At 39.2% G+C, this 57,671-nt stretch carries 55 protein-coding genes and 10 tRNA genes (2 of these 65 cut by a window edge); 30 read left to right on the top strand and 35 right to left on the bottom strand.

Going from position 1 to position 57,671, the window contains the following annotated elements; genetic code table 11:
* Window positions 1-11, bottom strand: the 5' end (the start) of a protein-coding gene (locus H5157_RS09725) for an HlyD family secretion protein (RefSeq protein ID WP_138489375.1). It extends 850 nt beyond the left edge of the window; only the first 11 of its 861 coding nucleotides appear in the window; it begins with the start codon at window positions 9-11; its stop codon lies off the left edge, out of view.
* Window positions 12-179: 168 nt separating this feature from the next.
* A complete protein-coding gene (locus tag H5157_RS09720) occupies window positions 180-383 on the bottom strand; it encodes a DUF1656 domain-containing protein (protein ID WP_002958577.1) in 204 nt (67 codons plus the stop codon).
* A gap of 392 nt (window positions 384-775) precedes the next feature.
* Here H5157_RS09720 and H5157_RS09715 point away from each other — a divergent pair, with 392 nt between their 5' ends.
* From H5157_RS09715 to H5157_RS09705, 3 genes are read left to right on the top strand one after another with little or no spacing between them, the layout of a single operon-like run.
* Window positions 776-1,885, top strand: coding sequence for a YjgN family protein (locus tag H5157_RS09715; protein ID WP_182724596.1), 1,110 nt, complete (start codon window positions 776-778; stop codon window positions 1,883-1,885).
* 9 nt (window positions 1,886-1,894) lie between these two features.
* Window positions 1,895-2,917, top strand: a complete 1,023-nt coding sequence (locus tag H5157_RS09710) for a M48 family metallopeptidase (RefSeq protein WP_182724595.1) — start codon at window positions 1,895-1,897, stop codon at window positions 2,915-2,917.
* Window positions 2,904-3,302 (top strand): DoxX-like family protein, encoded by a 399-nt coding sequence (locus tag H5157_RS09705; protein WP_182724594.1) that lies wholly within the window; start codon window positions 2,904-2,906, stop codon window positions 3,300-3,302. The genes H5157_RS09710 and H5157_RS09705 overlap by 14 nt, the downstream gene beginning before the upstream one ends.
* A gap of 54 nt (window positions 3,303-3,356) precedes the next feature.
* Here H5157_RS09705 and speB read toward each other — a convergent pair whose 3' ends face one another.
* The 6 genes from speB to H5157_RS09675 all read right to left on the bottom strand — a co-directional run bounded on the left by speB (window position 3,357) and on the right by H5157_RS09675 (window position 11,163).
* Window positions 3,357-4,280: an agmatinase gene (gene speB / locus H5157_RS09700; protein WP_024597470.1), complete on the bottom strand. Its 924-nt coding sequence runs from the start codon at window positions 4,278-4,280 to the stop codon at window positions 3,357-3,359.
* A gap of 3 nt (window positions 4,281-4,283) precedes the next feature.
* Window positions 4,284-6,197, bottom strand: a complete 1,914-nt coding sequence (gene speA / locus H5157_RS09695) for a biosynthetic arginine decarboxylase (RefSeq protein WP_182724593.1) — start codon at window positions 6,195-6,197, stop codon at window positions 4,284-4,286.
* Between the two features lie 547 nt (window positions 6,198-6,744).
* The gene (locus H5157_RS09690) at window positions 6,745-7,077 is read right to left on the bottom strand and encodes a YnfA family protein (protein ID WP_002958571.1); all 333 of its coding nucleotides are present in this window, start codon (window positions 7,075-7,077) and stop codon (window positions 6,745-6,747) included.
* Between the two features lie 62 nt (window positions 7,078-7,139).
* On the bottom strand, window positions 7,140-8,009 hold the full coding sequence (locus H5157_RS09685; RefSeq protein WP_154903389.1) for an MYG1 family protein: 870 nt from the start codon (window positions 8,007-8,009) through the stop codon (window positions 7,140-7,142).
* A gap of 232 nt (window positions 8,010-8,241) precedes the next feature.
* Entirely contained in the window at window positions 8,242-8,703 is a 462-nt protein-coding gene (locus H5157_RS09680; protein WP_002958569.1) for a GNAT family N-acetyltransferase, read from the bottom strand.
* A 207-nt stretch (window positions 8,704-8,910) separates the two neighbouring features.
* Window positions 8,911-11,163 carry an EAL domain-containing protein gene (locus H5157_RS09675; RefSeq protein WP_182724592.1) on the bottom strand — a complete coding sequence of 751 codons (2,253 nt, stop codon included), beginning with the start codon at window positions 11,161-11,163 and terminating at the stop codon, window positions 8,911-8,913.
* Between the two features lie 310 nt (window positions 11,164-11,473).
* On the opposite strand from H5157_RS09675, the gene cysZ reads away from it, so the two are divergent.
* Window positions 11,474-12,184, top strand: a complete 711-nt coding sequence (cysZ, locus tag H5157_RS09670; RefSeq protein WP_182671383.1) for a sulfate transporter CysZ — start codon at window positions 11,474-11,476, stop codon at window positions 12,182-12,184.
* Between the two features lie 73 nt (window positions 12,185-12,257).
* Here cysZ and H5157_RS09665 read toward each other — a convergent pair whose 3' ends face one another.
* The 14 genes from H5157_RS09665 to hemA form a co-directional block, all read right to left on the bottom strand.
* Window positions 12,258-12,779 (bottom strand): hypothetical protein, encoded by a 522-nt coding sequence (locus tag H5157_RS09665; protein ID WP_024605426.1) that lies wholly within the window; start codon window positions 12,777-12,779, stop codon window positions 12,258-12,260.
* Between the two features lies 1 nt (window position 12,780).
* A complete protein-coding gene (locus H5157_RS09660) occupies window positions 12,781-16,089 on the bottom strand; it encodes a PKD domain-containing protein (protein WP_182724591.1) in 3,309 nt (1,102 codons plus the stop codon).
* A gap of 16 nt (window positions 16,090-16,105) precedes the next feature.
* Entirely contained in the window at window positions 16,106-17,191 is a 1,086-nt protein-coding gene (rlmM, locus tag H5157_RS09655) for a 23S rRNA (cytidine(2498)-2'-O)-methyltransferase RlmM (RefSeq protein WP_024605425.1), read from the bottom strand.
* 17 nt (window positions 17,192-17,208) lie between these two features.
* Complete coding sequence (locus tag H5157_RS09650; RefSeq protein WP_024595287.1) at window positions 17,209-17,577, bottom strand: DUF423 domain-containing protein; 369 nt, start codon at window positions 17,575-17,577, stop codon at window positions 17,209-17,211.
* Window positions 17,578-17,596: 19 nt separating this feature from the next.
* Window positions 17,597-18,232, bottom strand: coding sequence for an alpha/beta family hydrolase (locus H5157_RS09645; protein ID WP_024605424.1), 636 nt, complete (start codon window positions 18,230-18,232; stop codon window positions 17,597-17,599).
* Between the two features lie 2 nt (window positions 18,233-18,234).
* On the bottom strand, window positions 18,235-19,137 hold the full coding sequence (locus H5157_RS09640) for a transcriptional regulator GcvA (protein WP_002958561.1): 903 nt from the start codon (window positions 19,135-19,137) through the stop codon (window positions 18,235-18,237).
* A gap of 121 nt (window positions 19,138-19,258) precedes the next feature.
* Window positions 19,259-20,113 carry a 3-deoxy-8-phosphooctulonate synthase gene (gene kdsA, locus H5157_RS09635; RefSeq protein WP_002958560.1) on the bottom strand — a complete coding sequence of 285 codons (855 nt, stop codon included), beginning with the start codon at window positions 20,111-20,113 and terminating at the stop codon, window positions 19,259-19,261.
* Between the two features lie 9 nt (window positions 20,114-20,122).
* Window positions 20,123-21,376 (bottom strand): DUF819 domain-containing protein, encoded by a 1,254-nt coding sequence (locus tag H5157_RS09630; protein ID WP_182724590.1) that lies wholly within the window; start codon window positions 21,374-21,376, stop codon window positions 20,123-20,125.
* A 14-nt stretch (window positions 21,377-21,390) separates the two neighbouring features.
* The gene (locus H5157_RS09625; protein ID WP_002958558.1) at window positions 21,391-22,218 is read right to left on the bottom strand and encodes a tetratricopeptide repeat protein; all 828 of its coding nucleotides are present in this window, start codon (window positions 22,216-22,218) and stop codon (window positions 21,391-21,393) included.
* Window positions 22,219-22,367: 149 nt separating this feature from the next.
* Window positions 22,368-22,742 (bottom strand): SirB2 family protein, encoded by a 375-nt coding sequence (locus H5157_RS09620; protein WP_007583965.1) that lies wholly within the window; start codon window positions 22,740-22,742, stop codon window positions 22,368-22,370.
* A 29-nt stretch (window positions 22,743-22,771) separates the two neighbouring features.
* Window positions 22,772-24,316, bottom strand: a complete 1,545-nt coding sequence (locus H5157_RS09615) for a response regulator (protein WP_024595292.1) — start codon at window positions 24,314-24,316, stop codon at window positions 22,772-22,774.
* A gap of 54 nt (window positions 24,317-24,370) precedes the next feature.
* Window positions 24,371-25,210, bottom strand: coding sequence for a peptide chain release factor N(5)-glutamine methyltransferase (prmC, locus tag H5157_RS09610; protein ID WP_154903383.1), 840 nt, complete (start codon window positions 25,208-25,210; stop codon window positions 24,371-24,373).
* 2 nt (window positions 25,211-25,212) lie between these two features.
* Complete coding sequence (prfA, locus tag H5157_RS09605; protein ID WP_002958554.1) at window positions 25,213-26,298, bottom strand: peptide chain release factor 1; 1,086 nt, start codon at window positions 26,296-26,298, stop codon at window positions 25,213-25,215.
* 7 nt (window positions 26,299-26,305) lie between these two features.
* Entirely contained in the window at window positions 26,306-27,562 is a 1,257-nt protein-coding gene (gene hemA, locus H5157_RS09600) for a glutamyl-tRNA reductase (RefSeq protein WP_024594740.1), read from the bottom strand.
* An 83-nt stretch (window positions 27,563-27,645) separates the two neighbouring features.
* Between hemA and lolB the strand changes: the two genes are divergently transcribed.
* The 16 genes from lolB to H5157_RS09520 all read left to right on the top strand — a co-directional run bounded on the left by lolB (window position 27,646) and on the right by H5157_RS09520 (window position 34,327).
* Window positions 27,646-28,233 (top strand): lipoprotein insertase outer membrane protein LolB, encoded by a 588-nt coding sequence (gene lolB, locus H5157_RS09595; RefSeq protein WP_033020640.1) that lies wholly within the window; start codon window positions 27,646-27,648, stop codon window positions 28,231-28,233.
* Between the two features lie 2 nt (window positions 28,234-28,235).
* A complete protein-coding gene (ispE, locus tag H5157_RS09590) occupies window positions 28,236-29,093 on the top strand; it encodes a 4-(cytidine 5'-diphospho)-2-C-methyl-D-erythritol kinase (protein WP_154903382.1) in 858 nt (285 codons plus the stop codon).
* Window positions 29,094-29,181: 88 nt separating this feature from the next.
* Window positions 29,182-30,129: a ribose-phosphate pyrophosphokinase gene (locus H5157_RS09585; RefSeq protein WP_002958550.1), complete on the top strand. Its 948-nt coding sequence runs from the start codon at window positions 29,182-29,184 to the stop codon at window positions 30,127-30,129.
* Window positions 30,130-30,278: 149 nt separating this feature from the next.
* Window positions 30,279-30,890: a 50S ribosomal protein L25/general stress protein Ctc gene (locus tag H5157_RS09580; protein WP_002958549.1), complete on the top strand. Its 612-nt coding sequence runs from the start codon at window positions 30,279-30,281 to the stop codon at window positions 30,888-30,890.
* 19 nt (window positions 30,891-30,909) lie between these two features.
* Window positions 30,910-31,494: an aminoacyl-tRNA hydrolase gene (gene pth, locus H5157_RS09575; RefSeq protein WP_002958548.1), complete on the top strand. Its 585-nt coding sequence runs from the start codon at window positions 30,910-30,912 to the stop codon at window positions 31,492-31,494.
* A gap of 53 nt (window positions 31,495-31,547) precedes the next feature.
* A complete protein-coding gene (gene ychF / locus H5157_RS09570; protein ID WP_002958547.1) occupies window positions 31,548-32,639 on the top strand; it encodes a redox-regulated ATPase YchF in 1,092 nt (363 codons plus the stop codon).
* A 455-nt stretch (window positions 32,640-33,094) separates the two neighbouring features.
* Window positions 33,095-33,171: transfer RNA gene (locus tag H5157_RS09565), tRNA-Met, on the top strand.
* A gap of 45 nt (window positions 33,172-33,216) precedes the next feature.
* Window positions 33,217-33,301 (top strand) — tRNA-Leu (locus tag H5157_RS09560).
* Window positions 33,302-33,340: 39 nt separating this feature from the next.
* A tRNA-Gln gene (locus H5157_RS09555) sits at window positions 33,341-33,415 on the top strand.
* A 5-nt stretch (window positions 33,416-33,420) separates the two neighbouring features.
* Window positions 33,421-33,497, top strand: a tRNA-Met gene (locus H5157_RS09550).
* A gap of 89 nt (window positions 33,498-33,586) precedes the next feature.
* A tRNA-Leu gene (locus H5157_RS09545) sits at window positions 33,587-33,671 on the top strand.
* A 40-nt stretch (window positions 33,672-33,711) separates the two neighbouring features.
* Window positions 33,712-33,786 (top strand) — tRNA-Gln (locus H5157_RS09540).
* Window positions 33,787-33,857: 71 nt separating this feature from the next.
* Window positions 33,858-33,942 (top strand) — tRNA-Leu (locus H5157_RS09535).
* A gap of 39 nt (window positions 33,943-33,981) precedes the next feature.
* Window positions 33,982-34,056 (top strand) — tRNA-Gln (locus H5157_RS09530).
* A 71-nt stretch (window positions 34,057-34,127) separates the two neighbouring features.
* A tRNA-Leu gene (locus H5157_RS09525) sits at window positions 34,128-34,212 on the top strand.
* Window positions 34,213-34,252: 40 nt separating this feature from the next.
* Window positions 34,253-34,327: transfer RNA gene (locus H5157_RS09520), tRNA-Gln, on the top strand.
* 41 nt (window positions 34,328-34,368) lie between these two features.
* Here the strand turns inward: H5157_RS09520 and H5157_RS09515 are convergent.
* Together H5157_RS09515 and H5157_RS09510 are read right to left on the bottom strand one after the other, a co-directional pair.
* The gene (locus H5157_RS09515; RefSeq protein WP_002958546.1) at window positions 34,369-35,952 is read right to left on the bottom strand and encodes a bifunctional diguanylate cyclase/phosphodiesterase; all 1,584 of its coding nucleotides are present in this window, start codon (window positions 35,950-35,952) and stop codon (window positions 34,369-34,371) included.
* Window positions 35,953-36,106: 154 nt separating this feature from the next.
* Window positions 36,107-37,276 (bottom strand): FAD-dependent monooxygenase, encoded by a 1,170-nt coding sequence (locus H5157_RS09510; RefSeq protein WP_259397927.1) that lies wholly within the window; start codon window positions 37,274-37,276, stop codon window positions 36,107-36,109.
* Between the two features lie 256 nt (window positions 37,277-37,532).
* Between H5157_RS09510 and miaB the strand changes: the two genes are divergently transcribed.
* From miaB to lnt, 5 genes are read left to right on the top strand one after another with little or no spacing between them, the layout of a single operon-like run.
* Window positions 37,533-38,981, top strand: coding sequence for a tRNA (N6-isopentenyl adenosine(37)-C2)-methylthiotransferase MiaB (miaB, locus tag H5157_RS09505; protein ID WP_182724588.1), 1,449 nt, complete (start codon window positions 37,533-37,535; stop codon window positions 38,979-38,981).
* 50 nt (window positions 38,982-39,031) lie between these two features.
* Window positions 39,032-40,090 (top strand): PhoH family protein, encoded by a 1,059-nt coding sequence (locus tag H5157_RS09500; protein ID WP_002958543.1) that lies wholly within the window; start codon window positions 39,032-39,034, stop codon window positions 40,088-40,090.
* A 4-nt stretch (window positions 40,091-40,094) separates the two neighbouring features.
* Window positions 40,095-40,553 (top strand): rRNA maturation RNase YbeY, encoded by a 459-nt coding sequence (gene ybeY / locus H5157_RS09495; protein ID WP_182671337.1) that lies wholly within the window; start codon window positions 40,095-40,097, stop codon window positions 40,551-40,553.
* A gap of 22 nt (window positions 40,554-40,575) precedes the next feature.
* Window positions 40,576-41,460: a CNNM family magnesium/cobalt transport protein CorC gene (gene corC / locus H5157_RS09490; RefSeq protein WP_002958541.1), complete on the top strand. Its 885-nt coding sequence runs from the start codon at window positions 40,576-40,578 to the stop codon at window positions 41,458-41,460.
* On the top strand, window positions 41,441-42,991 hold the full coding sequence (gene lnt, locus H5157_RS09485) for an apolipoprotein N-acyltransferase (protein ID WP_182724587.1): 1,551 nt from the start codon (window positions 41,441-41,443) through the stop codon (window positions 42,989-42,991). Before corC ends, lnt begins: the two co-directional genes overlap by 20 nt.
* 493 nt (window positions 42,992-43,484) lie before the next feature.
* Here lnt and H5157_RS09480 read toward each other — a convergent pair whose 3' ends face one another.
* The 6 genes from H5157_RS09480 to H5157_RS09455 all read right to left on the bottom strand — a co-directional run bounded on the left by H5157_RS09480 (window position 43,485) and on the right by H5157_RS09455 (window position 47,787).
* A complete protein-coding gene (locus H5157_RS09480; protein WP_139015391.1) occupies window positions 43,485-43,781 on the bottom strand; it encodes a hypothetical protein in 297 nt (98 codons plus the stop codon).
* Between the two features lie 7 nt (window positions 43,782-43,788).
* Complete coding sequence (locus H5157_RS09475; RefSeq protein ID WP_182724586.1) at window positions 43,789-44,091, bottom strand: hypothetical protein; 303 nt, start codon at window positions 44,089-44,091, stop codon at window positions 43,789-43,791.
* A gap of 24 nt (window positions 44,092-44,115) precedes the next feature.
* Window positions 44,116-44,571 carry an ATPase gene (locus H5157_RS09470; RefSeq protein WP_182724585.1) on the bottom strand — a complete coding sequence of 152 codons (456 nt, stop codon included), beginning with the start codon at window positions 44,569-44,571 and terminating at the stop codon, window positions 44,116-44,118.
* A gap of 82 nt (window positions 44,572-44,653) precedes the next feature.
* Entirely contained in the window at window positions 44,654-45,508 is an 855-nt protein-coding gene (locus tag H5157_RS09465; protein ID WP_182724584.1) for an alpha/beta hydrolase, read from the bottom strand.
* A 29-nt stretch (window positions 45,509-45,537) separates the two neighbouring features.
* Complete coding sequence (locus tag H5157_RS09460) at window positions 45,538-46,548, bottom strand: RDD family protein (protein ID WP_182695320.1); 1,011 nt, start codon at window positions 46,546-46,548, stop codon at window positions 45,538-45,540.
* Between the two features lie 153 nt (window positions 46,549-46,701).
* On the bottom strand, window positions 46,702-47,787 hold the full coding sequence (locus H5157_RS09455) for an alkene reductase (protein WP_182724583.1): 1,086 nt from the start codon (window positions 47,785-47,787) through the stop codon (window positions 46,702-46,704).
* 180 nt (window positions 47,788-47,967) lie between these two features.
* On the opposite strand from H5157_RS09455, the gene H5157_RS09450 reads away from it, so the two are divergent.
* Complete coding sequence (locus tag H5157_RS09450) at window positions 47,968-48,744, top strand: hypothetical protein (RefSeq protein WP_182712223.1); 777 nt, start codon at window positions 47,968-47,970, stop codon at window positions 48,742-48,744.
* 67 nt (window positions 48,745-48,811) lie between these two features.
* On the top strand, window positions 48,812-49,336 hold the full coding sequence (locus H5157_RS09445; RefSeq protein ID WP_182694060.1) for a CIA30 family protein: 525 nt from the start codon (window positions 48,812-48,814) through the stop codon (window positions 49,334-49,336).
* Between the two features lie 21 nt (window positions 49,337-49,357).
* On the opposite strand, the gene H5157_RS09440 is transcribed toward H5157_RS09445, so the two are convergent.
* The 5 genes from H5157_RS09440 to H5157_RS09420 all read right to left on the bottom strand — a co-directional run bounded on the left by H5157_RS09440 (window position 49,358) and on the right by H5157_RS09420 (window position 53,774).
* Window positions 49,358-49,909, bottom strand: a complete 552-nt coding sequence (locus H5157_RS09440; RefSeq protein WP_182724582.1) for a hypothetical protein — start codon at window positions 49,907-49,909, stop codon at window positions 49,358-49,360.
* A gap of 146 nt (window positions 49,910-50,055) precedes the next feature.
* Window positions 50,056-50,310 (bottom strand): hypothetical protein, encoded by a 255-nt coding sequence (locus H5157_RS09435; RefSeq protein WP_182721200.1) that lies wholly within the window; start codon window positions 50,308-50,310, stop codon window positions 50,056-50,058.
* A gap of 25 nt (window positions 50,311-50,335) precedes the next feature.
* Window positions 50,336-50,812 carry an FKBP-type peptidyl-prolyl cis-trans isomerase gene (locus H5157_RS09430; RefSeq protein ID WP_182724581.1) on the bottom strand — a complete coding sequence of 159 codons (477 nt, stop codon included), beginning with the start codon at window positions 50,810-50,812 and terminating at the stop codon, window positions 50,336-50,338.
* Window positions 50,813-50,814: 2 nt separating this feature from the next.
* Window positions 50,815-53,238 (bottom strand): Lon protease family protein, encoded by a 2,424-nt coding sequence (locus H5157_RS09425; RefSeq protein ID WP_024594702.1) that lies wholly within the window; start codon window positions 53,236-53,238, stop codon window positions 50,815-50,817.
* 77 nt (window positions 53,239-53,315) lie between these two features.
* The gene (locus H5157_RS09420; protein WP_002958528.1) at window positions 53,316-53,774 is read right to left on the bottom strand and encodes a zinc ribbon-containing protein; all 459 of its coding nucleotides are present in this window, start codon (window positions 53,772-53,774) and stop codon (window positions 53,316-53,318) included.
* 175 nt (window positions 53,775-53,949) lie between these two features.
* Between H5157_RS09420 and leuS the strand changes: the two genes are divergently transcribed.
* The 3 genes in view from leuS to holA are tightly spaced (at most 1 nt apart) and all read left to right on the top strand, a layout consistent with a single transcriptional unit that may run on beyond the window.
* Window positions 53,950-56,538, top strand: coding sequence for a leucine--tRNA ligase (gene leuS, locus H5157_RS09415; RefSeq protein ID WP_024594703.1), 2,589 nt, complete (start codon window positions 53,950-53,952; stop codon window positions 56,536-56,538).
* A gap of 1 nt (window position 56,539) precedes the next feature.
* On the top strand, window positions 56,540-57,031 hold the full coding sequence (gene lptE, locus H5157_RS09410; RefSeq protein ID WP_024594704.1) for an LPS assembly lipoprotein LptE: 492 nt from the start codon (window positions 56,540-56,542) through the stop codon (window positions 57,029-57,031).
* Window positions 57,031-57,671 carry the 5' portion of a DNA polymerase III subunit delta gene (holA, locus tag H5157_RS09405; protein WP_002958525.1) on the top strand. It continues 397 nt past the right edge of the window, so 641 of the gene's 1,038 nt are visible here — the first part of the coding sequence; its start codon is at window positions 57,031-57,033; its stop codon lies beyond the right edge, outside the window. Before lptE ends, holA begins: the two co-directional genes overlap by 1 nt.

The raw sequence follows: 57,671 nt of genomic DNA, 5'->3' as shown, positions 1-57,671 counted from the left end.
TATTTAATCATTCAATTTATCTTCCACTTAGTAATACCAACCCGCAATAATACTTGAGTAATTTGAGGGCTTAAACCTGACGCTAACTGTGTTAAAAATTTCTGATATAGAACAACTAAATAACGAAATTTTTGCCTTGTTATCGACACGGTTTTCTTGCCTCAAAATAGCTCAATTAATTAAACAGATTGGTATAAATAGACGGCGAGTGCCAAGTAACAAACAAATAATGACACTTCAAACCAAGCCACTTTCCAAATACGGTCATGCCAATCTAGTCGATGCAAAACAAAACGAGTCAACGCCGTTAAAATAAATGCTATTGGGAAGTAAACAATCAGCGGGCTAAACTCTAATCCCCCTAACACGACTGCTTGGAACATAATAAATATCCTAATGTTATTTAAAGCGGTGATAAAAGCTGTAAAACCTAAATAAATTTACATCCGCACTACTCTTACAATCTATTATTTTGGCATATAAATCAATTAGCTTAATTGTACGCAGGTGTGCTTAATACATAATTAATGCCATTACATTTAAGCAGCACTAAGTATGTATAGTAGCTAAATCGCATATTAATAAGCTAAAGACCCCAGTTACCAGCCAAATAAATAAACCAGCGAGGTTTATTTATAAAAAAGTATTAGAGTATTTAACTCAATATTTAAAACGCCTATTTATAGCTGTTTGCAGAAGGGTTGGATAATTATAAACATTGAATTTTGCACTAAAAATGGGTAAATTAACAAAAAAACAACATGGATATAATTTAATGGAATCAATACACCCTACCCCATCTAAAACAACCCCACCAATAAATGAACCTGCTGAACCAATTTTTAGCGGAAAAGTGCAATTTAGTGGTAAAGGTGGTGAGTTTTTTGGAATTTGGATTGTAAATATATTACTTAGCGTTATTACGCTTGGCATATATTCGGCGTGGGCTAAAGTACGTACGCATCGCTATTTTTACGGCCACACCCGTATAGATGGCCATAGTTTTGACTACCTAGCAACACCAATACAAATTTTAAAAGGTCGGATTTTAGCGGTTGTTGTATTTTTTATTTACACATTCTCAATTAGCTTTATGCCTATTTTAGGCCTATTTATTGCTCTTGGTTTTATCTTTTTAATGCCATGGATTATTAACCAAGGCTTACGTTTTAATCTGCGTATGACCCGCCATCGTAATGTTCGCTTTGCTTTTAAAGGCAGTTATGGCGAAGCCTTTGTTAACTTTATACTTTTACCTATTGCAAGCATATTTACGCTTTATTTATTAATGCCTTACGTTATAAAACGTATTGATAGTTATATCCATAGCAATATTAGTTATGGCGATAAACCACTTACTGTAAATCTTAAAGGCGAAACCTATTACCTAACAGCGCTTATTTGCTTTGTAGTGAGCTCTATCACCATGGTGGTATTTATGGGGATTTTAGGATTATTTGGCCTCAACTTAGTAGATATTGAAAACCAACAAAATTTAGAAAACTCTGCAGCGATGGTTATGCTTCCTATCTTTATGATGATTGCCTATGTGCTAATGATTGCCATTGTTTCTGCTGTATGGCACGCCGCTATTCGTAATCACATTTTTGATAACAGCCATTTTGAAGGCGTTGCTACATTTAAATCAGAGCTAAAACCAATTCCTTTCGCTGTTTTACTATTAACTAATATGTTGGCTATTGTATTTTCTTTAGGGCTTGCATACCCATGGACAAAAGTACGTACATCAAAAATGCTCGCTGATGTAACTAACGTCACTATTTATCCTGGTGCATTGAATCTGATTGATACCGAGCAGGAGCAGCAATCATCGTTTGCTGAAGAAGCTGCAAACGTATTTGATATTGACCTTTCTCTAACTTAAGAGCTCACCATGCATGTAAAGGGACATTTTTTCCCCATCGCATCGAGTAACTATCAAGTGTGTGTTGCCACTATTAGCGACACACACATTGAGGTTATCAACGATGAACACGTTATCGCTCGCCACGTAATCTCAAGTCTTAAATTAAGCTCGGGGATGGCAGGACTTGCCGACGAATTAAACTTTGAAGATGGCAGTCGTTTTATTCCACTTGATGTAAATTACAGATGGCCATTTAAAGAAAATAACCATCACGTAATGGAACGCCTCGAAAAAAGTAAATGGGCCATTTTAGCCGCTGTCATATTTACACCATTGTTTATGTGGTTAGTGCTTTATAAAGCCGTACCGGCCATTGCTGTTTACAGTGTTGATACCCTGCCACGTAATGTTGTAGAGCAAATGGGTGAGCAGAGCTTTACATTAATTAAAAAGATTGCGCTTGACCCAAGTGAGCTGCCCGCAGAGCAGCAAGCTAAAGTACAAGCGCATTTCAAAAGTATGCTTAAGGCGTTATCGCTTGATCAATCTGTTTATAGGTTATCGTTTTATAAATCAGACAGCTTTGGTGCTAACGCGTTTGCACTGCCCCATGGTCGTATCGTGGTCACCGATGAGTTAGCTAATCTACTTGCCGATAAACCCAATGCGCTAAAAGCGGTATTACTACACGAAATGGGCCATGTAGTGCATCAACATAGTGTACGTATTACAGCACAATCTGCCGCAAGTACGATTGTATTAGCGGTTGTATTTGGTGATTTAGAGGGTGTTGCAGAGGTTGCATTAGGTACGGGTGCATCGTTTGCTCAGCAAGGGTTTTCACGAGATATGGAACGCGAGGCAGATAACTTTGCACTCACCCAATTAGAATCGCTTGGGTATTCGAGTAATGACTTTGCTGATGCAATAGAAGCGCTGCAAGAAAGCCATACCAGCGAAAACGAACACCTAGAAAAAGTAAATGACTTATTAGAGTACTTATCTAGCCACCCAAGTGCACAAGAGCGTATTGACAATGCTAGGAAATAATCGCGGTTATATTCAACTTGCTCGCTACATAGTGAGTTTAAGTTGGATATATCACGGCTTTTTCCCAAAGCTTTATCACGTAGCACCACTTGAAAAATTAATGACTGGCAGTGCTGGTTTTTCAGCCGAAGTGTCTGATTTAATTACACGTTCGGCGGGAATTGGTGAAATTATATTTGGCTTGTGTTTATTTGTGTTTTATAAATATAAGCATTTGGTAGCTTTAAATATATTGGCGCTTATGGGGCTTTTACTTGCTGTAGTTGTAATGCAGCCACAATTGCTTATTGAAGCATTTAACCCTGTAACTACTAACCTGCCGCTTATTGGGCTAAGCGTTATTTGGTTAAAAGAAATTGAGCAGTTGAATAATCGATACCTCTAAATAAAAAAGGGTATGCAAATGCATACCCTTTTTTGTAGTACAAAATTTATAAAATTAGTACTTATTTTTATGCGTCCACAAATGCAGTAATTCGCTCGCAATGGTTGCTGCAGCAATTGCGGTAAGCTCACTTTGGTCGTACGAAGGTGATACTTCTACCACATCCATACCCACCATGTTTATGCCTTTTAGCGCACGCAGTACTTTAAGTACTTTATCTGACGTTAAACCACCACACACAGGAGTGCCTGTACCAGGCGCAAACGCAGGATCTAAACAATCTATATCAAACGTTAAGTAAACAGGTAGGTCTCCTACTCGCTCAAGTATTTGCGCTGCAATATCATTAGCATGTAAATCGTTGGCTTGCATTGCATCAATCACAGCAAACTCATGTTTACTTTGATCAAAGTCTGTACGGATACCTATTTGTATACTGTGCTCAACATCAATCAGCCCTTCCATTGGTGCATGATAAAACATAGTGCCGTGATCAAAACGCGAGCCATTGCTATAGGTATCGGTGTGCGCATCAAAATGTACTAACGCCATTTTGCCATGTATTTTTGCGTGAGCACGTAATAGCGGAAGCGTTACAAAGTGATCGCCCCCTAAACCTAATAGTGTTTTACCTTGGCGAAGTATTTGATCAGCAGCCATTTCTAGTTGCGCAGTAAAATACTCAGGATCCCCGACAGGGTAAGTAAAGTCCCCTGCGTCTGCCACTTTTAAGCGCTCAAACAACGGGAACGTCCACGGGTATTTAGTGTCTTCCCATGCTAAATGAACCGATGCACGACGAATTGCATCAGGGCCTAAGCGCGCACCAGGGCGGCCCGAGGTCGCTAAATCAAATGGTAAGCCTAAAACCACTACGTCTGCATCAATTGCATTAATGTTTTGCACCATAGGACGACGTAAAAACGTCATCCCATTTGAGTACAATGAGTGATCTGCGTGACCAAACAAAGTTGACATTGCTTATAACTCTTCTAAATAAGTGTAGCCATCAAGGCCGCTTTGCAACTCGTCTAAAACGCTTTGCTGTTCGTGTTTTTCAATTTTAGTGCTTACTAACTGCTCGTATGATTGCTGAAAACTTTCAACATCTAAATGTACATAGCGCATCATATCGGCAACAGTGTCACCTTGGTTTATCTCGGTAATACTTGCAACGCCTTGCTCATCCATATTAACAATTGCGCTGTGCGTATCGCCAAACAGGTTATGCATATCACCTAAAATTTCTTGATAAGCGCCCACCAAGAAAAAGCCCATTAAATAAGGTTTATCGGCACTAAATTCTGGTACAGGTAATGTGCTTTCAATACCTTGTCCATCTACGTAATGCTCAAGTGCGCCATCTGAATCACAGGTTATATCAAGTAATACAGCACGTTTTTTTGGTGCTTCAGTTAAGCCACTTAATGGCAATACCGGAAACACTTGATCAATGCCCCATGCATCTGGAAGCGATTGAAATAACGAAAAGTTTACAAAAAACTTATCGGCTAAACGTACGTTTAACTCGTCAATAATAGGACGATGAAAACGGTTTTTGTTATCCATGTGCTTGTTAAGTTCATAACAAATACGAATATTAATTTGTTCAGCCCACGCACGCTGCGCTAAGTCTAATAAACCGAGTGCAAATTGGTTATGCGCTTCAGCTAAATCACCTTGGCTGTCGTGATAAATTTCAATTAATGCACGGTCATCCGTTAAATCAGTTAATTGTACAAACGATGCCCACATGTTTTTTAATAAAAGTGGTGCATCTGCCGCTGGCGCTACTAACTCTTCTGGCGTGTAACTTTCAGTACCAATAACATTAGAAATAAGCACAGCATGATGCGCCGTAAGCGCACGACCCGACTCAGAAATAATAGTCGGCATTGGTTGCTCATATTGCTTACATGTATCGCCAATGGTGTACACAATGTTATTCGCATATTCAGCTAAGCTGTAATTCATAGAGTTATGCGATTGGCTACGCGTGCCGTCGTAATCAACAGCTAAACCACCGCCTACATCAAGACAATCAATTTCTGCGCCTAGTTTACGTAGCTCACAGTAAAAACGCGCAGCTTCGCTTACACCTAAACGTACGTCACGAATGTTCGCCATTTGTGACCCTAAGTGAAAATGCACAAGCTGCAATAAATCAAGCTGGTTTGCGCCTTTTAAACGATTAACTACATGTAAAACTTGCGATGCGGATAAACCAAATTTTGATTTTTCGCCACCACTCGCTTGCCACTTACCTTTACCTTGCGACGCTAAACGTACACGAATACCAATACGTGGTTTTACGTTAAGCTCTTTTGCTTGGCTAAGCACCATGTCTAGCTCAGAAAGCTTTTCAAGTACGATATACACTTTATGACCTAGCTTTTCGCCAATAAGTGCTAAACGTACGTATTCTTTATCTTTGTAGCCATTACATACAATAACAGCGCTGGTTTTTTCAGCCAGTGCTAGTACCGTTAGTAATTCAGGCTTGCTGCCGGCTTCTAAACCAAGTTGTTTTTTTTCTACTTGTGCTTGGCTTGCTACTATTTCTTCAACCACTTCACGTTGTTGGTTTACTTTTATTGGGTAAACTAATAGGTAGTCTTTAGGGTAACCATAGTTTTCAATCGCAGTATTAAATGCGCCGCATAAGCTGTGTACACGATGGTGTAAAATTTGCGGAAAACGAACTAAAGCAGGTAAGCTTAAACCTTTATCTTGTAGTTGCTTTGCGATATCAGTTAATGCAATGGTTTGCTCTGGGGCATGAGCCTTGGGCGCAACATACACATCACCTTGATCATTAATACCAAAAAAACCTTGGCTCCAATGACGAACATTGTAGCTCGTACGAGCTTGTTCTAGTGATGTTGTCTCTTTCATTTATCTTTCTCTTTTATTTAATTAATGCCGACTCGGCTAGTGCCGCGCATTAAAAGAAAAATAGAGATTCAAGTCCAACAAGTATTTTTACTCGTAACGAGTGATTTTTGATGTTAAAAAAATAACCAAACAACTATTGCCCGCTAGCATATATAAAACAGGACTTTGATGATTTTTAAAGATAAGAAAAGTTATAAAAAATGGCTGTTTTTAAATGTCTCATTATAAATTTTATTAGCAAAAATGAGTTAGCTCATTCAATAAAGTTCATCTTGAGTTACTTTGTTTATAAAATTTACTTTTGATGGATTAGAGCAAGGCGTTCTCAACACCTCAATTACTCACAGTTGAGGCTGCGTGTTGTGACCAAGTATTACCTATGTATTCTACAAAGTGAATAAAAACTGCACGTCAAAAACGCTTAGCCTACATCCACCAGTTTCAATCATTACTTGGCGCATATGTAGCGTTAGGTATTGCCTGTGGTATTGAAAGTGGGAAGTTGCAGTAGTGTATAGGCGAATTCGATTAATTGAGTATAAGCTAGCTATGCACTTTTTGGGGCGAACATAATTATTGCCATACCTAGCAGTGCTACTAAACCACCGATAATATCCCACATAGTAAGCTTTACGCCATCTACAACCCATAACCATAATAGCGCAACGCAAATATATACGCCGCCATAAGCTGCATATACACGTCCGGCAGCAGTAGGGTGTAAAGATAGCAACCATGCAAATAGTGCCAAACTTAAAGCCGCAGGAATTAAAAGTAAAATGCTTTTATCTTGTTTTAGCCAAAGGTAGGGCAAATAGCACCCCACTATTTCAGCTAAGGCTGTAATAATAAAAAGTGCGATTGTTTTTAATTCAAACATAATGCTCCGCGCAAAAATAACAAGCATAACAATCTATATAAATTGTTATGCTTAGTGCGTTGTTATTCGCTAAGCGCCATAGTGGCAAGTTTCATTGTGCTTTCAAACGACTTGGTACCCGCTATAAATAAACCATTATGGCAAAACACTGCGTCATCAATACCTGTTTCATCTACGAACGCTTGATCAGATAAACCAGACCATGCTTTAGGAAGCGGTTTTCTATCTTCAAACGAGCCAGGCTCAACGGGTACTGTTTGTAATATCCATTGCCCAGAATGCGATGGGTAAACCATGTATAGCGCCTCACTTGATAAAATATGCACTGTTTTTTTCCACGGTGTGTACTTTTCAAGCACGATTACTCTGGCATCGTCTGCATTTTCAATTGCTCTGGCGACAATCTCTTTTGCATTAACACTACCGTGAGCTGAGGCGATAAAACGAATGAGCATACGTGCTGCAAATTCAACGGCTTCATCAAAACAGGTATCAAAGTTACTTTCTTCTTCCCATGTAGGGTTAAACATTGAAATTGTTTGGCTCAAGCTTATCCCTTTTGATACACCTTCAACATGACCACAATCAATGGCGTCAATAGTTGAAACTAAGCCTGAATCCACTCTATCAGCAACGGCCTGGTTATCATCACACAGTGCTAAGCCGTATTTTTTCCACACTAAACCAAATGATGAAAAAGGAATGCCATTTTCTCGCTCGCCTGCACCACCACGTTGATGATGATCAAAGCGATTAGTTTCAGGATCGTATTCCCCACCTACATCTATTACGTAGTCGGCACTTTCTATAAGCGCTTTATCGCGTGTGCGTACCAATTTAAACGTTGGCAAAACATGTTTAAGTACCGCAATACTAAAAACGTCATCTGCATGAAAATTACCATTGTGGGTTACTACTGTTATTTCGCTCATTTGTTTATTGCTACTTTTAGAAAAGATAAAAATTCTCGCTTTGTAAGTTAGTCACTAATTATCGAGGCAGATTTTATACGAAGACAGGTGTTAAAAACAGTGAAGTATTTTTGCATCACTATAAAAGCTGCTTTTATAGTTACTAGTTTGAGTATGACTTTTATTACAAGATAATAATGAAGGCAGATATTTACGACACATTAAGCTTTAATATGTCGCAGCGTTAATGAACTTATTTACTAAGCCCTAATTCCATAAAAACACTTTGTGGATTATCTACATATGAGCCAAAACTGCTACAGCGTTTAAAGCCTAAATTTTCATATAAATTGATTGATTTTATTTGTTTTGGGCCTGTTTCTAAGCGTATTAACGGGATTTGTTTTTCGCCAGCTTGATGCAATAAAATCTGCATAATACGTCTTGATAGCCCTTTACCACGATGACTTGGTTTTACATATAAACGTCTTATTTCGCCGTAAGGCTGGGTATCAAATTTCTCTACAATCGCACCGCAGGCAATAATACCTTCTTCAGTTTTTAAACCAATAGCGTACACATTAGGTAAGGTTAATTCGTTTAACTCCAGAGACTGTGCGGTAGCCACAGGATATAAAGAATTTATAAGTCGGTCTATATCATCAAATACATTTACCACGTCGGGATCATTCGGGTTCAAATCGACTAACTGCATAAAGCTTCCATTCATTGTTATAAGTTTATTAAGCTTTAAATAATATATTTAAGCGGTCATAGCTTAGCATTGTTTAATTAAAAAATCTTTACTCCTTATTTAGCATATGGGTTATGACATTTCACCAGCTAAAAGAGCAAAAGTGGCCTAGCAAGTGTGTAAATTTTGCTAAATTATTACTAATTAATAAATAGTAGTGTTCAAGTATTATTGCGCATTAGTATTAGCGCTATGCCATTTTGCATAGCCTTCTTTATCCATCGGCCTTGCAATTAAGTAGCCTTGCATGGCGTCAATATTCATTTTTTTAAGTAAGTCATATTGTTCTGTTGTTTCTACGCCCTCTGCAACTACCTCTAAGTTTAAGCTTTTTCCTAAACTGATAATTGTTTGCGCAATATTAAAGCCAACCGTGCTATCTAAAATTTTATCAATAAAGCTTTTATCTATTTTTAATTCTTTAACAGGAAACGCACTTAAATACGCTAAGCAGGAGTAACCGGTTCCAAAATCATCAATCGAAAATAAAAAGCCAGCGGCAATGAGTTCTTTCATTTGCCTAATTGTATAATCTATATCGCTTGAGAGCATTGACTCGGTTATTTCTAACTTAATTTGCTGTGCTCGAATATCAAATTTATTGATAGTGCTAAACAGCTCTCCTTTTAAATTTGATGAATTAAACTGGCTTTGGCTAATATTAATTGAAACACTAAACGAGTCGTCTATTATGTTATCTGCTTTAAGTTCGTTTATTAAAATACATATATCATGTAAAACAATATTTTGTAGTTTTTGAATAAGCCCGTATTGCTCTGCAATTGGTATAAATTCGTTTGCCGCTATTAACCCTTTTTGAGGATGGTTCCACCTAATGAGTGCTTCAGCACCAATAACATCACCATACGTATTTACCTGAGGCTGAAAATAAGCACAAAACTCATCAGATGCAATCGCCCTGACTATATCGGTTTCTAGTTCAGTTTGTTTTTCAAGCAGTGTTTGTAAGGCTGGATCGTAAAAGCTACTGCTATTCCCCCCTTTATTTTTAGAACGATACATAGCCGTGTCTGCAAATTTTAATATATTGCCTGCCTGCGCATTTACGCTATCAATTAGACAAATACCTATGCTGCAGCTTACTTGAAATGCAAGGTTGCCCACTTCAAATTTATCATGAAAAGCTCTTTGAATCTCTTTGGCTACTATTTTGCACTCGATGCTCGCCTGCTGTGTATTTTCTCCAACGTGTTTTAGTAAAATAATAAACTCATCGCCACCCGCTCTGGCCAACGTATCAGAGCCTTTTATTATTGCGCTTAACCTTTTTGATAATTCCACAAGTACTTCATCACCCGCACTGTGCCCAAGTGAATCATTAATACGCTTAAAATTATCTAGGTCTAAAAATAATAACGCCCCTATATTTTTATCACGCTTAACACTCTCCACACACATGCTTAATTTGTCGCTAAGCATTCTTCTATTTGGAAGATTCGTTAATGGGTCGTAAAAAGCAAGCTTATGTACTTCTTGTTCGGCCTTTTTCTTTATTGAAATATCTCTGGCCATCCATACTACGTGCCTTTTTGTAGGACTATTGGGGTGGTAATGATCTAATGCAGCAGCCCTGCCTTCAAAAACTATATTCCCCTTTGGTACAGCTAATTCATATTCAAAAATTTGCGTCTCGTTAGTCGAGAGTGTTTTTTTAATAACGTCCATTATCATTTGTGCATCGTCTTGAGAAAGCAGGTCCTTAACACTTTGACCAATAAGGTCCTTGCTTGAATCAAGCAGTAACTCATTAGAGGTACCATACACATCGGTATAAATTCCCTCTTCACTTAAAATAAGAATGAGATCGGGCATTACCTTAGTGAAGGCTTTAAACTTTTCATTACTTTGCTGTAAATTCGCGAGAAGCTGTTTTGCTTTGTTAAATTCGTTACTTTTTTCAAGAGCGATACTAGAAAAGTGTACAAAAAAATCGATTAACTCTAAGTCTTGCTTTGATGGTGATTTAGGAGTGCTGTGATAGATAGCAAAGGTGCCTAATAAATCGGCTTGAGTTGAAAAAATAGGCGTTGACCAACATGACTTAAGACCAAACTTTAGTGCTAAGTCTTTAAAGTCCTCCCACAGCGGTGAAGTTTCGATATTTTCAACAATAGTGCGCGATTTCGAAAATGCAGTAGTACCACATGAGCCCACTTTTGGCCCTATATAGACTCCATTAAGCAAACTACAGTACTCTGGATGAATATTAGGAGCTGCGCAATGAAAAAGCTGCTGGCCTTTAACTGATAAGATTGAACACCTAGCGGATTCATCATCAATAATCTGCTCGATTGATGAACAAATTTCAGTAAGCACCTCAGTTAAAGGTACCCCTAATGCAATTTTAGATAAAATGCCTTGCTGGTGAGATAATAACTTTTTTAACCTATCCGTACCCATTTTCCTTTACCCGTATTATTTATACACATTGAAACAACAAAAGCTTTAATCAAGCGCTTTTTTCTTACGCAGTAAAGTTCAGTATAGTCATGATTAGTAAGTTTTTTATTTTATTGGCAAAAAATAATCGGGCCTGTCTAAAATAATCATAGTTGCATATTACTGAACACCTATTGTTACTATATAAACAAAACCACAATATTAAAGCTAACACTTTGTTACTTAAAAGTACTGTTCAAAATTTTTAAGCTATTTATACTATAAGTAATGGTAAATATTTTTTGAGGTTACAGTGCAGATCACACAAGGTATGGAATACTTTTTTTCGGGGTTTAAATTAATTAGCCAAAAAGGGCTAAAGCGTTTTGTCCTTATTCCGCTATTAATTAATATTTTGCTGTTTGGTAGCTCGCTGTTTTTTTTAGTTGGCTGGTTAAGTGATAGTTTTAGCTACATAAACAACATGCTCCCCGAGTGGTTAAGCTGGTTAGAGTGGCTAATGTGGCCTATTGCCGTATTAGTTGTTTTGTTTAGCTATAGTATGCTCTTTACAGTTATCACTAATTTTATTGCAGCCCCTTTCAATGCGCTCTTGAGTGAAAAAGTTGAGCTTTACCTAACAGGTCAAAAAATTAACGATGACGGCTTTGCCGAACTAGTTAAAGATATACCTCGCATGCTTGCCCGTGAGTGGACAAAACTATGCTACTACCTTCCTCGCGCAATTGGCTTTTTTATATTGTTATGGGTTTTACCGGTCATTGGTCAAATACTATGGGTGTTATTTACTTGTTGGATGTACGCAGTTCAATACGAAGACTATGCGTTTGATAATCATAAAATTGACTTTAAGCAAATGAAAGACGATTTAAAATCTAAGCAAGGTTTGTCATACGGATTTGGTTTTGCTGTTATGTTGTTAACTGCTATCCCTTTTATAAACTTAATAGTTATGCCAGTCGCAGTGTGCGGTGCAACACGTTTATGGGTAGATAACTATCGTCCAAAATATCGCAGTTAATTAAAAGGTTGCTGACTTTTCAATATTCGAAGGACACCGCATTCTAGATTAAAAAGCACCTAAGGTGCTTTTTTTAATCTATTTTTAAAGCAATAAACTCAAGCGATGCACGCCTTGGTAATGCATCGCTTTGTTTATCTACTTCTTCAAATTTTTTAATCAAAATACTAAAGCGCTGATTATTAATATTAACGGCTGTAACTTCACCAATTTTTATACTGTAGTTTTGCTGCTGATCAAACAGCTTTAGTATTTGACCTTTTACACGCTCTACGTATAAATAAGGTGTTTGGTCTGGCATCTTTAAACGAATGACATTGATTTTACTTAGTTCATGTACCGCGACCCAATTCTGACTCTGCATTAACGTATTATAACGACTAATACCTTCAGGCTGATAAACAACATCTTGGCTTATAACGCATGTATTACAGTCCTTTACTGATTCAATTCGCCAGTCAACAGCTGTATTTTTATAATACAAATTATCATTTTTTAGTAACCACTCACGTGCATTGTTAGTATCGCTACACGCTATTAGTAAGCTAAAAAAACTACTCAAGATAATAAACTTAGTGCTTAGCATTGGCTTCATACTATTGCTCTTTAATTGCTTTTAACTCAGCAATAATTGCACTACTTGGCTGTGCTTCTTTTATATAACTGGGCAGCGTTTCAATATTAGTAGGCGAGCTTTGTAAATTATGCACCTTACTGTTATTTGTATTTGGCACGCCAAATCGATTACCTGCACTTTGCATATAAAACTGTAAATTAAGCATGCTCCACTCATCTACATCACTCAGTATTGATATTGTATTATCTTGGTTAGTATCAAAGCTGGTTAAGCTTTCGGTGTTAATTGCATTACAATTAAAATCAACTGCTAGTGAGCTATTTCTATTTAACCCCTGTATTTCAAGTATGGTGCTTTCATTTAAATCTGCTGAACTACCATTTGAATAATCAATAATAAAATCATCCGTAGAGCCTAAATGACTATTAGTATTTGGTGCAATATCGCAACTAGCATTGCCTGGGTAAAAACGCTCATAGTAGCGATCGCCTTCGTTATTACCTATTGTTGATAAACCCGCTAATTGATATAAATAGTTCATAGAGCTTAAATGATTAGGCTTAAAATTAACTTCTTCATCACCGCCATGGTATAAACCTAAGTTATGACCTAACTCATGAAATATTGTTGATGCTTGATAATTATAAGTTACATTGGTTGCTACTTGCGTATCAAGCGTTAAACCCCAGCCCCCCATAGTTACCATTAAATCATTACCGCTCATCTCAGCAATACCCGAACCACTAATACTACCGTCTTCGTTACCACTACTTGCCATTAATAAATAATGGAAAATGGGCCTGCGAGTTATATCGCTATATTCCATTTTATAAGCAAATAAATTAGGGCTACTTAAATCGTATTCAAACGGGGTATAGCTATTAAAAGGGACAAGATTTCCGCCACCTAAATCAAAGTTTTGCGGTGCTGTATTTGTATTTTGATCAAACAAATCACCTACGTCAAAGTGGACTGTATAGCCTTTTTCTGCAAAAACAGTGGCTACTTTTTCAAGTGCGATTCGATGTGGAGTAATACCTACATCAGTGCTGTCCATATAATCAACTTCAATAAATATATCTTTTTGTGAGGTACGCGCCCCCCACTCATAAAGTGGTAAACCCGCGAATGTTGTACCCTGTTGCTCAGCGCAATCAGGAATACCATCCTCATCATCATCTATTGTGCAATTTATATTGTTTGGCCCAGCGGGTGTGTTAAACACAGAATAACTCCAATCAGTACTTTGATTAGTGTCTGTCGCATTAAGCTCGCGCTTTAAGCTGCCTCCTTGCTCGGAGATGATTTGCTCTGCGTTACCACCTTGCCATTGTGATGGCGTTACTGGTTCTTGTACTGAGTTACCAAATTTTACAAAGTCGATTGTTTGTGTACCTGCACTATTAAGTAATTCTACAAAACCGTTTATGTACCAATAAGGTCTAATTTCATCACTAGCATTACCCACAAGCGCTATTTTAGGGTTGTTAACTGATGCACTGACTAAAAAATCATCTCCAAACTTGCTTTGTAAAATAAGGTACTCACCATTTTCAAGCTCTTTATTGGGCAGTGAAAAAGTTGTCTCTGCACTAGTCGAGCTATTAATCATATTAATACTGCGGGTTTTAAGCGAATAACTCTGTAAGTTTACAGCAGCCCCTGTGCCGTTATAAATTTCAATCCAAGGTAAGTCGTTACTAAATTGCACAGAAGAAACTTCAGTTATTTTTATATCTTGGCTAGAGGTAGTAAAAGAAGTAGCGGTTTGCGTTTCAATGGCCGTATCATCAAAATTAGTTAAATCAGCTGTAACACGGACAATATATTGGGTATCTTCATTAAAGCTTGCGCTTACATTTACAGTATGAAAATAAGTACTTGTGTCACTAGTAGTACCCGACAAACTTTCAATATTTAAGGCCAAGCAAGTAGTAAAATTATCTGCCGACACTTGTACGCTTCCTGTACAAACACCACTACTAGAATTAACTGCTAAAGTGCTCGTTAGCATAATATCTGAAAATGTAATACTAACAGGGCTATCTACAAGAACTGGGTCATTATTACTTTGGGGTGTTACATTACTAATTATAGCGGGCGTTGAATCAACCACAGTAATATTCAGGGTAAATTCGGTTGTGTCTTTTGAATCAGACGCAGTTAACGTATAGCTTTGTGAAGTGATACTGTTTGCAGGAGGCGTGTAGCTAAAAAGTAAGGCTTGTGCATCAATAACACTAATTTGTGCACCATATAAATCATCACCAAAATCAATCTGAACCGTATCGTTATCAGCATCGCTAACTACTAAACTAAATTCTGTGGCTTGATTATATTGCACGCTAATACTTACATCATCTGCAGTTGGTGGATTGTTTGGTGCTAATACTACAACTGTTTTTTGAGCGCTATTTGTAGCGTTATCGTCATCGGTTACAGTAACCACAAATGTAACATTGGTATTTTGTGCAACAGTGGGCGCATTAAAACTAATGCTTGTTTGTGTTTGAGTAAGTTCAACTACAGGACCACTTATTTGCTGCCAAGTTATGCTATTAATACTACCATCGCTGTCTTGTGCATCTGCAACTAAGGTTACACTGTCACCTTTTTCAGCTTCTTCAGGGCCTGTAACAATGACTGTTGGCGCGCTATTTACTTGATTAATTAAAACCGTTTTACTCGCTTGAGCGCTTTTACCTGCATTGTCAGTTACGGTTACGCTAAAACCTAGTGTTGTATTTTCAGATACATTAGGGGCGGTAAAACTAAGGACTCCATCAGTTTGTGAAAACTCAACATTGTCCCCAGCAGACTGAATCCAATTAATATTACTTATAATGCCATCTGTATCTTGAGCGTTAGCAACTAAACTAACTTGTGTGCTGGCAAGTGCACTACTTGGGCCTGTTATATTAACTGTAGGAGCATTATTTTGAGAGGTGATAGTGCCTGAAAAAACTTGTTGTGCAGTAGCACCTGAGTTGTCAGTAACTGTAACCGAAAAGCTAAAGGTCGTATCGGTTGCTACACTAGGTGCAGTGGCTGTAAGCGTGTTACCGTTAGAGGTAAACGTAAACTCAGGCCCGCTAAGTTGTTGCCATTGATAGCTGGCAATTTGTCCGTCGCTATCACTTGCAAGCGCTGTAATAGTAAATGATTGATTAGAAGTAATAACGTTACTGCTAACCGAAAGCGTAACACTGGGCGCAGCGTTACCAGGGGCCGTAGTTGTATCACTACTTTCGCCTCCCCCGCCACAGCCTGTGATTAAAAGTGATAAAAAAAGTAAACTTAGCCATTTATTAATATTGTTTTTTACCACTTTTAGCCTCTACATATTAACTATACAAATTTTGTGGCACCTTAGTAACGTTTAAATGAACGGTTATTTCCTCACGATCATGATATAGATGTTTAGCTTGCAACTCGTAATTGATACCTTGTTTCTCAAGCTCTTTTCTGATCATCGAAAGACATTCATAAACACTATCAAAGCGTTTTTTCATAGGCAGCTTTAAGTTAAATATAAACTCTTTTGCGTATGCATTTACTGCCCAGTCAATCATTAGCGTAGTCACTTTGGTCGGTTTTTCCACCATATCGCACACTAACCAAGTAATATTTCTTTTTTCTGGGCGATATTTAAAACCGTCGGCTCTAAAATGTTTAACTTGCCCAGTTTGCATTAAATCGTCATTCATTGGGCCGTTATCAATCGCACTTACAAACATACCACGGCGTACAAGCTGATAAGTCCAACCACCAGGGCATGCACCTAAATCAACACTGCGCATACCGGCAGCTACGCGTGACTCGCGTTGTTGCTCAGGTATAAATACGTTAAATGCTTCATCGAGTTTTAACGTTGAGCGACTCGGTGCATCGCTTGGCATACGAAGGCGCAAAATACCCATGAAAAATGGAGAATTATTAAAGCTATACGAGTAACCAACATAAGCCGTATTGTTTGTTAAAAACATGACATGCATTACTGGGCGATTTGCTTTTGGCTCACGTAGTACAGTATTTTGTTTTTCGAGGGCTTTTTTAAGCGGTGTTGAGATTTTTTTACAGAACGTTAAAAGCTCTTTGCCTTCGTTTGTGTCTGGCGTTTCAACGCGCAGTTCTGAGCACAATGTAAAATCTTTAGCAGCTTCAACTACTGCGCTCACACGGTCCTCTACTGGCATGTTTTCAAGTAATGTGCCGGCAAACCATTGACGTGCAAACACCATGTTTTTAAAATCAACTTTTTTGATTATTTCATCGCTGTGATGCGCTTCAAAACATTCGTAAACAACATAACCTGTATTTGGTTTTGCTTTTACATACCCTGCAAAACCTTGCTCTGCAGCATGAAACGTTATTTCAGCAGCGGCATCGTTTTCAAAACCACTACGACAAAAAATCACAACACTAGACATATTAACCCTTAAACTCTTTAAAACTTAAATCGTGCAACTTGCACTAAAATAACAATCCAACCAATAATAAAGCACAACCCACCAAGCGGTGTTATAGGCCCAAGCCACTTCATTCCTGTTAGAGCGAGTAAATATAAACTACCACTAAAAAGTAGTGTGCCCATTATAAAAAAGCCACCAGCCCAACTCAGGTTTATGCCCCATTTAATTAAAATAGCCACCGCAATAAGTGCAAGTCCATGTACCATTTGATACTCAGCAGCCGTTTTAAAAACGCCTAATGAATACTCCGATAAGCGGCTTTTTAAACCATGGGCAGCAAATGCACCTAACATCACCGAAAGCATACAAAAAATACTACCGGTCATTAAAAATAATTTAATCATCTAACCCCCTGCTCGAGTCTTAACGTATCTCAATTTGTTGCTTAATAAATTCAACAGCACTTAACGCTGCTGTTTCTCTATTTTGTAGTTCAGTTACGCCACTTTTTTTACGTGGTTTTAATGAGTGATCGCCATCACTCAGCCAAGTAAACAAAGGCTGCTTTGGCATTTTCATAGTAAGAAGTTCTTCACGTGTACCAAATGTATCTCGCTCGCCCTGTAATACTAGAAAAGGGCAAACAATATCAGCAAAATGATCGGTGCGTAATTTTTCTGGCTTACCCGGCGGATGAAATGGATAACCAAATGCTATAACACCTGAAAGGCTTTGCTCTGTACTACATGCAAGCATTGATGCCATGCGACCGCCCATCGATTTACCGCCTATAAACAACGGTAAATCTGGCTGCGCATTCGTTAGCACTCGTTCATAATAAATAAGTAACTTTGGTGCTCGCTCAGGAGGCCTGCGTTTATTAGTTTGTTTAGCGATTTGCATATATTCAAAATCAAATAAACCAACATCAACCCCCTGCTCGCTTATTAATTTTGCCATGTGCTGCATAAAGTCAGAATCGCTACCAGCACCTGCGCCATGTGCAAATATAAACTGTGCTATTGCAGGTTGCTCCGTGCTTTTAAACCATTCAATCATTATTAATACTCATGTTCTTGCTCATGCTCTACTAAGCTCAGCATCCACTCTTTAAACGAAACTATTTTACCAAGCTCTGTTTGCGACTCACGAAGCACTAAGTAATACGCATTTTTACTCTCTAGGCTATGATTAAACGGAATTACCAAACGCCCTGCGTCTATGTCGGGTTTAGCTAATACACTATTGCCAATTGCCACACCTTGTCCATGTACAGCTGCTTGTAACACCATAGAGGAGTGGCTAAATATAGGCCCTTGATTTACCTGGATGTTACGCACGCCTGCGGTTTTCATCCACGTTTTCCAGTTTTTACGTGTAGTGTCGTGTAATAGTGTGTGATGCGCTAAATCACTAGGTTGATCAAGCGGCTTTAACCCGCTTAATAACATAGGACTACAAAGTGGTACTAAATATTCGGTATGAAGCTTGTACGCTTGTACGCCATTCCAATGACCCCTTCCATAATAAATAGCAATATCTACGTCATCAGTGAGTGAGTTTTCATCTTGGTCTTGTGCTTTTATTCGCACATCTATCTCTGGATGTAACTCATTAAACAAACTCAAACGAGGCACTAACCACTGAATAGCAAAACTAGGGGTTAGGCTTACCGTTAGTGAGCCCTTAGCGCCACGAGCTAATAGCTTTTCAGTTGCATCAATAAGCTGAGTAAAAATCTCTTTAATATCTAAAAAATAGCCTTGGCCTTCTTCAGTTAATAATAAAGAGCGGTTTTTACGTAAAAACAACTTCAGCCCTAAATGCTCTTCAAGTGTTTTTATTTGATGACTTACTGCCGCCTGCGTTACATAAAGCTCTTCTGCAGCTTTTGTAAAACTTAAATGGCGCGCAGCCGCTTCAAAGGCTTTTAATGCGTTTAATGGAGGTACCCGTCTTGACATAATAACCAAGCTTAGAATTAGTTTTTCTTATGCGTGAGATTATATACATCATATAAGTTTGTGTATATTAAAGGCATAAAAAAAGCGACCTGAGTCGCTTTTTAATATACATCATGCTTAATTATAAATCGCTTGCACTTGTATCAAGTGGGGCAAAACTTTTAATTAAATCATCAACCGCTTTCATTTGCGTTAAGTAGCCTTCTAACTTGCTAAGCGCTAGCGCACATGGGCCATCACATTTAGCTTCGTTAGGATTTGGATGCGCTTCGATAAATAAACCAGCAATACCCAACGCCATACCACTGCGCGCAAGCTCTGCAGCTTGTGCACGACGACCATCAGCAGAGTCAGCGCGTCCACCAGGGCGTTGTAGCGCATGTGTTGCATCAAAAATAACAGGTGCCATTGCCTTCATGTCATCCATACCCAGCATATCAACCACAAGGTTGTTGTAACCAAAGCTAGAACCACGCTCACAAAGAGCTACGTTGTTATTACCAGCTTCATTAAATTTAGTAATGATATGACGCATTTCATGTGGCGCTAAAAACTGTGGTTTTTTCACATTAATAATTGCACCTGTTTTAGCCATCGCCACAACTAAATCTGTTTGACGCGCTAAAAAAGCAGGTAACTGAATTACATCAACAACTTCTGCAACAGGTGCAGCTTGATGCGGTTCATGTACGTCAGTAATCAGTGGAATTTTAAACGTGTTTTTAATTTCTTCGAATATTTTTAAACCTTCTTCCATACCTGGACCACGGTACGAATTGATTGAAGAGCGATTAGCTTTATCAAATGAGGCCTTAAATACATAAGGAATATTTAGTTTCGTCGTAACTTCTACGTAATGCTCTGCAACACGCATTGCTAAATCGCGAGATTCTAATACGTTAATACCACCAAACAATACAAACGGTTTGTTGTTTGCAAGTTCAATTTCATTAATTTTAATAATTTGGTCTTTCATTTAAATTCCTTAAGGTGAAACTGCTTGCATCATTAATCCACAAATATAAGCCATATAAGTACCCACACCGTAGCCTAGTACAGCTAACAAGACACCAACAGGCGCTAATGACGGATGAAACGCTGATGCTACAACAGGTGCTGACGCTGCGCCGCCCACATTAGCCTGAGAACCCACTGCCATATAAAATAACGGTGCTTTAATCAGTTTAGCCACAATTAACATAATGCTTGCATGCACTAACATCCAAATTGCACCCACTAAAAATAGCCCAGGGTTATTGAAAATAGCGGTTACATTCATGTGTAAGCCAATCGATGCAACCAAAATATATAAAAAGCTAGAAGCTACTTTTGAAGCGCCAAACGCTTCTATTTGCCTCACTTTAGTAAACGATAAGCCTATGCCAATCGTTGTTGATATAACAATTAGCCAAAAGAATTTACTGTTTAAGCTGTATTCTTTTGCCCATTCATAAGTAGTGCCAAAGTACGGCCCCAAAAAGTCAGCGCAAAAGTGTGCTAAGCCAGTTATACCAAATGCAATTGCAATCAGCGTCATGTAATCATTAAGAGTTGGGATGCGTGCATGTTCTGCGTGATATTCTTCCACACGCTTTTTCAAATCTTCAATTGCGCTTGTATCAGCACCCGTCGCTGCATCAATCTTTTTATGATTTGCTGCCATTAACAATAAAACAGCCATCCAAATATTAGCGACAATTACATCTACTGTAATCATTACTGAGAATATATCACCACCAACTTCAAACATTTCTTTCATTGATGCTTGGTTAGCACCGCCGCCAATCCAGCTACCTGCAACAGTTGTCATACCGCGCCATACGGCATCTGGGCCATGCCCACCAACAATACTTGGGTCAAATGCGCTCACTACTAAAATAGCTAATGGCCCACCAATAACAATGCCTAAAGTACCCACTAAAAACATAATAAGTGCTTTAGGGCCTAAGTTAATAATCGCTTTTAAATCAATACTAATGGTAAGTAGTATTAAACAGGCAGGTAGTAAGTAGCGCGAAGCCACATAATAAACATTAGATTTATTACCATCTACAATACCAAAGGTATTTAATAACGAAGGTAAAAAGTAACACAGTAATAAAGCAGGTACGTATTTATAAAATCGTTTTAAAGCTGGACGCTCACTGTTTGAGGTTTTAAAAATAAACCCCAAAATAATAGCAAGCAAACCAAGCACAACGGCATCATTTGTAATTAATGCGCTTTGAGTTTCAACCATAATTATTCCTATTCTTAATGGTGCGTTTTATTATTATCTTCTAGTTCTTCTATTTGGTGTTGAATAATCTCTATTGCAGGATCGTCCGGACACTCATCTACAAAAAACTGTAAATCATCACGTGCCATTTTAGGGCAACCGAGCTGATTTAATAAGTAACCTCTGTCGCGTCTCTCATACGGGTCGTCGCCTATTAACTCCATTAGCATCTCTACACAGGTTAAAGCATGACCAAATTTATTTTCGCTAATGAAAGACCATTTTTGCTGAGCTAAAAATAACTTATATACTTCGTCATCAAAAATCAGTTCTAGTGGCTCTTGCTCTTGACCATCATCTTCATCTGCGTTTTCAGGGATAATATACCAACTTTGTTGTCCACTGCTTGGCTCTATTATGTAGCCTTCTTCATCACTAATCGCCACATGTACACCAACATCACCTTGGGTAAGACTAAGGTTCGCGTCACAGTTAGCTTGTTGTAAAAAATGACAAAGTATAATTGCCAGTGTTGTAGGTGAACCACTGCGCATAGAAAGCGTATAGCTTAATGTATTTAATTTATATTCAGGCACTTTTAAACCTGATGCACTAAATAGCCAATCACTGTAAAACATATCTAATAATTTTTCGAGGCGATCGTGCTCATCACTCACTTTTAAACACAGCGCTGAAATTTGCTGTTCAAAGTCAGTTAAAGTTTCATAACATGGTGTTAAATCTATCTGAGGGTCCCACTTTGACTCTGCTTTAATACAGCGGTAAATCGCTGGAGGTGTAAATTCATCGTAAGCATCATCAAGATAAGATTCATCGTGTTCGTCAAACCCGAGGGTAGTCATTAATACTGCAACATTTTAGAAAACGAAGGCGTAGTTTACCTAACTTTAAAGCTATATACCAATATAGAGGTGTATTTGAATATTTTCTGAGAGGGAGTTGTATTTGAGCTTTACAAAACAACTATAAAGCTCAAATAGTCAGATATTACTTAAAGCAAAAAAGCTGATTTAGACGTCGCTAAATAACCTATCGCTAAAATAACAGCGGTATTAACTAAAACGTAAGCAACTTTAGCCGTCATTTTAGTTTGTCTGGCGCTTTTAGCCCCAATACCGATGTATATAACCACTAAAACTATTTTTTCTAATAGCCAATATTGTTCAAACGGATTAATTTTGGCCATAAATATAAGCGTAAGTGCAGACACTAATAACAAAGTATCTATACTGTGACTACCAATCATTACCGCTTTATTTTTTGCTAATTTACCACTGCCCATTCGCGAAAAAGCGCGAACATAAAATAATATTACACTTAACATCGCAATTGCCATGTGCGAGTGCTTTACTGCTAAATAATCCATATGCCCCTGTACTTCTGTTTTATAAAAATTTAATCAGGAAAACGGCTAAGAACCGCCTCTAACTCATCAAGCTTTTCGTTAAATACTTCAACCATTTTTGGTTCAAAATGTGTGCCTTTTTCAGCATTAATTTCATCAACCACATTTTGTAATGTCCAAGGCTCTTTATAACACCGTTTATGGCGAAGTGCATCGTATACATCAGCAAGTGCGACTATGCGACCAAATACATTAATTGCGTTTCCGCTTAGACCTTGTGGGTAACCAGACCCATCCCATTTTTCATGATGCTCTTTTGCAATAATTGCACCTGTACTCACAATTTCATGGGGAGAGTCTTTTAAAATAGTATAGCCTTTATCAGTATGGGTTTTCATCACTTCCCATTCTTGAGGTTCTAACTTTGCTGGTTTGTTTAAAATCGCATCAGGAATACCCACTTTACCTACATCATGAAGAGGAGACGCCAACCTTACTAAATCTGCATCATGTTTAGATAAACCATAGCCCTCAGCTAAAATATGACAAATATGTGCTACACGTTTAACATGATTACCTGTCTCGGTTGAGCGCTGCTCTACTGCTTCACTTAACCTATAAACAAGCTCTTGTTGTGTCGCTTCTATTTCAGACTGAAGCTGCACATTTTCAAAGGCAAGTTGCACATTTTGAGAAAATATTTTGATTAAATGACGCTGAGTATCCGTTAAATCCTTTGGGACACCTGATATGAACAGCATTGAATTATGATTGTACTCACTACTGCAGTACGCAAATAAGTAATTATCTTTATAAATGATACTTTTATCATTAAGCGCCTGATGACACGCACTTAACTGCTCAGCTTGTAATACCTCATCAAGCTCTTTACCTTCACTTTTTTCAAAATCGCCAGTGCCAGAGCAAACTATTAGTTTTTTATTTTTTTCATGTTCTGGGTTTTGTGCAACTAAAGTGGTGGCATACATAGCTTGATCAGCAATACCCAATAAAGATGTTAATTGCTGCATAACGCCTTCAATAAAGTGCTCTATTGAATGCGCAGAAAAAATATCACGAGACGCTATAATTATTTTCTCAAGCCCTTCGCGTGACTGCTCAATCGAAATAATATCCCGATACGAGCGTAGGCTCGACATAATAACAGTAAATAATTTTTGAGCCGTTAGCTCCGTTTTCGATTTGTAATCGTTAATATCATAATTAATAATGACTTGACGTTCAGGTGCCTGGCCAGGTTGGCCTGTTCTTAAAATAATCCGTATATGATTATTTTTAGCTTCTTCACGAATAAACTTAGCAACCTGCAAACCAGCGTCGTCGGTTTCCATTACCACGTCAAGTAGCACAATAGCGGCATCTGGATGCTCTTTTATGAGCTCTTTCGCTTCAGCACCTGAGTAAGCACTAATAAACTCTAAGCGTTTATTTTGAAATTCAAAATCACTCAGTGCTAGTTTTGTAACAGCATGAACTTCAGGTTCATCATCAACGATTAATACTTTCCAGGTACCGTGTTCAATCTCATCGATTGTTTCTTCTGGTTCATCTGAAAATAAAAAATCACCCATCATAGTCGAAATTCCTTCATGGCATTATTTAACGCACTAGTAGGCAATTATTATTCTCTAGGGCCACAGTGCAAGTGTTACACGGTCATTGTTACCAAGGTCTTTCACTGTTTTAATATTAACAAACGCCATTTTTTCAAAAAAATGACGAACAGCTTCACCTTGCTCAAAACCGTGTTCTATTAAAAGATAGCCATTAGATGACAAATAGTCACGTGATTGTGTAATTATTTGTTTAATATCAGACATTCCGCAATCATCAGCCACTAATGCCGATAAAGGCTCAAAGCGCACATCACCCTGATTTAAATGTATATCACTACTTTCTATATAAGGAGGGTTAGTGACAATTAAATTGAATTTTTCGCCATGCAACTCACTAAACCAGTTACTTTGTTTAACATGTACATTATTAATCGCTAATCGCTGCTGGTTACGTGTAGCAAGTGCAACTGCATCGCTTACTCTATCTACTGCCGTAATTTGCCAATTAGGCATTTCACTACCCAGTGCCAACGCTATTGCACCAGTACCAGTGCCTAAATCAAGCACCTTTGCTGTAGCGGGTAGCGCTATTTCAAGTGCTTGCTCGACTAATGTTTCAGTATCTGGTCGAGGTATTAGGGTCGTTGCGTTAACTTCAAGCGATAAGCTCCAAAATTCACGCAGCCCAGTTATATGGGCTACGGGCTCACCTTTTAAACGTCTTTGGATAAATACATTAAACTGCGATTGTTGCTCATCACTAAGCGCATGTTCTGGCCAAGTAAAAAGGTAACTGCGAGGTTTTTGAAGTATATGTAAAAGTAAAACTTGTGCATCTAATTTAGCACTTTCGCTGCTAAGTGCTAATAAGTCAGCACCTGCAGCAATTGCTTGTTCAAGAGTGTGAGCCACAATTACTCGTCGCCCATGGCCGCAAGTAAGTCAGCTTGATGCTCTTGCATTAATGGGTCAATAATCGCACTTAAATCACCGGCTACCACTTCGTTTAAACGATAAAGTGTTAAGTTAATACGGTGATCGGTAATACGACCTTGCGGGTAGTTATAAGTACGAATACGCTCAGAACGATCGCCACTACCTACCAAGTCACGACGTTCAGAGGCTTCTGCCGCATGTCGTTTTTCATCTTCAGCTTGTTGCAGTCGAGCTGCAAGTACTGACATCGCTTTAGCGCGGTTTTTATGCTGCGAACGCTGATCCTGACACTCAACCACAACACCGGTAGGTATATGTGTAAGTCGAATAGCAGAATCAGTTTTATTTACGTGCTGACCACCTGCGCCTGATGCACGAAATGTATCAACTTTTAAATCTGCTGTATTAATTTGTATCGCTTCTGCTTCTGGTACTTCTGCCATAACCGCAACAGTACACGCTGAGGTATGAACACGACCTTGTGATTCAGTCTCTGGTACACGTTGTACGCGATGTACGCCTGATTCAAACTTTAATTGACCGTAAACGCCTTCGCCACTGATATTTGCAATAACTTCTTTGTAACCGCCATGCTCACCTTCATTGGTGCTTACAACTTCTACTTTCCATTTTTTATTTTCTGCGTAGCGGCTGTACATACGAAATAAGTCACCAGCAAAAATAGCCGCTTCATCGCCGCCCGTCCCTGCACGTACTTCAACAAACACGTTGTTGTTATCTCGCGGATCTTTTGGCAACATTAATACTTGAATTTGATCTTCAATCACTAGTATTTGTGCTTTTGCTTCTTTATATTCTTCTTGCGCCATTTCACGCATTTCAGGGTCAGAATCTTTAAGCATTTCTTCTGCACTGGCTAAATCGTCTTGCGTTTCTTTATAGTTTAAAAACGTTTTTACAATCTCTTCAAGCTCAGAATACTCTTTTGAAAGCGCACGAAAACGGTTTTGATCACTAATGACCGACGGGTCGCTTAGCAGCGCTTGTACTTCTTCGTAACGCTCTACTAAGGTTTCTAATTTATTATAAACAGACTCTTTCATTTAACGGTTATTCCTGATCAATACCTAACATTTTTTTCAATTGGTTTAGCTGCGCCACTTCACCTTTTTTCGCTGCATCTTGTATTGCACGGGTAGGCGCGTGCATTAAGCGATTGGTTAATTTATTGGCGAGCTCTAATATAATTTTTTCTGCATCTTTACCTGTATTGAGCTGACTAACAGCACGCTCTACAAGTTCAGACTTAATTGTTTGTACATCGTTTCGATAATGGCGGATTAAATCTACCGAATCGAGTGAACGCATCCACATTGCAAATTCTTTGGTGCGTTCAGTAATAATTATTTGCGCTTGCTGTGCAGCTTGCTCGCGCGCTGCCATATTCTCGCTTACAATGGTTTGTAAGTCATCAACGGAATATAAATAGGCAGCATCTAGCTCCCCAACTTGGCTTTCTATATCACGCGGAACCGCTATATCTATAAATAGCATAGGTTTGTGACGTCGCTGCTTTAGCGCCTGCTCAACCACCCCTTTACCAATAATAGGCAAAGTGCTGGCTGTAGAACTAATCACTATATCGGCTTTATGCAAACGCTCAGGCAATTGCGCCAAAGCAATCACATCTGCCGACACTTCATCAGCTAAGTTACGAGCTCGCTCAATAGTTCTATTTGCAACAGTGATATTTTGAGGCTCATTTTGGTATAAATGTTTAGCAACCAATTCAATGGTTTCACCTGCGCCAATTAATAACACATTGGTCTTATCAAGCTTGCCATAAATATGCTTTGCCAAGTTAACTGCAGCAAACGCTACCGATACAGCACTTGCGCCAATATCGGTTTCAGTTCTAACTTGTTTCGCTACTGAAAATGTTTTTTGAAACAACCTATCAAACGTAACACCTACTGCATCGTGGTTTTTAGCACTAAAAAACGATTGTTTTATTTGCCCCAAAATTTGCGGTTCGCCTAACACCAAAGAATCCAACCCACACGCCACGCGCATTAAGTGATTAATAGCATCGTTATCTTCGTAGCAATAAGTGTTTTTGCTCAGTTCATGTTCATCCAAACCATGGAAACTGGCAAGCCAGCTCAACAGTGTTTGGGAATTTTGCTGAGCGAGGCTACAATAGATCTCGGTTCGATTGCAGGTAGACACAATAACCGCTTCATTAAAGTCGGCATGGCCACTTAATTGTTGCAACGCCTCTGAAATTTGCTCAGGCGAAAAAGCCACTTTTTCACGTAATTCTACGGATGCGGTTTTGTGATTTATACCTAGTGCTATTATGGTCATATTTGCCAAATATTGCTGAGCCCTACTTCAAAGGCGGTAATTTTACCAAAAATCAGCGGAATATGGAAAGTAAGGAACAACATTTGATTCGACAATATTTGATTTTATTCATGTTTTTTTTGTTTTTAGGTGGCTGTGCTCATCAAATTGATACAAAAACAACACTTTATGATGATTGGAAACCACGTTTAGCTGCTCAAAAAACTTGGCAAGTAGAAGGTAAACTTGCATTTATTAGCCCAGAAGAGCGTCAATCTGCAAACTTAAATTGGCAGCAAACAACAAATTCCAATAATTTAATACTGACTACTTTTATTGGTACTCGTATTTTGTCGCTTAAACAAACAGCTAACGGTGCTGAATTAGAGTTTGACGGTGAACAATACTTTGATACTAACGCTGCAGAGCTTTTAAAACGATTAACGGGTTTTACACTACCGGTTGATAATGCCGATAACTGGCTTAAAGGCACTATTGACGATGAAAGTTTAATTGTTGATGAGCTTGGGCGTGCAAAGCAAGTATTATGGTTTGATAATACAGGCAAAAAATGGCAAATAGATTATGGCACCTATGTACAAAACGCAGGTTACTGGTTACCTACTAAACTGACGTTAAAGCACCAACAAATAAAAATTAAAATTCAACTATACGATTGGCAGTTTAAATAAGTATGAATAACAAAACCTCTTTTTCACTTATAGCTCCGGCAAAACTCAATTTATTTTTACATATTAATGCTCGCCGAGAAGATGGCTATCATGAACTTGAAACCTTATTTACTTTTTTAAATTTTGGTGATGAGCTGCATTTTGAGTTAACAACAGATGGGAGTATTTCTGTCGGTGGTGATACTAAAGATATCCCTCTAAATGATAATCTCATCTATAAAGCGGCTTTATTATTACAAACACACTGTAAAACCTCTTTGGGTGTAAAAATAAATTTAATTAAGCGCTTGCCGATGGGGGGCGGTGTTGGAGGAGGTTCATCTGACGCAGCGAGTACTTTATTAGCCCTAAATAAGTTATGGAAATTGGCACTAAATTTAGAAACACTAGCACAATTGGGGCTCAAGTTAGGGGCAGATGTTCCGGTGTTCATACAAGGTCAAAGCGCCATAGCGCACGGTATTGGTGAAAAACTACACCACGTAACACTTGAACAAAAATGGTACTGCGTTGTACACCCTAACCAACATGTAAGTACCGCAAAAATATTTACACATCCAGATTTAAAACGCGACACACCAAAAATAATAGGCGACTGGAAACACCATACTTTGACCAACGATTGTGAGCCTTTAGTTAAAAAGCTTTGCCCCGAGGTTGAAAAAACCCTCCAGTGGTTGCTAAAATACGCACCGTCGAAGATGACCGGAACAGGTTCATGTTGTTTTGTCGAATTTGCTAGCCAAGTTCAAGCACAAGATGTACTTGAAAATCTCCCCCATACTTGGCAGGGTTTTGTGGCTTCAAGCGCAAATGTCTCACCTGCTCATACGGAGTTAACCGCCATATTCGATCAATGAAGTAACGTACAAGTAATCATAAGTTAACCCGCAGTGAAATTTATCATTGCCCGTTAGTCCAAATATTCAGTGCCTGAGGAACCCTACCGTGCCTGACATGAAGCTCTTCGCTGGTAACGCAACACCTGAGTTAGCTCAAAAAGTTGCAAAACGTTTATATATTGAATTAGGCGATGCTGTTGTTGGCCGTTTTAGCGACGGTGAGATCAGTGTTCAAATAAATGAAAATGTTCGTGGCTCGGACGTTTTTATCTTGCAATCAACCTGTGCCCCTACAAACGATAACCTGATGGAACTTATCGTTATGGTTGATGCTCTACGTCGTGCATCTGCAGGTCGTATTACTGCCGTCATTCCTTATTTTGGTTATGCGCGCCAAGACCGTCGTGTACGTTCTGCTCGTGTTCCAATTACCGCTAAAGTTGTTGCAGATTTCTTATCAAGTGTTGGTGTTGACCGTGTTCTTACGGTTGATTTACACGCTGAACAAATCCAAGGCTTCTTTGATGTACCTGTAGATAACGTATTTGGCAGCCCTGTATTACTTGAAGATATGAAAGAACGCGACTTTGAAGACGTCGTTGTTGTATCTCCAGATATTGGTGGTGTTGTACGTGCTCGTGCAATTGCAAAACTACTAAACGATACCGATTTAGCAATCATTGATAAACGTCGCCCTCAAGCAAATGTTTCTCAAGTAATGCACATTATTGGTGACGTTGAAGGTCGTGATTGTATTATCGTAGATGATATGATTGATACCGGTGGTACATTGTGTAAAGCCGCAGAAGCACTTAAAGAACATGGCGCTAAGCGTGTATTTGCATACGCAACACACCCTATCCTTTCAGGTAAAGCAGCCGAAAACTTACGTGACTCAATGATTGATGAAGTAATTGTAACTGACTCAATTCCGCTATCTGATGAGCTTAAAGCCCTTGATAAAGTTAAGGTACTTACGCTTGCTGACATGTTAGCAGAGACTATTCGTCGTATTAGTAACGAAGAATCTATCTCAGCGATGTTTGAACACTAAAATTAAACATTCCTGAATATAAAAGCGCCTTTTGGCGCTTTTTTTGTAAGCGATGTTTATTTTATCTGGGCGTGGTGGTATGATAGCGCGCCTTTTGGCTAGGGACCTTGGTCGCAAAGGCCCTACACATTTAAATAACTGGAGACATCATGTCTAACAAAACTTATACGTATAACGCTGAACTTCGCGTAGAAACTGGTACTGGTGCGAGCCGCCGCCTACGTCGCGAAGACAAAGTTCCTGCAATCCTTTACGGAGCTGATAAAGAAGCTTTATCTCTTACTTTTGCTCATAAAGATATGATCAAAGCTCAAGAAGACGAAGGTTTCTACACGCATATCCTTACGCTTAACGTTGATGGCGAAGCTGTTGAAGTAATCTTAAAAGATATCCAACGTCACCCATTCAAGCCTAAGCTTACTCACCTTGATTTCCAACGTGTAGATGCTACTCATAAATTTCAAACTAAAGTTCCTCTACACTTCATCGGTGAAGAGATTGTAACTAAAGCTGGCGCAACTGTTGTTCACCAGTTAACTGAAGTTGAAATTACGTGTCTTCCAAAAGCACTTCCAGAATTCATTGAAGTAGATGTTTCTAAGTTTGTTGTTGGCGATTCAGTTCATATCTCTGACCTAACTTTCCCTAAAGGCGTTAGCTCTGTAGATTTAGCTAAAGGCGAAGGCCATGATCAGTCTATCCTGACTATCAAAGCAAACAAAGCAGCTCCAGTTGAAGACGACGCTGCAGCAGCAGAATAATATTTAAGGTCTCGCAACCTTGAATTCTATTCAAATGCTTGTGGGCCTGGCTAATCCAGGCCCCGAATACGCAAACACACGCCACAATGCAGGTGCTTGGTTCATCGAGCAAATCGCTGCACGCTATAACTGCACTCTAAAACACGATCCTAAATATCACGGCCTTACAGGCAAAGTGATCATTCAAGGCCAAGAATTCAAATTATTGATCCCCACTACTTACATGAATTTAAGTGGTAAAGCGGTCAGTAGTTTAGCTAATTTTTTCAAAATCCCTGTCGAGGACATTTTAGTTGCCCATGACGAATTGGATTTAGACCCAGGCGTTGCCAAATTAAAAAAAGGTGGCGGGCATGGCGGTCATAATGGTTTAAAAGACATTATTGCAAAAATGGCAAATCAAAAAGACTTTATGCGCTTGCGCATTGGTGTAGGTCATCCGGGGCATCGTGAAATGGTAACTGGTTGGGTGCTTGGAAAAGCGGCCAAAGAAGACCAAGAAAAAATGGATGCTGCTGTTGATGAAGCAGTTCGTTGCATGGAAATACTTGCAAAAGATGGTGTGTTAAAAGCACAAAACAGACTACATTCGTTTAAACCCTAGTAACTTGGGTCCAAGTACACCGTTTAAACGAATTCTAAACAAGGTATCTTACTATGGGTTTTAAATGTGGCATCGTTGGCTTGCCTAACGTAGGTAAATCAACGCTTTTCAATGCACTAACTAAAGCGGGTATTGAAGCCGCTAACTTTCCTTTTTGTACCATTGAGCCTAATACAGGTGTGGTACCTGTGCCAGATCCTCGTCTAGACGAACTTGCTAAAATTGTTAATCCTCAACGAGTTCTTACCACTAGTATGGAATTTGTAGACATTGCTGGCTTGGTAAAGGGCGCATCTAAAGGTGAAGGCCTTGGTAACCAGTTTTTAGCTAACATTCGTGAAACCGATGCAATTGGCCACGTAGTTCGCTGTTTTGAAGATGAAAACATCATACACGTAGCAGGCACTATTGACCCTGCTGACGATATTGACGTAATCAACACTGAGTTAGTACTTGCTGATATGGATAGCGCTGAAAAAGCCCTTTTCCGTAACGCAAAAAAAGCAAAAGGTGGTGATAAAGACGCCAAAGAGCAAAATGCCGTACTTGAAAAAGTAAAAGTGCATCTTGATGAAGGCTTAACTTTACGCGCTTTAGCATTAACTAAAGAAGAAAAAGCAGCAATCAGCTCTATCAACTTCTTAACTATTAAACCAACTATGTATATTGCAAACGTTGCTGAAGATGGTTTTGAAAATAATCCATACCTTGACCGTGTACGCGCTATTGCTGCAGCAGAAGATGCGATTGTTGTTCCTGTATGTGCTGCTATCGAATCTGAGCTTTCAGAATTAGATGACGAAGACAAGCTTGAGTTTATGGCTGATCTTGGCTTAGAAGAGCCCGGACTTAATCTTGTTATTCGTGGTGGTTATGAATTACTACAATTACAAACTTATTTCACTGCGGGTGTTAAAGAAGTGCGTGCATGGACAATCCCTGTAGGTGCAACAGCGCCACAAGCAGCGGGTAAAATCCATACCGACTTCGAGCGTGGCTTTATTCGTGCGCAAACGATTGCTTTTGACGACTTTGTTGCCTTTAAAGGTGAAAGCGGCGCAAAAGAAGCAGGTAAGATGCGTCAAGAAGGTAAAGAGTACATTGTTAAAGACGGCGATGTAATGAACTTCTTGTTCAACGTATAAGTCAAATGAAACCAAGTTAGTATTGGTAATAATTTTAAAGGCTCGTTTTTACGAGCCTTTTTTGTACCTCCAACGTTATAAACTTATAAAATTGATTTAGCCCCAACCTAAATGCCTACGTTTAATTTAAAAAAACACACTGCGCAGAAGATCAAACCTCAATAATAAGTACCTCTTAAACAAATTAATGTTAAGATTTAACCAGAGCGTAATAATTTGTCGAATAATCAAACAGCTTCAAACTATTGGTTTTTGCTTTTTTTATTTAGCGACAAATTTTGTATGTGAATTGCACTCAAAAAATCATCATTTTTATTAAAATTTAGCCGCTTAGCTTAATTTTCCTGCAAACAAACACAGTTAAATGTTTTTTTGCAAAAAAGGTGTTGACGAATTTGGGTCATATCAGCATAATACGCCCCGCACTCAGCGATGAAGTGCTAACAAAAAAAGATGGCTAAGTAGCTCAGCTGGTTAGAGCACATCACTCATAATGATGGGGTCACAGGTTCAAATCCCGTCTTAGCCACCATATTTTTTGTTGCTCAATGAAGAGTTTAAAATAACTACCTTGTGTGCGGGAGTGGCGGAATTGGTAGACGCGCTGGATTTAGGTTCCAGTATCTTAGGATGTGAGAGTTCAAGTCTCTCCTTCCGCACCATAATTCTTGATAAGAATTAAAACTATCAATTGTTATTGTTGGGATATCGCCAAGCGGTAAGGCACCAGGTTTTGATCCTGGCATTCCCAGGTTCAAATCCTGGTATCCCAGCCAACAATGGCTAAGTAGCTCAGCTGGTTAGAGCACATCACTCATAATGATGGGGTCACAGGTTCAAATCCCGTCTTAGCCACCATTTCTCTTTTTAGAAGTGGCTCTGCAAGAGTTAAATTGCACTCAATGAAGAGTCTAAAATAGCTACCTGTGTTTTATAACACAAACGATGCGGGAGTGGCGGAATTGGTAGACGCGCTGGATTTAGGTTCCAGTAACTTCGGTTGTGAGAGTTCAAGTCTCTCTTTCCGCACCATGTTCTTGATACGAACTAAAAATATCAATTAATTCTTTGTTGGGATATCGCCAAGCGGTAAGGCACCAGGTTTTGATCCTGGCATTCCCAGGTTCAAATCCTGGTATCCCAGCCAACTTCTTCTACCAAGGAAAGTTGGATAAAAGAATGACTCTTGCTTAGAGTTTAAATGAGCAAATTAGTGATGCGGGAGTGGCGGAATTGGTAGACGCGCTGGATTTAGGTTCCAGTATCTTAGGATGTGAGAGTTCAAGTCTCTCCTTCCGCACCATGTTCTGATAAGAACTAAAATTATAAAAGAATTCTTTGTTGGGATATCGCCAAGCGGTAAGGCACCAGGTTTTGATCCTGGCATTCCCAGGTTCAAATCCTGGTATCCCAGCCAACTTCTTCTACCAAGGAAAGTTGAATAAAAGAATGACTCTAGCTTAGAGGTTAAATGAGCACATTAGTGATGCGGGAGTGGCGGAATTGGTAGACGCGCTGGATTTAGGTTCCAGTATCTTAGGATGTGAGAGTTCAAGTCTCTCCTTCCGCACCATGTTCTTATTAAGAACTAAAATTAATATCAAATTTATAGTTGGGATATCGCCAAGCGGTAAGGCACCAGGTTTTGATCCTGGCATTCCCAGGTTCAAATCCTGGTATCCCAGCCAATTTGACTTCCTTCTCTAAAACTTCTCAATATTCATTAAATTCAGCTTACTTTTTCTGTACTTAAATATACATTTATAAATTCGTCTATATTTATTGGTTTGCTATATAAATACCCTTGTAAATAATCACAGTTCATACTCAATAGCGCTTGCTCTACTTCTTTGGTTTCTATTCCTTCAGCTACTACATCGCAATTTAATCGGCTCGCCAAAAACAACGTAGATTCTACAATAGCGTAATCAGGCGGATTAATGAGCATGTCTTTGATAAACGATTGATCTATTTTTATTTGGTTTATGGGCAACTCCCTTAATAACGACAGTGACGAAAACCCCGTACCAAAATCATCAACACTAAATTTAAATCCACGCATACTTAACTGCTGCATCATTTTTCTTGCTGCGGGTATGTTTGTCATCATTGCCCCTTCTGTAATTTCAAATATTAGTGAATCACTTAAAGTCGGGTCAGTAGTAAGTAAGCTAATTATAAATTCGTAAAACTCGCTGCTTTCAATATCTTTCGTTGATAAGTTGACATGAATAGTACCGGTAAACCCAAAGAGTTTAAGTTTTCTAATATGGTTAACTGCTTCTTGTACAACCCATTTCGATAAAACAAAAATAAGCCCTGTACGCTCAGCTACACTTATAAACTTTTCAGGACTAATAAAGCTACCATCAGCTTGCGGCCATCGGATCAGCGCTTCTAGGCCATGCAATTGAATATCTTTGGAGTTCATTATTGGTTGTAAATAAAGCTCGAACTCACCTTTGTGTAACGCGGCTTTAATTTTGACTGATAAATCAAAAAAGTCCTCAGCTCGTTTACCTATTTCAGATGAGTAATTTACTAAAGGTTGAAATGTCTTTTTTGCTTCATGCAGTGCCAAGTTGGCTTTTTTTAGTAACTGGTCGGGTAATCGGCTATCATCTGGGAAACGGCTTACGCCTATACTTAATTGTATTTTAACCATTTGCTCATGTGTACAAAACGGAGCTTTAACGGCTGAGTTTATAATATTTACACAGTGAGCCATGCTTTCATCAGTATCGGTATTCAGTAAAAACGCAAACTCATCCCCCCCTATTCGATATAACTTAGCAATGCCACATAGTTCTTTGCTTAACTTATTAGCAAAAGCAGCCAGTAGTTGATCACCACATTGATGACCAAACGCATCATTAATTTGTTTAAAATTATTTAAATCAATATAAAATAATGCAAATGAAGAAGGGTAATCGACTTGTTTACTCAAGGATTTAAAAAAGTTATTGCGGTTGGGTAAAGTTGTTAAGTTATCGTGCTCAGTTTGATATTTTTGATACTGCGTTGCTTGCTCTATTTTAAGGATGCTTTTCAAACTCAGTTTGACAACTAAGAAAACAAACCCTGCACCACCAAATAATATTGTGGCAACTGCATTTCTTATTATTGGTGCCGTATCGTAATTTGAAAAGTAATAAAGTATCCACCAATACCCTAAAATAAAACAGACAATAGCGCATAACAGTACACTCCACGCTCTTTGCGATGTTTTTTTACAAACTTTAAAGGTTGTTTTTAAGCTAGCAACTAGCAGTAGCGCACCTAAAATAATTATTACTGAAAAAAAATTATCCACACATAGGCTCTTTAAAATTATTAAATTGCGGTTTAGTGATATAACCCTAGTCAAATTAAAATTTTATTTAATATAACTGGGTCACTATTTGTCCACTTAAAAACAGACATAAAAAAAGGCTCATAAATGAGCCTTTTTAATCTCTACTTTAAATTTAGCCTAAATCACCGCTAATTGCGTATTTTAAAACCCAGTTTTTTATAGGGCCTGTATTATTAGCCATTTTTAAAAACTGGCTACGTGCCCATTTAAGTGGCGCAACTTGGTTAGAAAAGCCAAAGTAACAGGCATCCATCATGCTCATCATTAATAAATTAGCCTTACGGCGAGCTCGCTCATATTCTTTAAGCGTTAACGGGCGCCCTATATCCCCTGCATTGTCTAAAACTTCAGCAAGTGCCACTACATCCTGAAAACCTAAATTTACACCCTGCCCTGCAAGCGGATTTATTGTATGTGCAGCGTCACCGACTAAAACCAAGCGCCCTTGTGAATAGTTGTTAGCATGTTGGCGAGTAAGCGGAAATATTGCATGAGTTTGTACTTCAAAGTCTCCAGCAAGTTCAGGAAATTTATTAAGTATGTGCATTTTTAGCTCAGCTGGGTTTAGCCCTTTAAATGCTTGCAGTGTATTTGCATCATCGTACCAAATTAAATTAGCGTATGGTGCATGCATTGGCAAAAATGCGAGTGGCCCACTTGGCGTAAACTGCTGCCATGTTTTTATTTGTTGCGGCGCATCGAGTTTAATTAATACCCCCATGCAATGCTGCTGATACTGCCAGCCGGTAATTCCTATATTAGCTTTAGCACGCAGCTGCGATTGTCCGCCATCGGCTGCAATCACTAAATCAGCGGTATAGGTTTGAGCTCCATACACAAGCGTAATTAAATCATCCGTTTGCTCTATTTTAGTAATAGGTGTGGCTTGCTCAATAACCTCAATTTTATAATGATCAAATTGCTGCCATAAACTTGCTTGAATTAAACTATTTTCAATTAAGTGGCCTAAATGCGTGGTGTTTATATCGGCGCAGTCAAACAATAAATTATCACCACCGCGCTCAAATGCCTCTAATTGTTGATAAGGCGCTATGCGGTTTTGCCTTAAAAGCGGCATTGCTCCTAATTCATCAAGTAAATTTTCTGAAAAACGATTAATAGCCGACACTCTAATATCAACCTTATCACTACTAAGAATCTGTGATGGGTCTATTAGGTGTTTTTCGATTATGCGTACGCCAAAGCCCTGTTGAGCAAGCTTTATCGCCATAGCCGCGCCAACCATGCCACCGCCAACTACTATCACATTATTTTTAGTCATGTTTTTCATCATTTTATTATTACTTGAGTCTGTTTTGATTGTATCAAAATTAATTTGTTTTATACCAGAGGATATCCCTAACCGCTGATTAAACTCGCCTCGTATTGATTTGAGATCACAAACATGAAAACTATACTTGGATCTGGACGGGTATCCAGCTAAAATACGCCTCCTTTAAGAGAGCATGCTTGCTCCTTAATCCTGTTTCAAGCACATTTTTGTGCCACTATCGAATTGAACACGAGGCTATATTTCAATGAGCAAAAAGCTGCATATTAAAACCTGGGGTTGTCAGATGAACGAATACGACTCTCAGAAAATGGCTGAACTTTTAGATGCCACCAACGGCTACCAGCTAACTGAAGATGCAACAGATGCCGACGTAATCTTACTTAACACCTGTTCAATTCGTGAAAAAGCACAAGAAAAAGTATTTCACCAATTAGGTCGCTGGAAGTTATTAAAAGACGACAAGCCAGATTTAATCATTGGTGTAGGTGGTTGTGTTGCCTCACAAGAAGGTGACTCTATTCGCCAACGTGCGCCATTTGTAGATGTTATTTTTGGTCCGCAAACGCTACACCGTTTACCAGAAATGATTAAACAAGTGCAAGGCGACAAAGGCTCATCGGTTGTTGATATTTCATTCCCAGAGATTGAAAAATTTGACCGTCTGCCAGAGCCAAAAGCAGATGGCCCATCTGCTTTCGTATCAATTATGGAAGGCTGTTCTAAGTACTGTACTTTTTGTGTTGTACCTTATACTCGCGGTGAAGAAGTTAGTCGCCCAGTAGATGACGTACTACTTGAAGTTGCACAACTTGCAGAGCAAGGCGTACGTGAAGTAAATCTTTTAGGTCAAAACGTAAACGCATACCGCGGTGATACGCACGATGGTGAAATTTGTTACTTTTCTGATTTAATTCGTCTTATTGCAGCTATTGATGGTATTGACCGTATTCGTTACACCACATCGCACCCGGTAGAATTTACCCCAGATATAATCGACGTTTACGCCGATGTGCCAGAGCTTGTAGATCACTTACATTTACCAGTACAAAGTGGTTCAGACCGTATATTAAACCTAATGAAACGTGGCCATACGGCAATTGAATACAAATCGACAATTCGTAAGTTACGTAAAATTCGTCCTAACTTAAGCATGTCGTCAGATTTCATTATTGGTTTTCCAGGCGAAAGCAAAGAAGACTTTGAAGCAACCATGAAGCTTATTAGCGACATAGGTTTTGATATGAGCTTTAGCTTTATTTACAGCGCACGCCCAGGTACGCCAGCGGCAGATTTGCCGGATGACGTAACAGAGCAAGAGAAAAAAGAGCGCTTATACTTACTACAAAACCGTATTACACAAATGGCGCAGCAAATTAGTCGTCAAATGTTCGATACAGAGCAACGTATACTTGTTGAAGGTCCTTCTAAGAAGAACCCTATGGAATTACGTGGCCGTACAGAAAACAACCGTGTAGTAAACTTTGTTGGCCCGCACACAGTGATCGGACAGTTTGTTGATGTACGTATTACCGAAGCACTACCTAACTCTTTACGTGGTGACTTAATTCGTACAGAATCAAAAATGAACTTACGACGTGAAGTAGCTCCTTCAGCTATTTTAACTAAAGCTGCAGCTGCAGAGCCAAAACCAGACACTGTTAACGAAATTGGCGTAGCTACTTTCGTTCCTTAGTCACACAATTAGCGCCAGTTAACGCTGGCGCAGTACTATAGGAAGCAATTTTGAGTAATCAGTTAAAAACATTAGAGATTTATTTAGAACCTGCCGATAACAAACGCCTTTCTTCTTTATGTGGCCCGTTTGACGAAAACATCAAACAAATTGAACGCCACCTGGCTGTTGAAATAATTCACCGTGACAACTTTTTTAAAGTAACCGGTAAACTACACAACTGCGCCGGCGCTGTAGAAATCTTAAAAAACCTTTATGTTGATACTCAGCCTGTTCGTGGTGTTTTAGGCGAAATAGAACCCGACGCCGTTCATTTAGCTATTACCGAATCAAAAGCCTTAGAGCAAGATGCATCCAGCAGCGCTTATGGCAAAGAAATGGTTATTAAAACCCGCCGTGGTGTTATTAAACCACGTAACGACAACCAAGGTGTTTATGTGGCAAATATTTTAAACCACGACATTACCTTTGGTATTGGCCCTGCAGGTACTGGTAAAACTTACCTTGCAGTTGCAGCCGCCGTCGACGCTCTTGAGCGCCAAGAAATACGCCGTATATTACTAACGCGCCCTGCTGTAGAAGCTGGCGAAAAGCTTGGCTTTTTACCTGGCGATTTAAGTCAAAAAATAGACCCATACCTGCGCCCTCTTTACGATGCTCTTTTTGAAATGCTAGGTTTTGAAAAAGTAGAAAAGCTCATCGAAAAAAATATCATCGAAGTCGCACCGCTTGCTTACATGCGCGGACGTACTTTAAACGATGCCTTTATTATTTTAGATGAAAGCCAAAATACCACCGCCGAGCAAATGAAAATGTTTTTAACCCGTATAGGGTTTAACTCAAAAGCGGTGATTACAGGCGATATTACACAGGTCGATTTACCTCGTGGCACACGCTCAGGCCTTCGCCATGCAATTGAAGTGCTTGATGGCGTAAACGAAATTAGCTTTAACTACTTCAAAGCCCACGACGTAGTACGTCACCCTGTTGTAGCACGCATAGTTGAAGCCTACGAGCGAAACGACGAAAGCGAGCGACTTAAGCGCATTGAAAAGCAAAATGCAAAAGACGCACTCGCTGCTCTTCAACAGCCTACTACTAAAGAGTAATACTTTGACAACCGAACTTGATTTACAAATAGCCTGTGAGTTTGACAACCTCCCAAGCGAGGAACAATTTGCACTATGGGCCGACAAAGCCCTTAGCCAATACCGTGACGAGTCCGAACTCAGTATCGTTATTAGCGACGAAGCGCAATCGCAACAACTTAATAACGACTATCGCGGTAAAAATAAACCGACCAACGTACTGTCGTTCGAATTTGAAGCACCACCAGGCATAGATATTCCTTTGGTTGGTGATTTAATTATTTGCCCAGCCATTGTATTAGCTGAAGCAATTGAGCAAGAGAAGTCATTTCATGACCACTTTGCTCACATGGTTATTCACGGATGCTTGCATTTGCTTGGATTTGACCATATAAAGAGTGAAGACGCTTTAGAGATGGAAAGCATCGAAAAGCAAATACTTGCAGAGCTAAACATAGCAGACCCATACCGGGACGATATTTAAATTAACGGAGCAATTAGACGCAATGAGCGACGGTAACTCGCAATCTAGCCAGGGTTCTTCTGGCAAAACGTGGTTGGGCAGAATAGCCCAAATGTTGCAAGGGGAACCCCAGAATAGAGAAGAGCTGGTCGAAGTTATTGCCGATGCGCAAGAACGAGACGTAATCGATCCAGAAACAAAAGAGATGATAGAAGGTGTGCTTGGCGTGTCTGAGCTTAAAGTGCGAGACATAATGGTTCCGCGCTCACAAATGATCACTCTTGAGATTGACAGCCCGCTTGAAGAACTAATTCCAATGATGGTTGACTCAACTCACTCACGTTTTCCAGTGGTGATTGAAGACAAAGATCATGTAGAAGGTTTTTTACTCGCTAAAGATTTATTGCCACTGATCTTAAATAAAGACGAGCATTTACCATCAATACGCGATTATTTACGCCCAGCAATGGTAGTACCTGAAAGCAAACGTGTTGATACATTGCTAAACGAATTCCGTCAGCAACGCTACCATATGGCTGTTGTTATTGACGAATACGGCGGCGTATCGGGCTTAGTAACGATTGAAGATATTCTTGAAATAATTGTTGGCGAAATCGAAGATGAGCACGACGAAGAAGAAGAACATCAAGATATTCGTCAACTTGCTAAACATGTCCACGTAGTGCAAGCACTCACTCCTGTAGATGACTTTAACGAGCATTTTAAAACAGGCTACAGCACAGACGAAGCCGATACTATTGGCGGAACTGTACTGCACGCATTTGGCCATATGCCAAGCCGTGGTGAAACGATTGACATAGAAGGTTACCAATTTAAAGTAACCAACGCCGACAATCGTCGTATTTTGCAACTGCAAGTCACCGTTCCTAAGGCTGATGATAACGACAGTGAAGAAACTGCTAACTAGACTTACCCTATTAGCAAAAGATAAAAAAGCATGGCTCGCACTCGTTGCGGGCCTTGTTTTAACTTTTGGCTATGCCCCTTTTGAAATTTGGCCCATCGTATTTATTAGCCTTGGCGCCATAATTTTTTGCATTAATCCCAATAATAACGGTAAAGCACACGCAAAAACCGCCGCTAAATATGGCTTTATATTTGGCCTAGGCTGGTTTGGTGCAGGTATAAGCTGGGTACATGTTTCTATTGCCACCTTTGGCGGTATGCCGCTTATAGCGTCGCTCTCGTTAATGGCTTTTTTGTGCGCCTACTTAGCATTATTTCCCGCACTTGCCTTTTGGGCAACTACACGCTTTGCTAGTGGCCCTAAAAGCTTTGGCGCATTACTAATTGCCTGCTTTGCAATTAGTGAGTATTTACGTGGCACCGTACTTACCGGTTTCCCGTGGTTAAGCTTTGGCTACACACAAACCGACGGACCTTTAAGGCTGCTCGCCCCTTATATTGGCGAGTTTGGCTTAACTCTTACCTGTGTCGCTATTGGCTTTGCACTATATAGACTTACCCAAAAAGATTTTAAAACCCCGGCGGTTACTGCGACAGCTGTTGCGCTTATTTTTACAGGTGCAAATACCACAGGCAGCATTCATTACACAGATAAAAACATGTCAGTATTGCTGGTACAAGGCAACATACAGCAACATCTGCGCTTTGAGCCAAGTGAGTTTTGGACCACAATGAGCAAATACCAAGACATGACACGTCCACATTGGGATGCCGACTTAATAGTATGGCCAGAAGCCGCAGTGCCTGAAATAGAAATGCTTGCCGATTCCTACCTAGCCAATTTAGACAGTGCCGCCTCGTTTAATAAAACCGCCCTTGTAACCGGTATTGTTGACTACCAGCGAGACACCAAAAATATATTCAACACACTTATTGTGGTCGGTAATAAAGAACGTGGCGACGAGCATGGGCATTACCATTACCTTGATAAAAACCGCTATCAAAAACACCAGCTACTACCTATTGGCGAATTTGTACCATTTCAAGACTTTTTGCGCCCTATTGCCCCATTATTCGATTTACCTATGTCATCGTTTACCCGTGGCGACAAAGTGCAAAACAACTTACGCGCCAATGGCTATAACTTACTCCCTGCTATTTGCTACGAAATTGTTTTTGCCGATTTAGTACGCGGTAATTACAAAAGCGACTCAGACCTACTTTTTACAGTAAGTAACGATGCCTGGTTTGGTGACTCTATTGGGCCATTGCAACACATGCAAATAGCCCGCATGCGCGCGCTCGAACTACAACGCCCTCTTGTGCGCGTTACCAACAATGGGGTAAGCGCCGTATACGACCCTATAAGCCACACACAACAAACCATGCCTCAGTTTGAAGCTACCATATTGAAAGCCAAAATTAAGCTTATAAAAGGCGACAGCGTGTACAGCCAGTACGGCAATGTGTTTGTGTGGGGATTTGTGTTGTTGATGGGAGTTGTTGGGTTTGGGGTTAGGTTGAGAAAGTGAATTAAAATTAATAGCTGTCGGTGGACAGCTATTTAAAAAAGTGTTTATTGTTGGGTTTCGCTTCGCTCTACCCAACATACGCAAATTTACTTTTTAATCTAGCCTATGCTAAAAATATAGCGAATGCCTCGTTCTATTTTTAATACTTGATGCTGTTCAACATCAGGCCTAAACAATTTAATTCAATTATAAATGATGATTTGATTCTCACAAACAAACTCACCCCCTAAGTTGCATGCTTTAGCGCAATATATTGAGTCTAAAGTGCCTAACGGTCTTAACTTTATTGGTATACAGTTTTATTTTACTCCCCTGTGGGAATTCAATTATGTACGCATCAAATTTAAAAAGGGCTAACATTCGACACAATAATATTTTATCGTAACTTGACGCGCCCACAGCCAGCTAAATAACTTACTTTGTATAAAATCTCATGTAAAAATAGTAACTAGAAGTTTGACTCCTACTTTTAATTTATATTTAAAAAAAGAACCTACTGGTTATTTCTGTATTTCTTCAAATACTTTAATGCTTGAGCACAGTTATATTGTGCACTTTTGTAGGTTAAAAGCATTTCGTAAGCCAGCATACTACCAGGTGAGTTATTACAAATATCATTTAAACGCATCAGCTCTTTATTTAAAACTTGTGTAATCTGGTCATTTGAATACTTTTGAAGAGCCATATCAATTGCACTTATAGTTAAATTCAAAGATGAGTCCCTATTTGATGAAAAGGGATTCGATGTTACTTTTACACATTTTAAAATTTCTTTATTATCACTATTCACCGAGCACCTATTTATCAAGGAACATTTTAATAATTGTTTGTATCTTACTAATTGTTTGTATCTTACTAATTGTTTCTAAACTCGCTCGACGCTCTGCTGATAAACAACTGTAATTACCGATATTATTAAAGTGAATTATCGTTTTAGATAGCGCTTCATTACCAAGCTTTAGATAATTATTGACCTCTTCATCTAGTAGTTTATAAGTTGCAGCTGTTTCAGTATGCATAGAACCGCTAAGTTGTTGAATATAATAATCATCATAATTTTTCAATAAATACCACAAAGAACCTACTTCAATGAGCTTCATAAAGCCTGCCTTATCCTTTATAACTTAAAAACCAAGCCACTTAAACTTTAGCTTTGCTGAGTGCACTCTACTCACCTGTGGCCTCAGTAGATTACAATGAATATCAATATAGCTACTTTTATTTGGTTCTATAAAAATGTCATCGCTTTTACCTAAACAATTACCAACAAACTTTCCGTTTTTATCGAATGTAGATGCTATAACACCACCTGCATATATGCTTTCATTGGTGATATTTTTTAACTCGGCAGTTATTCTTACTCGCCCATTTTCTTTAAAAATATCAGAAAGGGTAAGTTTATAATCACTATTTAAGTCGTCAGTGCCCTCCAATGCTTTATTTGATACCTGCTCTTTAAAGCCACTATCAACTTCTGCGGCTATTGTTAGCGCGTACACACTGATACCACCGAGTGTTGCTATTACAAACCCTATCCCCCAAAAAAAGCCCTTTATAGCCTCATTAAAATTATTACTCATTTAATTCCCTTTTAATTTTTCACTACTAAATTTCGTTAACAATATACCCAAAATCACTCCTTTCACTAACCTAGTATATAAATTAAAACTTATTTTTTAATAAGCTTTTTAAACCATAGTACCAACTAAGCGCTGCCACCGTGCCATGAGTTTCTTCTTCAAAGTAACGTTGATTTATATATAAACTGTTACTCGGGTGCGCTTTTAGTTTTTTAGCAAGCTCTAAGCCCCATTTATAATTAGCCTCTCCAATTTCACCAAAAGCTGCATTATTAGCAAAAGTAAAATATACATTGCCTTTAAGCTGCTTATTTATAAGCTGTTGCTCGTCAAAATAACGATTGAGATAATTATTATCCCAAAGGTAGGTTGCATCAATAATTAAGTAATCAGTAAATAAAGAGTGATTTGTAAGTAAAACATAACTTGCGAACAAGCCGCCGAAAGATTCCCCAATTAAGACCCGCTTATTTGATGTACGGTAATTTTTATTAATGAAGGAAATAAGTTCTTTTTCAAAAAAAGCGGTGTAGTTTGCGGCATTGCCAATGTTTTCAAATTTTTCGAGTAGCTTGCCGTTAAAAGTCCAATCGACATTGGTAGGGGTAAAGTCGCGCTCTCTTATCGCATTTTTACTGTTAGGAACAGCGACAATAATTGCTTGTTGAATTTGTTTTTCTAGCCGCTCAGTACTGAGTGCTTCAACAAGCCCCGCTAAGGCTTTTAAATGGGTTGGGTCGCCATCAAGCAGGTAAATAACAGGATATACTAGTTCGAGGTTTTGCTTGTAGCTTGGCGGTAAATAAACACTATAACTGCGCTGCTCACCTAAAATAATAGACTTAAGCTGATGTGTTTCTGCTAACACAATATTTTCTGACGCATACGAAGCTGTAATAAAATACAGATAACTAAACGCCATTAATAAAGCTTTCATAACCATCCTTGTAATTAATAAGAGCAAACTTAACTTTTTACAGTCTCTTCTACCGTTTCCACATTTACAACCTGATTCAAGTTACCTTTAATAACCACAGTCGCTGATATTTTATCTTGAATGGCTTGTCTGTTTGGATCCCAATATATCTGTAAAAACCCTAACAAGCCTGTGGCAAAACCTGCGCCGTAGCCGCCGTAGCGACCAAAACAATCTAATAAACCTAATGGCTCACCGCTTAAGGCAACCACACGAATATTACATACCTTTTTACCCGGTGTTTGGCCGCGCCAAAGTAGCGAGAACAACGTAAAGTAAACAGCAGCCCAGCCAAAACCTAAGCCTAAGTCTTGAATAATACCCTTGCTCCACTGCAAAATACTGTTTGTGGTTGTTTGTGCAGGTTTTTCTTCTATTAACTGTGCAGGCTTTATTTCTTTATTTTCACTGAGTACTAATAGTTGTAAAAGTACGGTAGCAAGTTGTGGGCTTTGTAGGTCGTCCATTTCTGCTAATTTGGGAACTTGCCCAATTAAATTATCAAACGCGTTTTGTTGGCAAGGTTGCTCACAGCTTTCATCAGCTGTTTGCGCTAAATAAGTATTTACCCGTTGTTTTTCTGTGGCGGTAAGCTGTATTTCATCTTGTATTTTTACGCCCTGAACAGCTAAACCTTGATCAGTGTTATCGTCTTCTAGGTAATCAATGCCAATTGAAAGCACAGTAAGTGCGCTTACAAATAAAATACTTGCTGCCGTTATTTTTAAGATTCTTCGCCACACATTCGACATTTTTGGAAGGTATTGCTGTGCCGTACCTTTATAAAAAGCCATTGCAGCAACAAACGCTATTAAAGCAGCGCTAAGCTTGGCCGCTAAAAATATCAGTGCAACATCAATAATAATCGCTAGTGCACGCTGAATAGGTGTAGCTAAAGGCAAGCCCAGTAAAGCGCTGTCAATTTTAAAAGCGTAGGGTGTAATAACTTCTCGGGTTTCAGAATTTGATAATTCTAATTGTTCTATTTCTGTGGCTTTCATTTATTTTCTTGTTATTAAAATAGGTAACCCGGTTAACTTACGCGTTTTTTATTTTTTGCTCAAGGTAAAGCTATTAGAATCAATGCACAAAAAAAGGGCTACATAAAATGCAGCCCTTCATATTTTTACTCAATGTTAATTACTTACTAGCAATTATACCGTTGGATAATCGGTGTAGCCTTGTTCTGCGCCACCAAACAAAGTGTCGGGGTTGTGGCTGTTAAGTGGCTTGCCTTGCTTTAAGCGTGCTGGTAAGTCTGGGTTTGATACAAACGGGCGACCAAAGCCAATCATGTCGGCCCAGCCTTCGCTAAGTGCTTTGTCTGCGCGCTCTTTGGTGTACTTGCCTGCGTAAATTAATACTCCACTGTAGGTTTTGCGAATCGATTTTTTAAATTCGACACTCATTAAAGGTGCGTCATCCCAATCGGCTTCGGCTATATGCATGTAACCTACACCGGCTTTATTTAATGCCTCAGAAACCGCTAAGTAAGTTTCTTCAGGGTTTTCGTCTACTGTGCCATTAAGAGTTGTTAACGGGGCAAGTCTTACGCCTACTTTACTGCTACCAATTTCGTCGCTAACAGCATGTACCACTTCAATTAAAAAGCGTATGCGGTTTTGCACACTGCCGCCATATTCATCGGTGCGAGCATTTGACTCTGAGTCTAAAAATTGATTAATAAGGTAACCATTTGCAGCATGAAGCTCTATGCCATCAAACCCTGCATTAACTGCATTTTTAGCTGCTTGGCGAAATTCGCCTATGACATGCGTAATATCTTGTTTGCTCATTTCGCGTGGGAGTTGGGTGTCTACAAACCCCGGTGCGCCGTTTGTATCTACAAATACTTTTACGTCTTTTGCAGCAATGGCCGATGCTGAAATAGGCTGCACGCCACCAGTGCTGTCACTGTGGGTAACACGGCCAACATGCCAAAGCTGAGCAAACATCACTCCACCAGCGCTATGTACTGCGCTTGTTACTTTACTCCAGCCTGCAACTTGCTCATTTGAATAAATACCCGGAGTCCAAGCGTAACCTTTACCAAGCTCACTAATTTGTGTGCCTTCGCTTACAATTAGTCCGGCACTTGCGCGCTGTGCGTAATATGTTGCCATTAAGTCGTTAGCTATATCGCCAGGCTGTGTTGAACGCGAGCGAGTCATTGGGGGCATAACAATACGGTTTTTTAATGTTTTACCTGCAAGTTCTATTGGTTCAAAAAGTAATGTCATAATGCCTCCTAAGTTTGATTGCGCTCATAATAACGTAACCAAGCACATGCAAAAACAACAAAAACTGCAAAATAGTTTTGTTGTATCTGCAATAAAGCCACAAAGTAAAACACATTAACTTTAGGTGAACTAAATGTATTTTATTGACTCTTAACAGCACTATTAAGTTGAGGGTTTGATGTGAATAAAGGGAATGCATGGCCGTGGGTTATCTCGTTGTGTATACACGCTATTGTGTTGTACTTTTTGTTTTCGCAATCTATTAAAGTTGCGCCGCCAAAGGAGGAAAAAAACGCAATAATACAGGCCTATGTTACGGTTAATTTAGCAAGCCTACCTAAGCTAAGCTCAGTTGTTACAACAACCAATGCGCCTGATATAAAACCTGTAAACACTAAAACTGATGCACCAAATTCAGCGACCTCTAACACTACACCTATAAAAAAAGATTCTACAAAAGCCAAAGTAAGGGTAACTAAAAAAACGCAAGCCAAAACCATCACGTTACCAAAGGCACAAACAGAGCTTAAAAAAGCCCCTGTAAAACCTGTTGAACCCCTGGTAGCAGCGCCTTCAGAGCCTACAACAAAAGCTTCTCAAACATTTAAAAAGCTAAATCCATACGCGCCGCTATTTGGCTCTCCTGTAAATAATATGACTCATAAAAAAATGGTCTCCTTTGGTGAAGATAAAAGCTCTGAAAATGAAGAGATAAACAATAAGCCCACAATTAAAACGCCAGTAAAATCTGATAATTCAGAAGTTATTAGCCAAAATACAACTGGCACACGACGATTAGAAAAATTTAACGGTAAATGCTATTTAATTGATACTTCAACCGTATTTGGTAGTAATGGCATGCCTCAAGGTAGCGGTAAACCCTGTCCTGAGGATAAAACTGATAAAGAAATTATGTTTGAAAAAATCATGAAAAAATGGAGCCGTAAAAATAATTAACTTTAAATAAGTGAACAAATAATATGTTTATCCGTATTGATAAGCTTAAAGTAATTAGGAGTAAGCCATGATCACCAAACAACTATCCTCACTTTTTGTATTTAATTTATTAGTTGTAAGTGCACAAGCTAATGCAAACCAGCGCTGGTACGTTGTTAACGACTCAGTAATGGGCGGTGTATCTAATAGCCAAGTAACACAAACTCAAGAAAGTTTGCTTTTTACAGGCAATGTTTCGCTTGATAATAACGGCGGTTTTGCATCAATACGTACAGAGCTAAGTACACAAAGCCAAAATACTAAAGCTATAGCGCTGCGTGTTAAAGGTGATGGACAAATCTATCAGCTTAGGCTCAGAACTACCAATTACCTTGATGGCGCAGCGTACACTCACTCATTTAAAACAGTAAAAAATGAATGGGTAGATATAAACTTTGCTCCGAGTGATTTTACTTTAACGTATCGCGGTCGCGTGCTTGAGCAACAACCTATTATTGATTTTGATGATATAAAACAGCTAGGCTTTATGATTGCAGGCAAGCAAGAAGGTAAGTTTAAACTTGAAGTGGGTAAAATTGAGTTTAAAAGCTAACCCAACAGCATGTTGGTCGCGCTAAATAGTATAGTCGTCGCCCCGCCTCTTTAGTTCATTAATAACCAGTTCAACCATTTGTTGCTTTATTGCCGCTTGCTCTGATTTTAACTCCCCTAATTGCAGCTCTAACATATCTATTTGTTCTTGCTGTTGCGTGTTTTTATGTTGCGTGTTTTTATATTGTTTTACACCTAGGTGCTCAGCATCTAAAGTTAAACTCGCATCACTTTTATTCGGCTCACTTACAGAAGTGTTTATAGTTATACTACGTTGTACGGGGCTTTGTTTAAGTTTATTAATTTGCTCTTGCAGCGCAATAACTCGCCCAGCGAAGTGCTTGTATACTTTTTCTAGGTTTTTATACTGACTGCCAAACGTTGCATTATCTTCACTATACTCTTCGGCTTTGGTATCTAAAAACTTTGATAACACATATTTTGGCTCTTCCTCATTCTCTTCCTCGCTCTTTTCTTCACTCGCTTTTTCAACAGGTAGTTTATCTGATTGCGCTAAAGGTTGAGTATTTGAGCTGTGTACTTGGTATGGAATGGAAGCCGCTGAAATCTTCATTATTTTATCCCTAAAATAGCTTTGTAACTATTATAGGTATCGACTTCGTATTAAAACCCTTGAGTAAATTTTATTGTTAGCTAAAAGCAAAAAGCCCCACTTTATTAAAGTAAGGCTTATACCAATTTATCAAACTAACTCGTTACTTACTTAGTGCTTTGGTTATCTTGCGAGAGCGAAATAAGGGCAAGCGCCGCATTTAGACGAGTATTTAAATTATTATAAATAGTCATTCCAAACACACCGATAATACAAACTATTAAACCCATTTGTAGGTTAACGCTCATCTCTAGTAAAAAAACAGCTGCAACTAGTAAGCATAGCGCTAATGCATAAATAATAGATTGAAAGGTAAAGTTAATATCACCTTTGGCTATTTTAAGTAATTCATCTTTATTCATAATTTACTTCCTTGTTATTTAATCACTAAGACTCAATTGCCAGTAGCTCTACTTCAAAAATAAGTACTGAGGCAGGAGGAATACTCCCTACACGTTTTTCGCCGTATGCTAATTGGTGCGGTACATAAAAAATGTATTTATCGCCTGGGCTCATCATTTGTAAGCCCTCAGTCCAACCTTTAATCACTTGGTGCAAGCCAAAGCTAATCGGTGTTTTACGCTCTACTGAGCTGTCAAACACCGTGCCGTCGATTAGTGTGCCGTGGTAATGCACGTTAACCATACTTGTTGGGCTTGGTGTGTTTTCACTCTCACCTTTATGCAGTATTTTGTACTGCAAGCCAGAAGCTGTTTCTACTACACCTTCTACTTTTGCGTTAGCGGCTAAGTAATCTGCCCCTATTTGTGCATTTATGCCTGCTTGTTGTTTTGCTTTTTTACTATTTTGAAATATTAAAAAACAAAAAATGGCGATAACCACCGCCAAAATTATATTGATCATTATTAACCTTTTTCGTTATCTAGTTCTTCGTCTTTTTCGTCATCGTTATCGCCATTAACTATGTCGGCAATTTCTTTAAGGCGAGCAAGCGCAATTCCGTTTACTGAGTTTTCTGGATACTGGTCATCAATAATATCGCCAGCTTCTATATCCATTAACAGGTTAAGCGCTTGGTCTACGGTTTCAACTGCGTAAATATTAAATTTACCCGCTTCAACTGCATTAAGTATTTCATCATCAAGCACTAAGTTAACTTGGTTTGATTTAGGAATGATAACGCCTTGCGAACCTGTTAAGCCACGCATTTTACACAGTTTGAAAAAGCCTTCTATTTTTTCGTTTACGCCACCAATAGCCTGTACATCACCATGTTGGTTAATAGAGCCTGTCAGTGCAATTGATTGGCTAATAGGTAGGCTTGTAATAGACGAAATAAGCGCACACAACTCTGCCAAAGATGCACTATCGCCATCTATATAACCGTAGCTTTGCTCAATAGCGATATTAGCGCTAAGCGTTAAGCTAAAGTGCTGCGCGTATTTATTACCTAAATAACCGGTAAGTAGCATTACACCTTTTGAGTGAATTGCTTTACCAAGCTCGGCTTCACGTTCAACATCTATTACGCCATCGGCGCCAGCATAAACCGTTGCCGTAATACGCGCAGGGGTACCAAAAGAAGTATCGCCAATGTGTAATACGGTTAAGCCATTTACTTTACCAATGGCTTGGCCGTCGGTTGCAATAAGTGTGTGACCTTCTTTTATATCGCTTAGCATGTTTTCACTAATTTGGCCGGTACGGTATTGCTTACCTTCAATGGCTTCATCAATATGATGCGCATCTACAACAGTTAATTTATCTTGTTTTGCGTAGTAACTTGCCTCTGCAACTAATTCGAGTACATCAGCAAAGCGCGCAGAAAGCTTATTGTGATGCTCTGCTTGGCGGTAGCTAAACTTAAGTAAACGCACCATAGCTGCTTGTGTGGTAGTGCACTTTAATGTTTGCTCGCAGTACTCGGTAACTTTAGTTATAAATTGGTACTGTAATTTATCGCTACTTGGTAAGTAGTAATCAAAGTCAGCTAATACTCTAAATAACTCTGCAAACTCTTCATCGTATTCACCTATGGTGTAATACAGTTCGCGCGAGCCTAATAAAATAATTTTTACATCAAGCGGTATAAGCTGCGGGCGAAGTGTAAAACTACTACCTACTGAGCTATCTTGATACGGTAAGTCGTTTTTAATTTGATGCGTTTTAAGCGAAAGTTTTAAACCATCCCACACTTGAGGGTTAGCCATTACCTTTTCAGCATCCATAATTAAATAACCGCCATTAGCACGGTGCAATGCTCCCGGCTGAATAGAGCGATAACTGGTAATTAAAGACCCTTGCGATGTGGAATACTCAATTTTACCAAATATATTACCAAATGTTGGATTGGGCTCGTACACCACGGGTGCTGCATCGTCTTCTTTAAACTCAACTAAAATATTAGGTGCAAAAAAGTCGGTAAGCATGCCTTTACGATCAAAGTCTTCTTTGCTTTCTTCGCTTTCGTCTTCGTCATCGAGCCACTCAAGTACCGCGTCTATAATTTCAACGCGTATATCTTTTAAATAACGCAGTACACCAATATGAGTTGCATATTTATGTTCTAAGTCTTTTAAAAGCGGTTTTGTGGCCTGCTCTGCAGTCGACTTTTTAAGATTACGCTGTTTTTCTTTTGATTCGCGCTTCCAGCGTGGCAGCTCAATTAACGCTTCTATTAATGCATCTTCTAGCTTTTCAATTTTTTCAAAAAACTCTTCGCGTAACGTTTCTTCAAGTTCGCCAAATTCGCTATCGCTTAATTGTTTACCATCTACAAGCGGTGCAAACCCAACTGAATTTTTTTCTTCGACTAATGCAACACTTTGCTCAAATGCCGCAATTTCTACTGCGGTAATAGCGCTGTCGTAGGCATCGTTAAATTCACGGTCGATTGATTTTTTTTTGCGTTGGTATCCTGGGTTATCAAATGCAGCAGGAAATGTGTCGAGTACTTCATCTAAAAATGAATCTATGTCGTCACTAAGTTGCTTGCTTTGACCTGCATGCATAAACAGCGCGATAGGCTCTCTGTGATCATCGTAATTATTTACGTATAACCATTCGTTTGGTGTTGGGCGGTCTTTTGCGTGTTGCTTAAGTTTATCTTTAACAAGCGTAAAGCGCCCATGGGCAGCCTCGCCCATTACATAAACGTTGTAACCAGGTAGTTCCATCCCTAAAGAGAAATCTAAGGCACTTTGGGCGCGTTGTTGGCCTATAAATGTTAGTTGCTCGGGGTATGGATTGCTCATACACGTATGTACGTGATTAGTAGAAATACTCGGTGCGAGCTTTGAAACAGATAGTGGCAGCAATTTTTTCGTCATTCTAACTTCTTTTTTTACCAACATATTCGCTGGCCTTTGGGCGTATTAAGTGGCCCGCAGCCACTTAATAATTATATTTAAGGGTGCAGCGCCTTACGACTAAAATAGATTCCATCACATTCAATACACGGTGTAATTTGTGTCGCGTGATAAACATCGTAACTATGGGTGCAATTCTTACATACTAATGTGCCCATGGCTATCCATTCGCCTGCGTGATACACACCATTGTGCTTAAAATCTTGACTAAGAGATTGCCACTCAAGCTGAGTTTTATCTTCTATGTGCGAAAGCTCAAACCATAAGGACTCTTTAAGCTCTTGCCATGCAAGCGAATTATAGTGCGATTCGTTTTCTTGGACATGTTCTATATCGCGCTGTAAATAACTTTTATATAAAGCGTATCTTTCTTGCCCTAAATCTTTAAGTGCCTGCTCAGATTCAACAAATCGAGTAACTGCGTCTTTTACTTCATGATCTTTTACATCTTTTAGCCATTTGGTTAAATCGCCAAGCCATGCTTTATAATCTGCCATTTTTTACTCCTTCAAAATTGCTGTTAAATCACCCTATAACTTAGATAAGTATAGGTTAACCTGAACTGAAGGTTAGAATTTATCAAAACCGCGTTTTTGACGCTGTGAATAGCACTTTATTTGGGGTATCCTAATGGCAATTTTTTATTAGTTTGCAAGAAGTCTGGAACCATAGATGCAAGAGCAATATAACCCGCAAGATATAGAGTCAAAAGTACAAAGCTACTGGGAAGAAAACCAGGTATTTAAAGTCACTGAAGATGAGAGCAAAGAAAAGTATTATTGCCTTTCTATGTTTCCTTATCCGAGTGGTCGACTGCATATGGGTCATGTACGTAACTACACCATTGGTGATGTTGTTTCTCGTTTCCAGCGCCTGCAAGGCAAAAACGTAATGCAACCTATGGGTTGGGATGCGTTTGGTTTACCTGCAGAAAACGCTGCTATTAAAAACAAAACAGCACCTGCTAAGTGGACATACGAAAATATTGACTACATGCGTACACAGCTTAAGCAATTAGGTTTTGGTTATGACTGGGATCGCGAAATAGCGACGTGTCATCCAGAATACTACAAGTGGGAGCAGTGGTTTTTCACTAAGCTTTACGAAAAAGGCTTAGTGTATAAAAAAATGTCGACGGTTAACTGGGATCCAGTGGATCAAACAGTATTAGCTAACGAGCAAGTTATTGACGGTCGCGGTTGGCGTTCAGGCGCTGTGGTTGAGCAAAAAGAAATTCCACAGTGGTTTATTAAAATTACCGACTACGCACAAGAACTACTTGACGATTTAGACAAGTTGGAAGATTGGCCAGAGCAAGTTAAAACAATGCAGCGTAACTGGATTGGCCGCTCTGAAGGGTGTGATATTGAATTTAAACGCACCGATAACGACGAAACTTTTAGTGTATACACAACTCGTCCAGACACCTTTATGGGTGTTACGTATGTTGCTGTTGCTGGTGGTCACCCTATTGCACAAGAAGCCGCTAAAAATAGCGATGCTGTTGCAATGTTTGTTGAAGAATGCAAAAACACCAAAATTGCCGAAGCAGACATGGCAACAATGGAGAAAAAAGGCATAGCAACAGGCTTTTACGCAACTCACCCATTAACGGGCGAGCAAGTACCAATTTGGGTCGCTAACTTTGTATTAATGCATTACGGCTCAGGCGCTGTTATGGCGGTACCTGCACACGACCAACGCGATTTTGAATTTGCAACGGCTTACGGCCTAGATATTAAACAAGTAATTGCACCGGTTGAAGGCTCAGGTCTTGAAGTAAACCTTGAGCAAGAAGCATTTACCGATAAAGGCGTACTTGTAAATTCAGGTGAATTTGATGGTCTTGATTTTGACGCCGCGTTTAAAGCCATTGCCGACAAATTAGAAGCACTAGGCGTTGGTGAGCGTAAAGTAAACTTCCGCCTTCGTGACTGGGGTGTTAGCCGTCAGCGTTATTGGGGTTCTCCAATCCCAATGCTTAGCGACGAAGAAGGCAAAGAACTTGCAGCAACAGAAGATATGCTACCAGTTCGCTTACCAGAAGATGTGGTAATGAATGGTGTAACGTCACCTCTTAAAGCAGACCCTGAATGGGCTAAAACAACAGTAAATGGCGCACCTGCGTTTCACGAAACTGACACGTTTGACACCTTTATGGAATCATCTTGGTACTACGCACGCTACTGTAGCCCACGCTACGACGAAGGCATGCTAGATCCAGCGGCTGCTAACTATTGGTTACCAGTAAACCAATACATTGGTGGTATTGAGCACGCTATTTTACACTTATTGTACTCGCGATTTTTCCATAAATTATTACGTGACTTTGGTTTAGTAAATTCAGACGAGCCGTTCGACCGCTTACTTTGTCAAGGTATGGTGCTTGCTGAAACATTTTATCGTAAAGATGAAAAAGGCGGCGATGTATGGATTTCGCCAAGCGATGTAAATACCGAAACCGACGACAAGGGCCGCGTAACTAAAGCATGGCATAAAGAAGACGGTGAGCCGGTATTCTCATCAGGCATGAGTAAAATGTCGAAGTCTAAAAACAACGGTATAGACCCACAACAAGTAATTGCCCAATACGGTGCAGATACAGTGCGTTTATTTATGATGTTTACAGCACCACCAGAGCAAACGCTTGAATGGTCAGACTCAGGTGTTGAAGGCGCACATCGCTTCTTAAAACGTGTATGGAAATACGCAGTAGATGTTAAAACAGTAGGTTACCAAGCACTTGATAAATCAGCGCTCACTAACCCGCAAAAAGTACTACGTCGCGACTTACACAAAGCAATTGCTAAAGTGACTGATGATGTTGAACGTCGTCAAACCTTTAACACCGCTATTGCAGCCATTATGGAGCTTTCTAATAAGTTATTAAAAGCACCACTGAGCGACAAACAAGATGTAGCGATTGCTAACGAAGCACTTGAAGCATTAGTTATTATGCTTGCACCTATTACTCCGCATTTATCACATGAGCTTTGGAAAGAGCTTGGTAAAGAAGGCGAGATTTTAGATGCGCAGTGGCCAAAAGTTGACGAGTCGGCTCTTGTTGAAGATGAAAAACTAATCATCGTACAAGTAAACGGCAAGCTTCGCGCTAAGTTAACAGTGGCAGCTGATGCCACTCAAGAGCAAGTAGAAGCCCTTGCGTTTGCAGAATCTAACGTAACTAAATTTACGGATGGCGCAACTATTCGTAAAATCATTTACGTTCCAGGTAAACTACTTAACGTGGTAGCTAACTAATATGGCTGCATTTAACGCCATTAAAAATGGACTAGCCTTAGTGCTAGTCTGTTTTTTGTTATCAAGCTGTGGCTTTCATTTAAAAAAAGCCTCTAGCTTGCCTGATAACTTAAAACAGCTAACACTTGTAGGCGATGATGAAAAATCGACTTTATTTACTGAGCTTAAAAAAGAGCTTAAAGCGAGTAACGTAGAGCTAGTATCGTCAGCTAAAGATAAAGCCCAATTGTATTTACGCAAAGAAAGTATTGAACGCCAAACTCTTTCGCTGTTTCAAAATGGTCAGGTTGCTGAATACGAACTTGCTTATGGCGTGTCGTATGTAGTTAAACTCCCTGGCGAAAAAGCGATAGAAAAACGTTTTGAGCTTTACCGTAATTACCAAGACGATCCGGATCATGCATTAGCAAAAGCAAAAGAGCTTGAGCTACTCATTAGCGAGATTCGTGAGCAAGCCAGTCGTCGTATTGTTAGAGAGCTGTCGCAACTATAATGCGCTGCTATGCTAATCAACTACCGAGTGAATTAAATAAAGGGCTAAAGCCCTTTTATTTAGTATTTGGTGAAGAGCCTTTTCAAGAAGCGCAGTGCGTACAACAAATTCGCGACTGTGCTAAGCAACAAGGTTTTGATGAAGTAATTAAGTTTACTTTAATGCAAGGATTCGATTGGCAAGAAATCATAGCCCAGTATCAGAGCATGTCGCTGTTTAGCGCCCGCACTATTATTGAGCTTGATTTAAACCAACAAAAGCCAGGCGTTATTGGCAGCAATACCTTTAAAAAAGTAGTTGAGCTGGTTAATCCCGATACTATTTTAATTGTTAAAGGCGCTAAAGCCAGTCAAGAAGTACAACGTGGTGCGTGGTTTAAAGCCCTTGATAAACTAGGCGTGTTCGTACCTTGCTACCCACTTACGGGCTCTCACGTAAAACGATGGCTTGATGAGCAATGCCAACGTTTATCACTTAATATGCAAAGCGACGCCAAAGTAAGCTTAATAAATGCCACTGAAGGCAACTTATTAGCCTGTTTTCAGGAGCTTGAAAAGCTCTCGCTACTACACGGCAATGCATTAATTACTCAGCAACTAGTTATGCAAGGGCTGTTAAATCAAGCCAAGTTTGATATTTT

This window comes from Pseudoalteromonas sp. SG43-3 (assembly GCF_014164385.1).
GTDB lineage: Bacteria > Pseudomonadota > Gammaproteobacteria > Enterobacterales > Alteromonadaceae > Pseudoalteromonas > Pseudoalteromonas distincta.
Note: the sequence above shows the minus strand (reverse complement) of the source record. Positions and strands in the feature narration are given on the sequence as shown.

What these genes read in the sequence shown, in the direction of transcription:
- cysZ (WP_182671383.1), top strand. Translation starts at nt 11,474, where the DNA reads ATGGAATACTTTTTTTCGGGGTTTAAATTAATTAGCCAAAAAGGGCTA.
- H5157_RS09685 (WP_154903389.1), bottom strand. Translation starts at nt 8,009, where the DNA reads ATGAGCGAAATAACAGTAGTAACCCACAATGGTAATTTTCATGCAGAT.
- H5157_RS09675 (WP_182724592.1), bottom strand. Translation starts at nt 11,163, where the DNA reads ATGGGTACGGATAGGTTAAAAAAGTTATTATCTCACCAGCAAGGCATT.
- ychF (WP_002958547.1), top strand. Translation starts at nt 31,548, where the DNA reads ATGGGTTTTAAATGTGGCATCGTTGGCTTGCCTAACGTAGGTAAATCA.
- H5157_RS09720 (WP_002958577.1), bottom strand. Translation starts at nt 383, where the DNA reads ATGTTCCAAGCAGTCGTGTTAGGGGGATTAGAGTTTAGCCCGCTGATT.
- rlmM (WP_024605425.1), bottom strand. Translation starts at nt 17,191, where the DNA reads ATGTCTAGTGTTGTGATTTTTTGTCGTAGTGGTTTTGAAAACGATGCC.
- lptE (WP_024594704.1), top strand. Translation starts at nt 56,540, where the DNA reads ATGGCTGCATTTAACGCCATTAAAAATGGACTAGCCTTAGTGCTAGTC.
- H5157_RS09710 (WP_182724595.1), top strand. Translation starts at nt 1,895, where the DNA reads ATGCATGTAAAGGGACATTTTTTCCCCATCGCATCGAGTAACTATCAA.
- H5157_RS09455 (WP_182724583.1), bottom strand. Translation starts at nt 47,787, where the DNA reads ATGACATTACTTTTTGAACCAATAGAACTTGCAGGTAAAACATTAAAA.
- H5157_RS09705 (WP_182724594.1), top strand. Translation starts at nt 2,904, where the DNA reads ATGCTAGGAAATAATCGCGGTTATATTCAACTTGCTCGCTACATAGTG.
- H5157_RS09615 (WP_024595292.1), bottom strand. Translation starts at nt 24,316, where the DNA reads ATGATGGGTGATTTTTTATTTTCAGATGAACCAGAAGAAACAATCGAT.
- H5157_RS09630 (WP_182724590.1), bottom strand. Translation starts at nt 21,376, where the DNA reads ATGGTTGAAACTCAAAGCGCATTAATTACAAATGATGCCGTTGTGCTT.
- ispE (WP_154903382.1), top strand. Translation starts at nt 28,236, where the DNA reads ATGAATAACAAAACCTCTTTTTCACTTATAGCTCCGGCAAAACTCAAT.
- H5157_RS09510 (WP_259397927.1), bottom strand. Translation starts at nt 37,276, where the DNA reads ATGACTAAAAATAATGTGATAGTAGTTGGCGGTGGCATGGTTGGCGCG.
- H5157_RS09690 (WP_002958571.1), bottom strand. Translation starts at nt 7,077, where the DNA reads ATGTTTGAATTAAAAACAATCGCACTTTTTATTATTACAGCCTTAGCT.
- H5157_RS09715 (WP_182724596.1), top strand. Translation starts at nt 776, where the DNA reads ATGGAATCAATACACCCTACCCCATCTAAAACAACCCCACCAATAAAT.
- H5157_RS09470 (WP_182724585.1), bottom strand. Translation starts at nt 44,571, where the DNA reads ATGAGTAATAATTTTAATGAGGCTATAAAGGGCTTTTTTTGGGGGATA.
- leuS (WP_024594703.1), top strand. Translation starts at nt 53,950, where the DNA reads ATGCAAGAGCAATATAACCCGCAAGATATAGAGTCAAAAGTACAAAGC.
- H5157_RS09430 (WP_182724581.1), bottom strand. Translation starts at nt 50,812, where the DNA reads ATGATCAATATAATTTTGGCGGTGGTTATCGCCATTTTTTGTTTTTTA.
- speA (WP_182724593.1), bottom strand. Translation starts at nt 6,197, where the DNA reads ATGAAAGAGACAACATCACTAGAACAAGCTCGTACGAGCTACAATGTT.
- corC (WP_002958541.1), top strand. Translation starts at nt 40,576, where the DNA reads ATGAGCGACGGTAACTCGCAATCTAGCCAGGGTTCTTCTGGCAAAACG.
- H5157_RS09435 (WP_182721200.1), bottom strand. Translation starts at nt 50,310, where the DNA reads ATGAATAAAGATGAATTACTTAAAATAGCCAAAGGTGATATTAACTTT.
- H5157_RS09640 (WP_002958561.1), bottom strand. Translation starts at nt 19,137, where the DNA reads ATGTCAAGACGGGTACCTCCATTAAACGCATTAAAAGCCTTTGAAGCG.
- prfA (WP_002958554.1), bottom strand. Translation starts at nt 26,298, where the DNA reads ATGAAAGAGTCTGTTTATAATAAATTAGAAACCTTAGTAGAGCGTTAC.
- H5157_RS09620 (WP_007583965.1), bottom strand. Translation starts at nt 22,742, where the DNA reads ATGGATTATTTAGCAGTAAAGCACTCGCACATGGCAATTGCGATGTTA.
- H5157_RS09665 (WP_024605426.1), bottom strand. Translation starts at nt 12,779, where the DNA reads ATGAAGCCAATGCTAAGCACTAAGTTTATTATCTTGAGTAGTTTTTTT.
- H5157_RS09580 (WP_002958549.1), top strand. Translation starts at nt 30,279, where the DNA reads ATGTCTAACAAAACTTATACGTATAACGCTGAACTTCGCGTAGAAACT.
- H5157_RS09625 (WP_002958558.1), bottom strand. Translation starts at nt 22,218, where the DNA reads ATGACTACCCTCGGGTTTGACGAACACGATGAATCTTATCTTGATGAT.
- H5157_RS09445 (WP_182694060.1), top strand. Translation starts at nt 48,812, where the DNA reads ATGATCACCAAACAACTATCCTCACTTTTTGTATTTAATTTATTAGTT.
- H5157_RS09420 (WP_002958528.1), bottom strand. Translation starts at nt 53,774, where the DNA reads ATGGCAGATTATAAAGCATGGCTTGGCGATTTAACCAAATGGCTAAAA.
- H5157_RS09645 (WP_024605424.1), bottom strand. Translation starts at nt 18,232, where the DNA reads ATGATTGAATGGTTTAAAAGCACGGAGCAACCTGCAATAGCACAGTTT.
- H5157_RS09465 (WP_182724584.1), bottom strand. Translation starts at nt 45,508, where the DNA reads ATGAAAGCTTTATTAATGGCGTTTAGTTATCTGTATTTTATTACAGCT.
- H5157_RS09425 (WP_024594702.1), bottom strand. Translation starts at nt 53,238, where the DNA reads ATGACGAAAAAATTGCTGCCACTATCTGTTTCAAAGCTCGCACCGAGT.
- H5157_RS09460 (WP_182695320.1), bottom strand. Translation starts at nt 46,548, where the DNA reads ATGAAAGCCACAGAAATAGAACAATTAGAATTATCAAATTCTGAAACC.
- miaB (WP_182724588.1), top strand. Translation starts at nt 37,533, where the DNA reads ATGAGCAAAAAGCTGCATATTAAAACCTGGGGTTGTCAGATGAACGAA.
- speB (WP_024597470.1), bottom strand. Translation starts at nt 4,280, where the DNA reads ATGTCAACTTTGTTTGGTCACGCAGATCACTCATTGTACTCAAATGGG.
- H5157_RS09680 (WP_002958569.1), bottom strand. Translation starts at nt 8,703, where the DNA reads ATGCAGTTAGTCGATTTGAACCCGAATGATCCCGACGTGGTAAATGTA.
- kdsA (WP_002958560.1), bottom strand. Translation starts at nt 20,113, where the DNA reads ATGAAAGACCAAATTATTAAAATTAATGAAATTGAACTTGCAAACAAC.
- hemA (WP_024594740.1), bottom strand. Translation starts at nt 27,562, where the DNA reads ATGACCATAATAGCACTAGGTATAAATCACAAAACCGCATCCGTAGAA.
- H5157_RS09650 (WP_024595287.1), bottom strand. Translation starts at nt 17,577, where the DNA reads ATGATTAAATTATTTTTAATGACCGGTAGTATTTTTTGTATGCTTTCG.
- H5157_RS09475 (WP_182724586.1), bottom strand. Translation starts at nt 44,091, where the DNA reads ATGAAGCTCATTGAAGTAGGTTCTTTGTGGTATTTATTGAAAAATTAT.
- H5157_RS09440 (WP_182724582.1), bottom strand. Translation starts at nt 49,909, where the DNA reads ATGAAGATTTCAGCGGCTTCCATTCCATACCAAGTACACAGCTCAAAT.